The organism is Rahnella sp. NRRL B-41462, from assembly GCF_003263525.1.
GTDB lineage: Bacteria > Pseudomonadota > Gammaproteobacteria > Enterobacterales > Enterobacteriaceae > Rahnella > Rahnella aceris.
Genome location: NZ_JYDF01000010.1, coordinates 1 through 57,671 on the forward strand (window position 1 = coordinate 1; position 57,671 = coordinate 57,671).

The window sequence follows — 57,671 nt, forward strand, 5'->3', positions numbered from 1 at the left end:
CCCTGGTTTACACGCATGCTGGTCATTGCTTCTGATGCCCTCATCAGCATCGGCCCCTGGCTGGTGGGTACTTTTTCGTTTTGTTGTTTCGGCTATCTGCAGAAGTTGCACCCGCTTAAGCACTGGCAACTGCGTGAGCAGATGTTACTGCTCAGGTTACCTCTGACGTCACGACTGGTGACAGACAGTTGCCTCAGCCAGATATTTCAAACGCTGGCAATGACACAACAGGCGGGCATGACGTTAATTGCCGGGCTGGCAGCAGCGTCTGCATCAATGTCCAATCTGCATTTTCAGGCCGCACTGAACCAGATACGTGAGCAAATCATGCAAGGAACACCGTTACACAAAGCTTTTGTACAGTCGCCCCTGTTCCCGACCTTATGTCATCAGCTGATAAAAATCGGTGAAGAATCAGGGTCTCTGGACGAGTTACTGCTGAAACTCGCATATCTGCATCATGACAAAGCTAACTCGCTGGCAGAAACGTTGTCACAAACGATTGAGCCGGTACTCATGGCCGTAATGGGGGTGATTGTCGGTGGGCTGGTGATTGCGATGTATCTGCCAATTTTCCAGCTAGGTTCGGTTATGGGATAAATCAAAGAGGAAAAAGCGGCGAAAAATGTTTCGCCGCCATTGTGGTCATATCCTTACTTACTGCCGAACAGACGGTTTTCCTGTTCCGCAACGCGGATGAAGGTTGTACGTTTGGTCAGTTCTTTCAGGCGCTCTGCACCGACGTAAGTACAGGCAGAACGCAGCCCACCGAGAATGTCACGCACGGTGTTTTCAACCGGACCGCGCAGAGGCAATTTGACTGTTTTACCTTCCGCTGCGCGGTATTCAGCAACACCGCCGACGTGGCGTTTCATCGCAGATTCTGAACTCATACCGTAGAAAAGCATGAATTTTTCGCCATTCTCTTCAACGACCGTGCCTTCACACTCGCCATGCGCAGCCAGCATCCCGCCAAGCATAACGAAATCAGCACCGCCGCCGAACGCTTTTGCCACGTCACCCGGAACAGCACAGCCGCCATCGCTGACAATCTGTCCGCCCAGACCGTGAGCAGCATCAGCACATTCGATAACAGCAGAAAGCTGCGGATATCCCACGCCGGTTTTTACGCGAGTCGTACATACCGATCCCGGGCCGATGCCGACTTTTACAATATCCGCGCCAGAAAGAATAAGTTCTTCCACCATTTCACCGGTCACCACGTTGCCTGCACAAATGACTTTATCGGGGCAAGCTTCGCGTACACGTTGCAGGAAACCCACAAAGTGCTCGGAATAACCATTAGCGACATCCAGGCAAACAAACTTCAGCAGAGGCGACAAAGCAAGAATTTGCAGGGTTTTAACGAAATCAGCTTCTGACGTCCCGGTCGATACCATGATATTACGCAGCACGGATTCATCGGAGGAAGTCACGAATGCCTGCCACTGTTCTACGGTGTAATGTTTGTGCACGGCCGTAAGCAAACCAAAAGACGCCAGTACGGTCGCCATACGGAATGTGCCGACGGTATCCATGTTCGCAGCAATAATCGGGGTGCCGGACCAGTTAAAACCTGAGTGTTTGAATGTGAATGTGCGCTCCAGTTCAACTTCGGAACGACTTTTGAGAGTGGAACGCTTAGGGCGGATGAGTACGTCTTTAAAACCTAACTTTAAATCTTCTTCAATGCGCATGGCGGGTTAGTCCTGGTTTGGCGACGGGTCGCTAGGGTGCACGAAAAATTTTTACACACCCTTTCCAGTGGTTTTATCATACACAGGAAAATGACAACGGCAAGATGGCTTTTACAACCTTCATCACAGACTTTTGATTGTGCAGATTAATAATTTTTCGCATCAAAACCGAGAACACCACGGCTTGCACTTACTCATAATCTCTTTATCATTTACCTAACTAATTTTATCAGAGCACCAGCATGAGCTATATCGTTGCATTGACCGGGGGTATCGGTAGTGGCAAAAGTACCGTTTCCGAAAGCTTCGCCCGTCATGGCGTAAGCATTGTCGATGCAGATGTGATTGCCCGCCAGGTCGTTGCTCCAGGTGAGCCAGCGCTGGAAGAATTAAGACAGCGATTTGGTGAAAGCATTATTTCCGCTGATGGCTCACTGAACCGCCCGGCCCTTCGGGCGCGGATTTTTAGCAATCCTGATGAAAAAGAATGGGTTAATAAATTATTACACCCCATTATTCATGCCAGAACACAATGTTTGATTGCTGAGGCGCAGACGCCGTACGTGCTCTGGGTCGTACCGCTGCTGATTGAAAATGGATTACAGACGCAAGCAAATCGCGTTCTGGTGGTGGATGTTGAGCCACATATTCAACTTTCCCGGACGATGTCGCGCGATGGCATCAGCCGCCAGCAGGCTGAAAGTATTATTGCTGCACAGGTCAGTCGTGAAAAACGTCTGGCCTGTGCGGATGACATTATTGATAACAGCGGTGATCCGAAATTAATTGAACCGCGTGTTGCCCAACTACATCACCGCTATTTGCAACTTGCGGTGTGAGTAAACAGACAGGATATTGCCAAGCATGACTGATGTAGCTGCAACCGTTCTCTTTGAACATCCACTGAATGAGAAAATGCGCACCTGGCTTCGCATCGAATTTTTGTTGCAACAGATGCATTCCAACGCACAACTCACTGATATTGCTTCTGCTCTGCTATTTTTTCGCACCGCTTCAGATTTACTGGATGTACTGGAACGTGGTGAAGTCCGTACCGATTTACTGAAAGAGCTTGAACGCCAGCAGCAAAAATTGTCTCAATGGAAAGATGTCCCGGGCGTTGATTTAGCAAGGATCGAGGGGCTGCGCGCTGAGCTTAAGCAATGTGCATCTGTGTTAATGAAAGCACCACGCATAGGGCAAGCGCTGAAGGAAGATCGCCTGATGGCCCTGGTTCGCCAGCGTCTGAGTATCCCCGGCGGGTGTTGCAGCTTTGATTTGCCGACACTGCATATCTGGCTGCATCTGGCACAATCACAACGTGATCGTGAAGTGCAAAACTGGCTCGAAACACTGGCTCCGCTGAATAATTCGCTCATGATGGTACTGGATCTGATCCGCCAGTCAGGCGCGTTTCGCAGTCAAATCAGTCTGAATGGTTTTTTCCAGGACAACGCTGAAGGCGCAGATCTGTTACGATTGCGGCTCTCGATGGAAAATCAGCTTTACCCGCAAGTATCCGGGCATAAAACCCGTTATGCCATTCGCTTTTTACCCCTCGACAGCGAACATGGCGTGGTTCCCGCGCGACTGAATTTTGAACTTGCCTGCTGCTAGGAGTTGCAAATGGACCCTGAAATCATTGAAGTAAATTGCCCGACCTGTCAGAAAATCGTGGTTTGGGGTGAACAAAGCCCTTACCGCCCTTTTTGTTCCAAGCGTTGCCAGCTTATTGATCTCGGCGAATGGGCCGATGAAGAGAAACGCATCCCAAGTAAGGGTGACGTGAATGATCTGGACGACTGGAGTGAAGAAGAGATTTAATCCAGACAACGGGTATAGAAAAAGGGGCTTCGGTCCCTTTTTCTATATGCCATCAAATTCTACACGTAATCAGTACTGATTGTTTTTGAGGGCTGTAACAACCACTTCGTTGGCGGGAGGGAATTCCTCCTCTTTCAAATCGGCCTGCGCAACCCAGCGCTTCGGCTGCCCTTCTTTGCCATACGGCTCGCCCTGCCAGTCTTCCACCAGGAAAAAATAGAGTGTAATGATGCGATCCGGGAATCGGTGCTCCAATGTTTCCAGCAGCACAGGAGATTTAGCATCAATGCCGACCTCTTCCTGTAATTCGCGAATAACAGCCTGTTCAGGTGTTTCACCCGCTTCAATCTTACCGCCCGGAAACTCCCAGAACCCCGCCATATGTGACGATGCATCGCGTTGAGTGATAAAGATTTCTTTGCTGGCATTCCGGATAATGCCCGCTGCGATATTAAGTTGTTTAAGCGCCACAGTTTCCACCTATCCGCTGACTGCAATGACTGTCTTTATGAGGACTTTTTAGACAAAAATAAAGGCGGCAATTACGCCGCCTTCAAGATTAACACGATGACTTAGCCGGAGATCTTACTTTTGCAGGCGGCCATGGCATTGTTTGTATTTTTTACCAGAACCGCACGGGCAGAGATCATTACGACCCACTTTGCGATCACCAGAAGAAGCAAGACGTGCAGCTTCAGCTATTTCGATTTCTTGCTGATCCTGATGGCTAAGCTGCTGCTGACGAGCCAGACGTTCAGCTTCTTCACGACGCTGAATTTCCATCGCTTCCACTTCTTCAGGCATACGAACCTGAACTTTGCTTAGTACGCTGACCACTTCATATTTCAGAGATTCCAGCATGGCAGCAAACATCGCGAAGGATTCGCGTTTGTATTCCTGCTTAGGATCCTTTTGAGCGTAACCACGTAAATGGATGCCCTGACGCAGGTAATCCATTGCCGCCAGATGTTCTTTCCACAGAGAATCCAGCGTTTGTAACATCACGCCTTTCTCAAAATTGCGCATCATTTCAGCGCCAACCACTTCTTCTTTACGGGCGTAAGATTCTTTCGCGATTTCCATGATACGTTCGCGCAGGGTTTCTTCATGCAATTCCGGCTCTTTGTCCAGCCATTCTGCAATCGGCATTTCCAGCTCGAAGTCTTTTTTCAGACGTTCTTCCAAACCCTGTACATCCCACATTTCTTCCAGAGACTGTGGCGGAATGTAGCTGTCGATGGTCGCCTTGAACACGTCTTCACGGATGCTGGCGATGGTTTCGCTCACATCAGACACGTCCAGCAATTCGTTACGCTGGCTGTAGATCGCACGACGCTGATCGCTTGCCACATCATCGTATTCCAGCAGTTGCTTACGGATATCGAAGTTACGGCTTTCGACTTTACGCTGCGCATTGGCAATCGCTTTGGTCACCCATGGATGCTCAATCGCTTCGCCCGGTTTCATACCCAGTTTACGCATCATGCTTGATACACGGTCAGAGGCGAAAATACGCATCAGTGCATCTTCCATAGACAGGTAGAAGCGGGATGAACCGGCATCACCCTGACGACCCGCACGGCCGCGCAGCTGGTTATCAATACGACGGGATTCATGACGCTCGGTACCAATAATATGCAAACCGCCGGAAGCCAGAACCGCGTCGTGGCGAATCTGCCAGGCAGCTTTGATTTCTGCAATTTTCTCATCGGTGGCTTCTTCACCCAGGTTTTCAACTTCAACCTGCCAGCTGCCGCCCAGCACGATATCGGTACCACGACCCGCCATGTTAGTAGCGATGGTCACTGCGCTTGGCTGGCCTGCCTGCGCGACGATATCCGCTTCTTTAGCGTGGAATTTGGCGTTCAGAACGCTGTGCGCAATGCCTGCTTTGGTCAGTTCGTTAGAAACAACTTCTGATTTTTCGATGGAAATAGTACCGACCAGAACCGGCTGGCCTTTGGCAGTACACTGACGGATATCTTCGATAATCGCGCCAATCTTTTCCATTTCAGTCATGTACACCAGGTCGGCCATATCTTTACGCACCATAGGGCGGTTAGTTGGCACAACAATGGTATCCAGCTTGTAGATAGAGCTGAATTCGAACGCTTCGGTGTCCGCAGTACCGGTCATGCCGGCCAGTTTTTCGTACAAACGGAAGTAGTTCTGGAAAGTAATGGAGGCCAGTGTCTGGTTTTCGTTCTGAATGTCCACGCCTTCTTTGGCTTCAACCGCCTGATGCAGACCGTCTGACCAGCGACGACCTTGCATGGTACGACCGGTGTGTTCGTCAACGATGATAACTTCGCCGTCTTTGACGATGTAATCGACATCGCGGGTGAACAGGACGTGCGCGCGCAGTGCTGCGGTCACGTGATGCATCAGCATGATGTTAGTCGGGGAATACAGAGATTCACCTTCTTCCATAATACCGGCTTCAACCAACAATTCCTCGATCAGGACCAGACCACGTTCAGTCAGGTGAACCTGACGTGATTTCTCATCAACAGAGAAGTGGCCTTCCCCCTGGAAGGAATCGGAATCTTCTTTTTCCTGGCGGATCAGTTTAGGGATCAGTTTATCCACACGGGTATACATTTCTGAGCTGTCTTCGGCCGGACCGGAGATAATCAGCGGTGTACGTGCTTCATCGATCAGGATGGAGTCAACCTCATCCACCAGCGCGTAGTGAAGTTTACGTTGCACGCGTTCTTCAGGGCTGAATGCCATGTTGTCACGCAGATAGTCAAAACCGTATTCGTTGTTTGTGCCGTAAGTGATATCAGCAGCGTAAGCAGCACGTTTAGCCGGAGAAGGCATGCCTGGCAAGTTAATTCCGATGCTCAAGCCAAGGAATTCAAACAGCGGACGGTTATTTTCGGCGTCACGCTGTGCCAGGTAATCGTTGACAGTGACGACGTGAACGCCCTTTCCGCTCAATGCGTTCAGGTAAGCGGGCAGGGTTGCAGTTAACGTTTTACCTTCACCGGTACGCATTTCTGCGATGCAACGCTCGTTCAGTACCATACCGCCGAGTAACTGCACGTCAAAGTGACGCATCCCGAAGACACGTTTACTGGATTCACGCACCACAGCAAAAGCTTCCGGGATCAGGTTTTCCAGCACTTCACCTTTCGCCAGACGCTCACGGAACTCATTGGTTTTCGCCTGCAGTTGCTCATCAGTCAGTTTTTGGATTTCAGGTTCCATGCGGTTGATCAGGTCAACCACTTTACGCATGCGGCGCAATGTGCGGTCGTTACGGCTACCAAAAACTTTGGTCAATAATTTGATTAACATAGTGCTTAATATCTCTTGGAGGCCACCAAATGTAGCCAATAATTTGTTGATTTATAAATAGAGTTTAGAATTACAGTCTGTTAAATCAGAGAGGACGGGCCGGCACGAATGCCTTGCACCTGTGCTAACCACAGGCCGGTTTGATGCGATGAAGCAAGAGGGAGGAATGGCTGTTGCGTCTGACGGATGATAACCGGAGGTTTTGGCTCATGGGTCAGTAAAGCATTAAGGGTAACCAGCAACGCGAGTTGCTGAACATGCAACGGCTCAGCGGCCTGCATTTCTGCTTCCGGCTGCGCTACGGTGTAAACCACCTGCGGGGCCAAAGCAAAAGAAAGATGACGGATGACCGTGCGTAATGCATGCTGTTGCCAGTAATCAACACCAAAAGCCGGGCGGCGATTCGCCTGGAGTAACGCAAGATTACTCAGCCCTGTACTGGCGATGTTAAGACGATTTAGACTTGAGGACGTATTAGGAACCGCTGGCAGTTCCGTTTGCGACAGGCTCGTGGACACGCCAAGGCTTGCCGCGACCATCCCCAACAGGAGATGCGGCCAAAAATACCTTCTGCCAAATTGTCGCCAACGATTTAGAATGCCAATCACAAGTTTACAATCCGCCGGAGCCCATCATGCGCGATAGTCGCCCACAATTATTAGATATCCTGTTCGATGATGCCTCTTCGACTGAACAAAGCCCGCTGCGTATTGTTCAACAGCGTGCTGCGGCGTTATTGAAACTCAACCGCGCAGTGAAAGGTCTGTTACCGACGCCCATGCAACCATGGTGTCGTGTCGGTAATTATCGACAGGGAGTTTTAGTACTTGAAATAGCTAATGCCAGCTGATGATGCGATTACGCTATGAACAACCCGCATTACTCTCTGCACTTCGAGCGCAAATTCTACCATCATTGTCATCAATCGACATCAGGATTAATCCTTCGCTCATGGCGAAAATGGAAAATGCTTCGCAGATCGCGATTAAAAATAAAGCGATCGCTGCAGAATCTATGCCCGTCAGGCATTTAAGCGCGCAGAGTGCAGAAGAATTAAGGGGACTTGCGAGCCGTAGCCCGGAGAAACTCAGAAAGGCTTTAGAACGACTGGCTGGCCTGGCCGGAGAGAGTGTCAAACCAACCAGTCGTAATAAGTAATACCAAAAGTACCGATTACGCCAATACTGTAGACGGTGCTTTAAAAGCCAGTGGCATTTCAGCTTCATCCTGGAATGTGACTAATTCCCAGGCTTCCTGCTTAGCCAATACCGCTTGCAATAACTTGTTGTTCAACGCGTGACCCGATTTGTATGCGGTAAACGCACCAATGATGTTATGGCCACACATGAACAAGTCACCGATAGCATCCAGCATTTTGTGACGAACGAATTCATCTTCAAAACGCAGGCCATCTTCGTTAAGCACGCGGTAATCATCCACAACAATTGCGCAATCAAAGCTGCCACCCAGGCACAAACCGCGTGACTGCAGGTACTCGATATCACGCATGAAACCAAAAGTACGTGCGCGGCTGATTTGGCGAACAAATGCTTCTGCGGAGAAGTTCATTTTGTAGCGCTGTGAGCTGGAATCAATCGCCGGGTGATTGAAGTCGATAGTGAAGTCCAGAGAGAAACCATTAAATGGTTTGAACTCGGCCCACTTATCACCGTCTTCAACACGCACGGTATCTTTGATGCGCAAGAATTTCTTCGCGCTGTTCAGCTCTTCAATCCCTGCATCCATCAACAGATAGACGAAAGGTGCAGCACTGCCGTCCATAATCGGCACTTCAGGCGCATCGACTTCGATAACAATATTATCGATGCCCAGGCCAGCTAATGCCGCATTAAGGTGCTCTACCGTAGAAATACGTACGTCATGCTCATTAACCAGGCAAGTACAGAGCATGGTATCACGCACGGATTTTGCATCTGCCGGGAAATCAACCGGTGGATTCAAGTCAGTGCGACGATAGATGACCCCGGTATTTGCCGGTGCAGGACGCAGAGTCAGGGTGACTTTCTTGCCGGTATGCAAACCGACGCCCGTCGCCTGAACGATACGTTTTAATGTACGTTGTTTGATCATCGTTTTTATCTCGCAATGTTTATCCATCCAACCGACCTAAGCATACCTTAAGGTCGGCGGGACAGTTTAGCACAAAGAGCGGAGATCCTACAATTCGGACTAGTCTGCCTGCTTACGCAGGAAGGCCGGGATGTCCAGATAGTCGGGCTCTTTATTAGATTGCGCGCTTTGATCATTGACCACTTTCGCCGCGGGTTTCGTTTCCTGCGGCAACGGAGACATCCCGTGCTGCTGGTAACGATGATCCATGACTGGCTGGCTGGCCGGTTTGTTGGTCACCAGAGTGATCTCAGGACGTTTGTCCATGCCGATACCCGTTGCAACAACGGTCACACGCAATTCGTCGTTCATTTCCGGATCAAGAGACGTACCGATAACGACGGTTGCGTTGTCTGATGCGAAAGCACGAATGGTGTTACCCACGGTTTCGAACTCATCCAGACGCAGGTCGAAGCCCGCAGTAATGTTGACCAGAACGCCGCGCGCGCCGGACAAATCGATGTCTTCCAGCAGCGGGCTGGAAATCGCCATTTCAGCGGCTTCTTCAGCACGGTCTTCGCCACATGCCACACCGGAGCCCATCATGGCATAACCCATTTCGGACATAACTGTGCGCACGTCAGCGAAGTCGACGTTCATCAGACCTGGACGGGTGATCAGTTCAGCGATACCCTGCACCGCACCTTTCAGCACGTCGTTGGCCGCACCGAAGGCGTCCAGCAGAGAGATACCACGGCCCAGAACTTTTAAAAGCTTGTCGTTCGGGATAGTGATCAGGGAGTCCACATGTTTGGACAATTCAGCAATACCCTGCTCCGCGAATGCCATGCGCTTTTTGCCTTCGAAGTTGAAAGGCTTAGTCACAACAGCAACGGTCAGAATACCTAAATCTTTTGCTACTTCAGCAACCACTGGCGCTGCACCGGTCCCGGTACCGCCCCCCATGCCCGCTGCGATAAAGACCATGTCAGCACCTTCAAGCGCAGCGCGCAGGGCTTCACGATCTTCTTCTGCAGAATTGCGACCCACTTCCGGGTTCGCACCAGCTCCCAGACCTTTGGTAATACCGCTACCGATCTGAATCGTCTGGCCTACTGCCGTTTTACGTAACGCCTGAGCGTCTGTGTTAACGGCAAAGAATTCAACACCTTCGATGCGCTCACGCACCATGTGTTCGACAGCATTACCGCCGCCACCACCGACGCCGATGACTTTAATCACCGCGTCATTGGTCAGTTCCATAGGTTCAAACATAGTTTCTCTCCGTTTTGTGCCTGTCGCGTCGGGATCAAAAACCTTAACAGCATGATCCCGTTGTTAAAACATTAGAACTCTTTTCTCAGCCAGCTGTTGATTCGTTTGAACCAGTTGCCCACTGAGGCACGTTTTTCTACTTCGGCCTCACCGCTCAGGTGAGACTCCTTCCCGTAGTGCAGCAGCCCTACAGCCGTTGAGTAGTAAGGTTCCTGCGCATAATCCGTCAGCCCGGTGATGTTCAGGGGTTGCCCGATACGCACCTGGGTATGGAATACCCGCTGCGCACAAGCTGCCAGACCATCAATTTGTGCTGCACCGCCTGTCAGAACAATGCCGGCGGCCAGATGATGTTTTACGCCTTGCTGACGTAACTGCTCCTGCAATTGCAAAATTTCATCGTTCACTAAATTCAGCAATTCTGTGTAACGAGGCTCGATAACTTCAGCCAGTGTCTGACGCTGCAGACTGCGTGGTGGACGCCCACCGACGCTCGGCACTTCGACGTTTTCGTCTTTGCCGACAATTGAACCTAATGCACAACCGTGGCGAACCTTGATCGCTTCGGCATCGGTCGGTGGCGTTCCAAACGCATAAGCGATGTCGCTGGTGACCACATTCCCTGCATAAGGGATTACCTTAGTATGACGTAGTGCGCCGCCGGTATAAACCGCGATATCCATGGTTCCACCACCAATATCAACGACACAAACACCTAATTCACGTTCATCTTCCGTCAGAACGGCATAACTGGCTGCCAGACCGGCAAAAATAAGCTGGTCGACTTTTAAGCCACAGCGTTCTACCGCTTTCACAATGTTCTTCGCCATATCGTTATGGCAGGTAATCAGGTGAACTTTAGCCTGCATACGCACGCCGGAAAGTCCGACCGGGTTTTTAATCCCTTCCTGATAATCAATGGCATATTCCTGAGGGATCACATGCAGAACCCGATGCTCATCACGTACGCGTACCGACTTAGCGGTATGCACCACGTTCTCTACATCTTCCTGCGTGACTTCCTCTTCTGAAATAGGAACCATCCCTATTTCATTCTGACAACTGATATGTTTACCAGACAAAGCAAGGTAAACAGAGGAAATTTGGCAATCCGCCATCAATTCAGCCTGATCGATGGCGCGCTGTACGCATTTCACCACCGATTCCAGGTCATTCACGCCACCCTTGTCCATGCCACGGGATGGGCAACTGCCCACGCCAATAATATTGACCATGCCATCGGGCAGAACTTCCCCCACCAATGCGGCAACCTTTGCCGTACCGATCTCCAGCCCAACTACCAGTTTTCTGTCCGTCGACTTGATCATTGTTGTTTAGCCTGTGCCTGATTCTGTTGCTGATTACTGTTTTGCTGGTCAATAAACTCTGGTGCCCAACCTACTGACGCACCGCTGTCATAACGTAAATCGACATAAGTGATGCGTTTTTTATCGGCTTCAGCCTGTTGCTGGAATCGCGGGTAAAGCTCGATAAAACGTTGTAAACGCCCCATCCGGTCATCTCTCCCCAATTCCAGCCGGACGTCATTATCCAGAGTTAACTGCCACGAGTGACGTGCACTCATTGCCACTGCTTTCAACGTGAACTTGCCGGCGGCCAGCGCCTGACTCATCGTTTGAAAGCCCTGCAAAACATCCTGTTCGCTGCCTTCCGGACCGTAAAGCAACGGCATTTTTTGTTTGACCACACGCTCGGCGGGTATGCTGAAAGATTTGCCATCGGCATCAACCATATGCAAATCATTCCAGTGTGCGACCGGCACATACTCCACGAGATGTATCTTCAGTTCATTCGGCCATTGCTTACGTACGCTGACCTGTTTTATCCAGGGTAAACGCTCAATCTGCTGCTGAATGACGTTTACATCCTGCGTCATGAACGTTCCCGGTGCCCCTAAGGACAGAATCGCCTGACGAATATCATCGTTGGTCGTGTAATGCCGCTCCCCGGTGACAACTAACTGGGACAACGGCAATCGGTTTGCATCCTGCATCCAGCCGACAACGGCCCACGCACTCCATAAAATCGTTCCTACCACCAACAGCAGAAACACGATCCCTGCCAGCTGGCCACCGTTACTGCGACGGCCGTTGCTCTCGGCCGTCTCACGCTCTCGGGTATTCAGGGCGGCTTGAGACATATCAGTCTGCCAGTTCCAGAATACGGAAAACGAGTTGCGGGAAACTCAGCCCGGCGTGTTTAGCCGCCATCGGCACCAGACTGTGGCTGGTCATTCCCGGCGACGTATTCACTTCCAGTAAGTTGAAGTTGCCGTCACCGTCCTGCATGACGTCGACACGTCCCCAGCCACTGCAATCGAGCGCCTGATAAGCCTGCAAAGCCAGTGAAGTCAACTGCTGCTCCTGCGCTTCGCTTAAACCGCTCGGGCAAAAATATTGTGTTTCATCAGACAGATATTTTGCCTGATAGTCATAAAACGTACCGGCTGGCTGGATGCGAATCGAGGGCATCACCTGGTTGCCCACGATAGCCACGGTATATTCCGGGCCACTCAGCCATTTTTCGATCAGTACGTTATCGTCATGCCTGAAGCCTTCCTGCAGGGCGGGTAACAACTCTTTTTCCGTTGTCACTTTGCTCATCCCGACGCTGGAACCTTCACGGCTTGGTTTGACGATCACCGGCAGGCCTAATTCAGCGATTTTTGCCGCCAGAGCGCCCTGCCCTGCTTCCTCAATTTGTGAACGATGCAGTGCGACAAACGGCGTGACCGGTAACCCTAAAGCCTGCCACACCAGTTTGGTGCGGAACTTGTCCATAGTGAGCGCCGACGCCATCACGCCGCTGCCGGTATAAGGCAAACCGATTTGCTCCAGCAAACCCTGCAACGTTCCATCTTCGCCACCGCGACCGTGAAGTGCGATAAAGACTTTGCTGTACCCTTCTTCTTTGAGAAGCGCCACATTAAACGTTTTGGTATCGATGCCGTGGGCATCAACACCGGATTCGCGTAAACCAGCCAGCACTGCGGCGCCTGACTGTAATGACACATCGCGTTCTGCGGAAGTACCACCCAACAATACCGCTACTTTCTCAGACATGATGTTCTTCACCTTTCTTTACTGGTTGCAGCTTTTGATCTGCCAATTTACGGGCCACTCTGCCGACATTACCGGCGCCCTGAACCAGAACTAAATCGTCGCCTTCGAGGATTTGCGCCAGACTTTCCGGCACCGCCTCAATATCAGAAACCAAAATCGGATCAAGCTTGCCGCGTGCGCGAATAGTGCGGCACAACGAGCGGCTGTCTGCGCCAGGGATCGGCGCTTCACCGGCCGGATACACATCCAGCATGATCAGCACATCAACCTGCGAAAGCACATTTGCGAAATCGTCGTACAGATCGCGAGTACGGGTATAACGGTGCGGCTGGAAGATCATCACCAGGCGCTTGTTTGCCCAGCCCGCACGCGCGGCTTTGATCGTCGCATCCACTTCTGTCGGATGGTGGCCGTAGTCATCGACCAGCATCGCGCTACCTGTTTTACCGTTCACATTTTCCAGCGCGTATTCGCCCAGAAAATCGAAACGACGGCCGGTACCCTGAAAACCTGCCAGCGCGCGCAAAATAGCATCGTCGCTGATATTTTCGTCCGTCGCGACGGCAACTGCGGCCGCGGCGTTCAGCGCATTGTGACGACCCGGCGCATTGAGCGTAACGCTTATCAGCGGCAAGTCCTGACGGCGCAGCGTAAAGTGACCTTGCGCGCCCACCTGACGGTAATTTTCGATAATCACATCGGCGTCTTCGCTGAAACCGTACGTCGTCATATGACGTCCTACGCGTGGGATCAGCTCACGGATAACCGGATCATCAATACACATCACTGCGCGCCCGTAGAACGGCAGGTTGTGCAGGAAATTGATGAACGTCTGCTTCAGGATTTCAAAGTCACCCTGATACGTGTCCATGTGATCCGCTTCAATGTTGGTCACGATGGCCACCATCGGTTGCAGATGCAGGAAAGACGCGTCGCTTTCGTCTGCTTCAGCGATCAGAAAACGGCTTGACCCCAGACGCGCATGCGTACCTGCCGCTTTCACCAGTCCACCGTTTACAAAGGTCGGGTCTAGTCCGGCCTCGGCATAAATACTGGTCACCATCGCTGTGGTCGTTGTTTTACCGTGCGTACCTGCCACGGCAATACCGTGACGAAAACGCATCAGTTCAGCGAGCATTTCCGCGCGGCGGATCACCGGAATACGGGCTTCACGCGCCGCAACAATTTCCGGGTTATCGGATGAAATAGCGGTGGAAACTACCACCACACTGGCATCCAGCACGTTCTCCGGGCGGTGATTGAAATAAATCGTCGCACCCAGCGCGGTCAGTTGCTGAGTCACCGCGTTAGGTGCTAAATCAGAACCGCTGATCTGATAGCCTTCATTGGCCAACACTTCGGCGATACCACCCATGCCGGCACCACCGATGCCAACAAAGTGAATGTGCCGGACACGATGCATCTCGGGCACGAAGGTACGCAGTTTCGCCAATTGTTGTGTATTCACGTTTTTATTCACTATTTCAGGTTACTGATTAATCCGTTTCTTACGGCTGGGACCCCACACTGCGTGGCCCGTTCATTTTCATTTTTTGCTTGCGGCAACCACTTCAGCGGCTACACGCTCTGTCGCATCAGGGATGGCGGCGGCACGTGCTGCCATCGCCATTTCCATCAGATGGGTTCTGTCCCATCCGGCCATCAGATCAGCGACGGCGGCGGCACTAAAATCTTTCTGTTCGATAATCTTCGCGGCACCGGCTTTTTCCAGCGGTAGCGCATTCCAGTACTGTTGACGGTCTTTATGCTGGAAAGGCACAAAAATCGCGGGTAAACCTGCGGCGGCAATTTCACTGACCGTTAACGCACCGGAGCGGCAAACCACCACATCGGCCCAGGCATAAGCCTCTGCCATGTCATCAATGAATTCGGTCACTTTATGCTGCGTCTGACCGGCTTTTTCATAAACCTGATGCACTGACGCCAGAGCACCTTTACCGACCTGGTGCCACAACGTAATCTTATCGCCCATCAGCGCAGCCACTTCCGGCATGCTCTGATTAAGGACTCGCGCGCCCTGACTGCCACCAATCACTAATACACGGATTGGACCTTCGCGGCCGGCCAGTCGGGTTGCCGGTAATTCCAGCGCCAGTACGTCAGTACGCACCGGATTGCCAACTACGTCAGCATTAGGAAATGCCCCCGGAAATGCCTGCAATACTTTTTTGGCAATGTGCGACAAACCTTTATTGGTCATGCCGGCAATGCCATTTTGTTCGTGTAACACCACCGGAATGCCCAGTGACCAGGCAGCCAGGCCTCCGGGACCGGACACATATCCGCCCATGCCCAATACCACATCAGGCTGGAAGCGCTTCATGATGGCCTTCGCCTGACGCCACGCATGATATATGCGAACCGGTGCCGTTAGTTGCGCTTTCAGACCTTTCCCACGCAATCCGGCAATTTTAATGAAATCAATCTCGATACCATGTTTTGGAACCAAATCCGCTTCCATTCGGTCTGCTGTACCCAGCCAGCGAACTTCCCAACCTTGCGCGATAAGATGATGGGCTACTGCCAGTCCCGGGAAAACATGTCCCCCGGTACCACCTGCCATCACCATTAAACGCCGGGTATTGCCACTCATCGGGCACTCCTTACAAACGCCTGGGCTTTTGCCAGCCGCGTTTCAAAATCCACTCGCAGCAATAACACGATTGCCGTCGACATAATTAACAGGCTCGACCCACCGTAACTGATGAGCGGCAATGTCAGACCTTTAGTTGGCAACATGCCCGCCGCCGCCCCGACGTTAACCAACGCCTGGAAGCTAAACCACACGCCAATTGAACAGGCTAAAAACCCAGAAAAACGCTGGTCGGTTTCTAACGCGCGACGCCCGATGGACATGGCGCGAAAAGCGACGAAGAATACCATTAACAGGGCGAGAACCACACCGAAATACCCCAATTCCTCGCCTAAAATGGAGAAGATAAAGTCGGTGTGTGCTTCAGGTAAATACTCCAGTTTCTGGACTGAATTACCTAAACCTTGTCCCCAGAATTCGCCTCGACCAAATGCCATCAGTGACTGAGTTAACTGGTAGCCACTACCAAACGGATCCGCCCACGGATTCCAGAACGATGTCACACGGCGCATACGGTATGGCTCGGCAAGAACCAGCAGTACCACAGCGAATACGCCCGAACCGATAATGGCCAGGAACTGCCACATTTTTGCCCCTGCCAGGAATAACATCGCCAGCGTGGTGATGAACAGTACAACCACCGTACCAAGGTCCGGCTGAGCCAACAGCAATACTGCCAGCACGACCATCACACCCATCGGTTTGCAGAAGCCCCAAAAGTTACTGCGCACTTCATCCACTTTTCGCACCAGATAGCTGGCGAGGTAGCAGAACAGTGACAACTTGGAGAACTCTGCCGGCTGAATACGCAGCGGCCCGAGAGAAATCCAGCGAGATGCCCCGTTAACCGAGCTGCCCACCACCAGCACCACCAGCAACATGATGACCGACAGCAGCAGCAGGACATTGCTGTACTTCTGCCAGACCGCCATCGGCACACGCAATGTCACCAGCGATAAACCAAAGGCCAGACCGAGATAAATAGCATCACGTTTAGCAAACAAAAACGGATCGTCTGCCAGACGCTGACCAATCGGCATCGACGCTGATGTCACCATCACGAAGCCGACGATAGCCAGCCCGAAGGTCAGCCACAGCAAAGTCCGGTCATACAACACCAGTGTGACGGACTCGCTTTCTTTGGCGCCCATCACCCAATCATTAAATTTGCCGACGAGGCTCAGCCCGGGTATCCGCATCAACCCAACTCCTTCGCCAGCGCGGTAAAGATATCGCCGCGTTGTTCAAAACTGCGGAACTGATCCAGGCTGGCGCAGGCTGGCGACAGTAAAACCATATCGCCGGAAACCACACGCGTGCTGATATCACGCATCGCCTGTTCCATCGTTTCAAACAAGGAAGAAACGTCAGGGCGCAAATCCGCCAGCTCTGCGCCATCACGGCCAAAGCAGTAAATACGCAGATTGTCGCCCTGCAAATAACGCGTCAGTGGCGAGAAATCAGCAGATTTACCGTCCCCGCCTAATAACAGATGCAGCGTGCCTTCGACGTGCAGACCGTTCAATGCGGCTTCGGTACTGCCGACATTGGTCGCTTTAGAGTCGTTAATCCAGCGAACGCCGTTATGTTGCCATGCCACCTGAAAACGATGAGCCAGACCGGTAAAGGTCGTCAGGGCTTTCAGGCTGGACGCATGAGGAATACCGACTGCATCCGCCAGCGCCAGCGCCGCCAGGGCATTGGTGTAGTTATGGCGTCCTGTCAGTGGCATCTCACGGGTATTCAGGACTTTCTCGCCACGCACACGTAACCAGATATCATCCTGCTGACGGGTCAGATGGTAATCACCCACATCAACACCAAAACTCACGCAGCGTTTATCCGCGCCACGTACCGGCATGGTCAGCGCATCGTCGGCATTGACGACGCATAATGCTGCGTTCTCATAAACTTTCAGTTTGGCTGCACGGTATTGCTGCAAACCAAACGGATAGCGGTCCATGTGGTCTTCAGTTACGTTGAGAATGGTCGCCGCCGCCGCGTGAAGACTGTGTGTGGTTTCAAGCTGGAAGCTGGAAAGCTCAAGCACAAACAGATCGTATTCGTGATCCAGCATGGTCAGCACAGGCAAACCGATATTGCCGCCCACGCCCACGCGCCATCCGGCCGCTTTCGCCATCTCGCCGACCAGCGTGGTGACAGTGCTTTTACCGTTCGAACCGGTGATAGCCACAATTGGGGTTTGCGTTTCGCGGCAGAACAATTCGATATCGCCAATGATTTCCACGCCAGCCTCTGCAGCTGCGCTCAGTGCTGGCGTTGCCAGCGCAACACCCGGACTTGAAATGATCAAATCAGCGTCCAGCAGCCAGTCTTCATTGAGTGAACCGAGATGACACTCAATGTTATCCGCCAGTTTATCGAGTCCTGGCGGGCTGACGCGGGTATCAATGACACGCGGCGTGACGCCACGTGCAACAAAGAAATCAACACAAGACAGGCCGGTAAGACCCAGCCCGATGATGACCACTTTTTTACCCTGATAGTCAGCCATAATTACCGTACCTTCAGCGTCGCCAGGCCAATCAGCACCAGCATCAGCGAAATAATCCAGAAGCGCACAATAACGCGCGGTTCCGGCCAGCCTTTAAGTTCGTAGTGATGATGGATAGGCGCCATACGGAAAATGCGCTGCCCACGTAACTTAAAGGACCCAACTTGTAAGATTACCGACAGGGTTTCGACAACAAACACACCGCCCATAATCACCAGCAAAAACTCCTGACGCAGCAGCACAGCGATAGTGCCCAGCGCGCCACCCAGCGCCAGAGAACCGACATCGCCCATGAAAACTTGTGCCGGATAGGTGTTGAACCACAGGAACCCGAGCCCGGCACCGACAATTGCGGTACACACGATCACCAGTTCACCCGCGTGACGCAGATAAGGGATGTGCAGGTAGCTGGCGAAATTCATGTTACCGGTCGCCCATGCCACCAGCGCAAAGCCCGCCGCGACGAAAACCGTTGGCATAATCGCCAGCCCGTCCAGACCATCCGTCAGATTGACGGCGTTACTGGTACCGACAATCACAAAGTAGCTCAGCAGGATGTACATCAAACCCAGCTGCGGCATGATGTCTTTAAAGAAGGGCACCACCAGCTCGGTCGCTGGCGTATCTTTACCAATGGCATACATCGTGAAAGCGGCGGCCAGCGCAATGACTGACTGCCAGAAGTATTTCCAGCGGGCGATCAGCCCCTTGGTGTCTTTACGCACGACTTTGCGATAGTCATCGATAAAGCCCACCACACCGTAACCCAGCAATACGAACAGCACACACCACACGTACGGATTGGACGGATAGGCCCACATCAATACCGAAATCGTGATAGACGCCAGAATCATCAGGCCGCCCATCGTTGGTGTACCACGTTTACTGAAATGTGATTCCGGGCCGTCGTTACGGACAATCTGGCCGAAAGACATTTTCTGCAGACGGGCAATCATGCGAGGCCCAATCCACAGCGACAGGAACAAAGCGGTCAGCAGGCTGACAATGGCGCGAAACGTCAGATAAGAAAAGACGTTGAAGCCGGAATAATATTTGACCAAATGTTCGGCCAGCCAAACTAACATGTTGCATTCTCCTGTAACGCGCGTACTACCTGCTCCATTGCGGCACTACGTGAACCTTTAATCAAAACGGTAATTACCGCATGTTCAGACAGTAAGCTCGTTAAACGGGCCGTCAGGGCTGCCTTATCTTCCAGATGTTCACCACACCCGCTGACATCACTGATGATGCGGCTGTCATGACCAATGCTGAATACTTTGTCGATACCGGCGTCGCGGATAGCTTCACCGACCTGACGATGGCAATGTTCGCTTTCAGCGCCCAGTTCAGCCATATCGCCCACTGCCATCACGCGGTAGCCCGGCATTTCCGCCAGCACCTGTGCAGCAGCGGTCATTGAACCCACATTCGCGTTGTAGCTGTCATCAAGCAAGGTTTTGCCCTCGCTGATAACGATCGGGAATAAGCGCCCTTTCACGGATTGCAGCGTCGCCAGCCCGGCGCGCACGTTCTCCGGCGATGCACCGACAGACATTGCCAGCGCAGCCGCCGCGAGTGCGTTAGCGATATTGTGACGACCCGGAACCGGCAGCGAAACATCAATGCTGCCCTGAGGAGAATGCAGTGTGAACGCGGTATTCAGCGGGCTGATGTTGACATCAGTGGCACTGAAATCGATGCCTTCACCGAAAGCGGGAGAAAAACGCCAGACGGTTTTACCGTTCAGCTTATGCTGCCAGTTCGCCCAATCGTTGTTATCCGCATTGATCACGGCAATGCCGTTTTCCGGCAGCCCATCGAAAATCTCGCCTTTCGCACGGGCCACGCCTGCGAGGGAACCGAAACCCTCCAGATGTGCGGCGGACAAGTTATTCACCAGCGCCGTTTCAGGTCGTGCCAGCGCAGTGGTGTAGGCGATTTCACCCGCATGATTCGCACCCATTTCGATGACAGCAAAATCATGTTCTGCCGTTAAGCGCAGCAACGTCAGAGGAACGCCAATGTCGTTATTGAAGTTGCCTGCGGTATACAGCACATTGCCGCACTCGCGCAAAATCGCCGCAGTCATCTCTTTCACAGACGTCTTGCCGGAAGAACCGGTCAGGCCGACGACACGCGCCGGAACCTGCTGACGCACCCAGCCGCCCAGTTGCCCGAGCGCAATACGGGTGTCAGCAACCACTAACTGAGGAACATCTACCGGTAAGCGCTTACTTACCAGTAAAGCCCCTGAACCGGCTTTTACGGCATCAGCGGCAAAGTCGTGGGCATCGAATTTCTCGCCTTTCAGGGCGACAAACAAACAGCCTTCAGTGATCTGACGGGTGTCCGTCGTCACGCTGTCAATTTGAGTATCAGTGCCGATGAGCTCAGCGTTGAGCGCATCAGCCAGCGTTTGCAGGGAAACACGAATCATGCGATCACCCCCAGCAAACGTGCAACCGTCACACGGTCGGAATAGTCGAGACGCTGGTTTCCGACGAGCTGGTAATCCTCATGCCCTTTACCGGCAATCAACACAACGTCGTCTTCTTTCGCCTGCATGATCGCGCTGGTGACTGCTTCTGCGCGGCCATGGATTTCCTGCACACGTCCTGCATCAAGCAGACCGGCAAGGATATCTGCAACGATAGCGCGAGGCTCTTCGCTGCGAGGATTATCATCGGTAACAATCACGCGGTCAGCGTATTGCTCAGCAATAGCGCCCATCAGCGGACGCTTGCCTTTATCGCGATCTCCACCGCAACCAAAAACGCACCACAACGTGCCACGACAATGTAGCCGCGCTGCCGCCAGCGCTTTTTCCAGTGCGTCAGGAGTGTGCGCATAATCAACCACCGCCGTAGGTTTACCCGGCGCATTGAAAACTTCCATACGGCCACAAACCGGTTGCAGCTGAGAGGCGGTTGCCAGTAATTGCGCCAGCGGATAATCCAGAGAAAGCAGCGTGGCCAGCGCAACCAGCAGATTGCTGACGTTGAAGGCCCCCATCAGGCGGCTCTCCAGCTTGCCTTCACCCCAGCTTGAATCGATGTTTACGGTGGCACCGTTATCGTGATAATTCACGCTACGTGCCACCAGCCAGCGGCCACTCCAGCCTGCCGGAATTTTGTCTTCCATGCTGACCGCAATCGCATTTGGCGTTTTCGCCAGCCAGCGTGCACCGACTTCATCGTCAGCATTGATAATTTTTTGACCGACCTGATGTGAGGCGAAAAGCTGCCATTTGGCATCTTCATAGCTTTGCATATCACCGTGGTAATCAAGGTGATCACGGCTCAGGTTGGTAAATGCGGCAGCGGCAAACGGCAGTGCGGCAACACGGTGCTGAACCAGCCCGTGCGAAGAAACTTCCATTGCGGCAAAGGTTGCACCCAGTTTCACCAGGTCAGCCAGAATGTGCTGAACCTGTACGGCAGAACCGGTGGTGTTTTCCGCTGGTATCACGTTATCCAGCAGGCCATTGCCCACAGTGCCCATCACGGCACTGGTTTCGCCCAGCAACTGGCTCCATTGCGCCAGCAGTTGCGTGGTCGTGGTTTTGCCGTTGGTGCCAGTTACGCCAACCAGACGTAATTCTTTGCCCGGTTGCTGGTAAAAACGTCCCGCCAGCTCTGACAGCAGAATATTGAGATCCTCAAGATAAACCACCGGTACGCCATGCATCTGGCAGACCGTTCCGTGCTGTTGCTCACCCTTTGCCTCGGCCACAACGGCGGCGACGCCCTGGGCAATTGCCTGGGGAATAAAACGACGCCCGTCACTGGTATGGCCTGAAACCGCGACAAACAGATCGCCAGCAGCCGCAACGCGGCTGTCCAGAATCATGTCTTTTAGCGCTACCGCCGGGGCATCACTCACCCAGGGCGCTAAGATGTCGCGCAAATTACGATCTGCCACCTGAAGCCTCTTTTTGATTATTCACTATGTCTGCGTTTTCATCGGCAGTCAGCGCATCCGGTTCAACGTTCATGGTGCGCAATACGCCGCCCATGATGGCGCCAAACACCGGTGCGGAAACGGCCCCACCGTAATATTTCCCTGCCTGTGGATCGTTGATAACCACCACAAGGGCAAATCTTGGATTGCTTGCTGGCGCAACGCCGGCGGTATAGGCAATGTATTTGTTAACGTACTTCCCATCCGGGCCGACTTTTTTTGCGGTACCGGTTTTAATCGCAATGCGATAGCCCTTGATTGCCGCTTTCACGCCACCGCCGCCAGGCAGTGCCACGCTTTCCATCATATGCACAACGGTACGTACCAGCGGTTCAGGGAAGACGCGCTCGCCGGAAACCGGCGGATCAACTCGTGTGATCGACAATGGGCGATAAACGCCCATGCTGCCGATTGTTGCGTAGACTCGCGCTAGCTGGAGAGGTGTCACCATTAGCCCGTAGCCGAAAGAGAAGGTGGCCCTCTCTATGTCAGACCACCGTTGTTTTTTAGGGTATAAGCCACTGCTTTCTCCGACCAGCCCCAAATTGGTCGGTTTTCCCAATCCGAATCGCGAGTAAGTATCTACCAGCTCAGCGGATGGCATCGATAACGCCAGTCGTGAAACACCGACGTTACTCGACTTCTGCAAGATACCCGTAACGGAAAGCTCCGCGTAACGGGCCACATCTTTAATCTCATGACCGTTAATCCGGTACGGCAAAGTATTCAGTACGCTGTTCTCGCGCACCACACCGTTTTTCAATGCCGTCATCACCACCATCGGTTTCACTGTGGAACCCGGTTCGAAGATGTCGGTGATGGCACGGTTACGCATCACGTCTTTTGGCGTATCCGGCATGTTGTTCGGGTTGTAGGACGGGCTGTTAGCCATCGCCAGCACTTCACCGGTTTGCACATCGACCAGCACCGCAGTGCCCGACTCCGCTTTGTTGAATGCCACGGCGTTGTTAAGCTCGCGGTAAACCAGCGCCTGCAAACGCTCATCGATGCTGAGCGCCAGATTGTGTGCCGCCTGGCTGTCTACAGTAGAAATATCCTCGATGACGCGCCCGAAGCGGTCTTTACGAATGGTACGTTCACCCGGTTTACCGGTCAGCCAGCGGTCAAAACTCTTCTCGACGCCTTCAATACCTTCGCCGTCGATATTGGTGACGCCAATAACATGCGACGTCACCTGCCCGGCCGGGTAATAGCGGCGGGATTCCTGACGCAGGGAAATCCCCGGCAGTTTGAGTTTACGGATATATTCGCCGACCGCAGGATTGACCTGACGCGCCAGATACACGAAGCGCCCATTTGGATTGGCAGTAATGCGGGACGAAAGTTGGGCAAGAGGCATATTCAGTGCATCGGCCAGCGCTTTCCATTTGGTATCGGAGGTGATACCGCCGCGATCGCTAATTTCTTTTGGGTCAGCCCAGATGGCATTAACCGGTACACTGACCGCCAGCGGGCGACCAGAGCGATCGGTAATCATGCCACGGGAGGTTGGAATGGTTTGTACGCGAAGGGAACGCAGGTCACCTTCCTTCACCAGCTTATCCGGATTAATCACCTGCAGATACGCCACACGCAACATCAGGCCAACCAATGCCAGCAGGATACAAGCGCACAACAACGCAAAACGCCAGCTGATAAAGCTGGCTTGATTTTCGGGACGCTTTAACTTCGCGGTGCGTGTTGCTTTCATTCGCTGCCTGTATTCTCCGTGCGCATTTTAAGGCTGAACCACAATAATTTCTTGAGATGGATCAACGTGTTGCATTTGCAATTTCTCCGTTGCGATGCGTTCTACCCGGCTGTGATCACCGAGGGCGTTCTCTTCAAGGATCAGGTTGCGCCATTCAATGTCCAGCGCATCCCTTTCCAGGACTAATTGTTCACGCTGAGCCGTCAGCAAACGCGTACGGTGAGCGGTAGTGACCACTAAAATTGCACTGACCAAAACGGCGATCATCAGAATTAACGGGATCTTGCCGTTGCGAAGGATATCGCTGGCGATCACTCCCACTAATCCGTGGCGTTCGTTGCCTATCACGCTGTTGTTCTCTCAGCAAAACGCAGAACAGAACTGCGTGCCCGCGGGTTCTCTGCCACTTCGGCTTCAGAGGGCATCATTTTCCCGACTGATTTCAGAGAACGTCCGCCAAGTTCCGCGATTTGCGCTTCCGTCATCGGGATACCGGCTGGCACCTGCGCGCCACGGCTATGCTGACGGATGAAGCGTTTCACAATCCGGTCTTCCAGAGAGTGGAAGCTGATCACGGATAAACGTCCTTCAGGTGCCAAAATTTCCAGTGCGCCATCCAGCGCACGTTCAATCTCTTCCAGCTCACTGTTGATGTAGATACGGATCGCCTGGAAGCTGCGCGTGGCCGGATGCTTGTGCTTCTCACGCACTGGCGAGGCATTAGCGATCAGATCCGCCAGCTCTTTAGTCCGGGTCATCGGCAATTCGCGGTTACGCTCAACGATCGCGCGTGCAATGCGTTTGGCAAAACGCTCTTCACCAAAAGTTTTCAACACCCAGGCAATATCTTCGGCTTCAGCTTTCATCAGCCATTCAGCTGCTGAATAACCACGGGTAGGATCCATACGCATATCCAGAGGCCCGTCACGCATAAATGAGAATCCACGTTCAGGATCATCAAGCTGAGGAGAAGAAACGCCTAAATCCAGCAGTACGCCGTCGATCTTGCCTTCGAGACCCCGATCCCGCACATAGTCGGCCAGATCAGAAAAAGGTCCGTGAACGATAGAGAAACGCGGATCATCAATAGATTCTGCGGCTTTGATCGCCTGTGGATCACGGTCAATCGCCAGCAAGCGTCCGTCCGGCCCAAGCTGGGACAGAATCAGACGTGAATGGCCACCACGGCCAAAAGTTCCGTCTATGTAAATGCCGTCCTGTCGAATGTTGAGGCCGTTAACGGCTTCATCCAGCAAAACGGAAGTGTGTTTGTAGTTTTCAACCATGCTTATAATGACAAGTCCTGTAATCGGTCAGAAAGTGGCTCCTGAGACGATTGTTCAGCGTCGATGTCTTCCTTAACTTGTTGATACCAGGTCTGTTCATCCCACAATTCAAACTTATTGAACTGCCCAACCAGCATCACTTCTTTTGCGAGCCCGGCATGCTGACGCAATGTTGTTGCAATCAGCAGACGCCCGGCGTTATCCATCTGACATTCACTGGCATGCCCCAGTAAAAGGCGCTGAATACGGCGCTCAATGGGGTTCATACTCGACAGACGGGACAATTTTTGTTCGATAACTTCCCACTCAGGGAGGGGGTAAAGGAGGAGACATGGGTGATGGAGGTCTATGGTGCACACCATTTGACCTTGCGATTCTTCGCTCAGTAAATCCCGATAACGGGTGGGTACGGCAAGTCGCCCTTTACTGTCGAGGTTAACCATCGTCGCGCCACGAAACATGACCGCTCTACCCCTCTGTGACCCTTTTCACCACTTTCCCCCACAAATTCCCACAGAAAAGAGTTTACGGATGGTTTTAAAACCTTGTCAAGCCAGAGCGGAGACGGTTTGGCAATATTTACGCAGCCACACAAATGCTTAGCGCAATGTGATGAGGTTTTTTAGAGGGGGTATAGAAAATAACGTCATGATTAGTTGAAGAAATTTCGGAGGGTTAATAATTTCGTTTAAAAAAAAGCCAAACTGAACATTATTTAACTATTTATATTCTTCTGCTATCCAACTCTCATTTCCTGACCGTTTTGCCTTAACAAAAATCATTTTCAATTTTTTTCTGGCTGTCACGTCTAAATCAACATCATTTTACATGCCAACCCGCATGGCATAAGCCTTCGGGCAGATTTAAAAGCCATCAGTACCGCAGCAAACTCACACCGCTGGAATTTAAGCGGGGAATTCTACAGCACTTTTGCGGCGAGCATTAACGTATTTTAGAAATTGATTGGAAGGTTTATATCAGCGGAAGGAAAGCAAAAACATTTGTTAATAATTCAGCAGTCTGGGAATGCTCCTAAATTGCCCATTAAAGTCATATGGGAATTCTCGTATTTTGATTATCAGAAACGGCAACGCAAATTACCGGAATGTTTTAACGCGATTCAGCAACGGTGAAAAAGACGGGCAGTCAGGTGAATACCCGTCCGGGGTTTATTTGCGGCTCAGGCGACCACGGCGGAACAAATTACGGCGGATACGGGTCAGCCCTGCTTTCGGCTTCTTCGGCTCATCCAGACAGGCCAGAACCAGCTCCAGTACACGTTCAGCCACATCGCGGTGACGCTGCGCCACGGCCAGAACCGGGCATTCGAGGAAATCGAGCAGCTCGTTATCGCCGAATGTGGCAATAGCGAGATTGACCGGTAAACGCCCTTCCATTTTCAGCGTAACGTCCATCACACCCTGTAACAGCTGGAATGACGTCGTAAATAACGCCTGCGGCATCGGGTGCGTTTTTAGCCATTCGGCAAACACTATGGCCGCTGATTCACGATCATAAGCATTGGCATAAAGGTATTCCGGCTGGCGTGGATCTTCAGCCCATGCCTGGCGGAATCCCTGCTCGCGCAGAAAACTCACGGAAAGCTCAGGCAGCGCGCCGAGATACAATACCGATTCAGCAGGAAAGGTGCGCAACTCCTGCGCCAGCATCAGTGCGTCATCCTGATCGGCACCCACAACACTGATGAAGTGTTCGGGATCCAGAGCGCGATCAAGCGCAATGATCGGGAAATCATCGTTGGCCCAGCGCTGATAGAAAGGATGTTCCGGCGGCAATGACGTGGAGATAATGATCGCATCTACCTGACGTTGCAGCAGATGTTCGATGCAGCGCATTTCGTTGTCAGGCTGATCTTCTGAACAGGCGATTAGCAGTTGATAACCCCGCTGACGGGCCTGACGCTCGAGGAAGTTGGCGATTTTGGTGTAACTGGTATTTTCCAGATCGGGGATCACCAGGCCAATAGAACGGGTGCGACCGGCGCGTAAACCCGCTGCCACCGCATTCGGGTGATAGTTATGTTCCTTCACGACAGCCATAACTTTTTCGACTGTCTTATCGCTGACACGATACTGTTTCGCTTTGCCATTAATCACATAACTGGCCGTTGTACGCGAAACGCCCGCTAACCTCGCGATCTCATCCAGCTTCACTGAGAAACCCCTTAATAAAGATAATGCTTTATCTAACCGCAGAAGCCTCTGCCGGGCAAGGTGTTTTACCGAATCGCTTCACCTGTCTCGCAAAAAATAAAGCCCAACTCAAGAGCCGGGCTTTTAAATATCAGATAAGTTTCACATCTTGCTGATTATTTACGCTTTAGCGCATGATTTTGTCGCCACGGGAGACACCCACTATGCCGGAGCGCGCAACTTCGACGATTTCAGCCACATCACGGATACTGGCTAAAAACGCGTCCAGTTTGTCACTGGTACCCGCCAGCTGAACGGTGTAAAGCGTTGCTGTGACATCTACAATCTGACCGCGGAAAATCTCAGTAGAGCGTTTAACTTCTTCCCGGCCATAACCGGAAGCCTGCACCTTCACCAGCATGATTTCACGCTCAACGTGAGCACCCTGCACCAGCTCAGTGACTCGTAATACGTCTACCAGCTTATGCAGCTGTTTTTCGATTTGCTCGAGCACCTTGGCATCACCCACGGTCTGAATCGTCATGCGCGACAAGGTAGGATCATCCGTCGGTGCAACGGTCAGGCTTTCAATGTTATAGCCACGCTGAGAGAACAGGCCAACCACGCGGGACAACGCGCCCGATTCGTTTTCCAGTAATACTGATAAAATCCGGCGCATGATCAGGTCCTCTCCGTTTTGCTTAACCACATTTCGTCCATCGCACCGCCACGGATGTGCATAGGGTAAACGTGTTCTGTTTCATCCACGCTGATATCAACAAATACCAGACGATTTTTCTGTTCCAGCGCCAGCGCCAGCTTGCTTTCCAGCTCATCCGGCGTGCGGATAGCAATACCCACATGCCCGTAAGCTTCCGCCAGTTTCACGAAATCAGGCAGCGATTGCATGTAAGACTGAGAATGACGGCCGGAGTAAATCATGTCCTGCCACTGCTTCACCATGCCCAGATAGCCATTGTTCAGGTTCACGACGATCACTGGCAAATCGTATTGCAGCGCGGTCGACAGCTCCTGAATGTTCATCTGGATACTGCCGTCACCGGTCACACAAATTACCGTCTCATCCGGCAGGCCAAGTTTCACACCCAGCGCAGCAGGCAGGCCAAAGCCCATCGTGCCGAGGCCACCGGAGTTGATCCAGCGACGCGGTTTATCGAACTTATAATACAATGCGGCAAACATCTGATGCTGCCCGACGTCCGACGTAACATAGGCATCGCCTTTGGTCAGACGGTGCAGCGTTTCGATAACCGCCTGTGGCTTGATGGTACCGGTATTTTTGTCGTAGCTCAGGCACTCACGCCCGCGCCAGTTCTCAATATTTTGCCACCAGTCGCGCAGCGCATCGAATTCCTGCTTTTCGTCGCTTTGTGCCAGCAATTCCAGCATCTGAATCAGCGTCTGCTTCGCATCACCCACAATCGGAATATCCGCATTCACGGTTTTGGAAATGGACGTCGGGTCGATATCAATGTGCATAACCGTCGCATTCGGGCAGTACTTCGCCAGATTATTGGTGGTACGGTCGTCGAAACGCACACCTACACCGAAGATTAAATCCGCGTTGTGCATCGCCATATTGGCTTCGTAAGTACCGTGCATGCCGAGCATACCAAGGCTCTGGCGATGGGTACCGGGAAATGCGCCCAACCCCATCAGGGAACTGGTGACGGGCAGATTCAGTTTCTCCGCCAGTTGCAGCAGTTCAGCATCACACTCAGAATTAATCGCACCGCCACCGACGTACAGCACCGGTTTCTTCGCCGCCAGTAAAGTCTGGACTGCGCGCTTGATTTGCCCGCGATGGCCTTGCACCGTCGGGTTATAGGAGCGCATCGCAACCTGATCAGGATAGGCGTAAGGCAGTTTAATCTGCGGGTTCACCACATCTTTTGGCAGGTCGACAACCACCGGGCCAGGACGGCCGGTAGAGGCAAGATAAAACGCTTTTTTCAGCACAGTCGGAATATCTTCCGCACGTTTTACCAGAAAACTGTGTTTCACCACCGGGCGGGAAATCCCCACCATGTCGCATTCCTGGAATGCGTCATAACCGATGAGTGAACTGTGTACCTGGCCGGATAGCACCACTAGCGGAATGGAATCCATATAAGCCGTGGCAATGCCGGTGATCGCATTGGTTGCGCCGGGACCGGAAGTCACCAGCACGACGCCCACGTCACCCGTGGCACGCGCATAACCGTCAGCCATATGAACAGCACCCTGTTCATGTCTCACCAGCACATGATCTATCCCACCGACCGTATGCAGGGCATCATAGATATCCAACACCGCACCGCCGGGATAACCGAATACGTGCTTAACGCCCTGGTCGATTAACGACCGGACGACCATCTCGGCTCCTGACAACATCTCCATGGTTTTGCCTCCAGGCTTTTTGCTTCTTTTATAGGATGACTTGTGTTTCAGCTAGCTGTTCTATCAGCAGCAATTTAAAGATAAATTGCTGAATTTTAGGACTTTCTATCGGGCTCACAAAACCCTGCTGTTCTTATTGGCGTTCAAGAATCTAACTCAGTACCTTAGCGTCAGAACCGGAGTCAGGCAAACGCCAAAAATTCTGCACAGGCATGATTTTATCGCCTCGCACTGCCTTCATTCTCCCGCTCGGGACAAAACACTGCCTGTGAGCACTAACCAGTCAGAAATATCAGGAAGGCTGGAAAAATTACAGTATTAAATTATGTCCATAGCGGACCTGAAACTAAAACGAGGGAAGAAAACCGGCGAAGTGACATACGCCGGTGATTCAGAAAGGAAAGTGATGAAACGGGCAGATGAAGCATTACTCCTGATAAAGCTGATCGATTTCCTTCTGATAACGGCTGAAAATATTTTTGCGGCGCAGTTTAAGGGTCGGGGTCAGTTCACCCGCTTCCATCGTGAAAGGTTTGGTCAGCAACACAAACTTTTTCACCTGCTCAAAACCGGCAAGATCATGCTGAATCTCGCGTAGCTGGTGGGCAAACAGCGAGAGGATCTGCTCGTTTTTCACCAGTCCGGCGCGATTGAAATAATCAATACGGTGCGCCTGGGCATAGACGTTCAGCACATCAAAATCAGGCACGATCAGCGCAGAAACAAAGTGCCTTTCATCGGCGATGACTGCCGCCTGCTCGATATAACGATCCTGCACCAGCGTGCCTTCGATACGCTGCGGAGCAATGTATTTTCCGCCCGACGTTTTCATCAGATCTTTGAGTCGTTCGGTAATAAACACATTCCCTTGTGCATCCATTTTCCCGGCATCACCGGTTTTAAACCAGCCGTCGGCAGTGAAACTGGCCGCCGTCTCTTCCGGTTTATTGAAGTAACCCCGCAGGAGTGTTGGGCCGCGAACCTGAATCTCATTCTCCTCGCCGATCCGCACTTCAATCTCTGGTAACGCCGTTCCGACAGAACCAAAGCGGAAATCATTTTCTTCCCAGCAGGTCACCGTCGCGCACGTTTCCGTCAGGCCGTAGCCGTATTTGATTTTCAGACCGAGTGATTCGAAAAACAGAATGACATTGTCGTCCAGACTTGCACCGGCGGCAGGCAGAAAACGCAGATTGCCACCCAGCAAATCACGCAGCTTTTTTAGCACCAGTTTATCGGCGAGAAAATGCGCAGGCGCCAGCCAGAACGGATAACGTTCGCCACGGCGCTCGATCAAAAACTTCTCTTTGCCCTGCCCGACGGCCCAGTGGAAAAGCCGCTTTTTGAGGGTTCCTGCGCGAGAGACTTTGTCGTGGATCGCGCTGAACACTTTTTCATAGAAGCGCGGTACCGCACACATTACTGTCGGTTTAATGGCCTGCAAAGCATCACGCACCAGATCAGTTTCGCGCAGGAAGACGTTTTGCGCACCGCAATGCATCACGAAGAAACTCCATGCGCGTTCAAAAACGTGCGCCAACGGCAGAAAACAAAGGGAAACATCATGCTCCGAAATGCTCAGACGCCTTTCATGCTGCATCAGTTGCGTCGCCATGCTGCGGTAATCCAGCATCACGCCTTTTGCTTCTCCGGTAGTGCCCGAGGTATAGATAAGCGTGAACAGATCACTCAGGTCACGGGCATTCACCCGCACTTCACGCTCAGCAGCTAAAGCAGCATCCCGGGGAACAACGCCTGAAACATGCCGGGCAATGGGTACGCCACGTAAATCGACATCATTGTCCAGCACCAGTATGTGTTTCAGCTGCGGGCAGAGATCACGCACAGCCACCGCCGCGTCATATTGTTTCTGACCGACGACAAACAAAATACGGACATCCGCATCATTGAGTACATATGCAGACTGCGCGGGTGTATTGGTGGCATAAACCGGCACGGTGACAGCACGCAATTGCAGGATCGCAAGATCTGCTGTCGCCCAGGCCATCGAATTATTCCCGCAAATGGCGATGCGTTCCTGAACGCCCACTTGCTCCTGCAATAACACGTCGGATAAGGCATCCACTTTCTCGCCCAGCTCACGCCAGGTCAGGGCAGATTCTGCCGCTGGCGACCACTCGCGAAATGCAGTCTGTTCAGCGCGGGCAACGACTTGCTGACGAAAACGGGAAATCAGATGGTAATCATTTAAGGTTGGATTCATTGAGCGTTTATACCGGCGTCCAGCGTAGTCAGTAAAAGGAGGGAGCTGACTGCATTGCTCTGTTACAAAGATTTAACGCAGTCTACCGACAAAGATTGCAAGGCGAAATGAAATTGTAGGAGCTGCAGCAGGGTTTTGGAAATATCACGCGGAATTTCTAAGACAAAAAAAACCTGCAGGACTCTAACGAGGAGAAAAAAACCTGCAGGATAAAAAACTATCTGATAAAGAACAGGCAGCCGCTTTCGCTGCGATCACCTCTGCCAAAAAAGTCGTAATGACTGACTGATTACAGAGAAACAACACACTGGCTCAATAATGTTTTCATCCACATATTACCTTTGTCTTTGCTGGATGATTCGTGCCAGGAAAGATAACAAGTCAGCGTATTTTTCATCCACGGCAATGGAATGACGGATAAATTAAGTATTCCTGCATTTGCCTGTGCCAGCCAGCGCGGCACCAGTGCAACCATCTCGGATTTGGAGACAATTTCCATAACGCTGAACAGATCGGTTCCTTGATAGGAAATCAGCGAAACTAACTCAGAGTCGTCGTAATAAGGTGAACTGAAAGAATAGAAGCGGTCCATCATCATGACAGCATGTTTTTCTTTCAGATACTTTTCATCAGACATATGCGGACTGATACGGGGATGATTTTGCGCCGCGACCAGAACCAGCTCATCATTAAATAAGGCATGATTGCAAAAATCAGCACGCTCAAATTTACGATAACTGATCACAAATTCTATATTCTGGTAACGCAGCTGATGTTCAATATCATCGTTAACAATCGTTTGCAGTTTAACACTGACACCCGGCGATAATTCTTCGGCGGCCTTCAGCACCAGGCTGGTGAAGCGTTTATCGAGCGGGCTGCAAATAGCGACATTAAACTGGCGTGTGCTGAGATAAGGGTCAAAACCTGCCCCCGGCAGTTCGTTCATCACCAGTTGCAAAGCCTGTCTGATCGGGCCAAACAGTTGACGTGCGCGCATCGTCGGTTGGATCCCGCGCCCGAAACGCACAAACAAGTCATCATTAAACATCACTTTCAAACGGGCAACGGCATTACTGACCGCTGGCTGGGACATCCCCAACATATTGGCTGCACGTGTAATATTTTGTAATTGCATGACGGCATCAAAAACCGTTAATAAATTTAAATCAACATTGCGAAGGTGCGTTTCTGCCTCAGCGGTTTTAGGTTGTATTTCTGTATCGGCGTCAGACATGATATCCCTCATAATAGACATTCGAATCCAAATAAAATGATTATCTTCAATAATCTATTTCGTAAAGCGCAGCATTGAGATGGTATTGGGGAACATAAATATTGGCAGAGAAAACGCAGCAAATTCTCATCAATTTATTTTCAGAAAAATATGAATTTTTGTTTCCAATAATCAGAAACAGAAATACAAATTTTATTTCCCACAAAGAAACTGATGATATCAAACAGCAAAATATTTCCGTAAACAACATTCTAAAAATGAATAATAAGTTAAGCCATACTAAATCATTTTTAATTCACTGTATTAAATAGAGTATTTATCCAGGTGCCCCCGGGCGGGTGCATTTTTTTTGTTCTTATTTTTCCGCCCCCCTTTAAAACCTTCATCCCGAGTACCTCCGCGACGCCAGTGTTTTATGCTAAATGAGATTCAATATCATTTTGGCGATTTTCTGGAATTTCCACACAGTGAAGGTTGACATACCGCACACATTCCCGTATCACTTTAGTCACTGTTTGAACGATATCCGTTCTGACCACCCGATGATGAGAAGCTGAAACACATGTTCATGATGACCCGTCTCCTAGGCCTACTACTCAACGCAGAATATTTGCGCGGTAAGCCAGTGGGCGAAAATCAGAACTGATTCAACTTCCACAGACAATAAACCCGCGCCGATGCGCGGGTTTTTTTTTATCTCCCGCAGGGCGCGAAAGTAAAAGCAGACAAGGAATAACCCATGAGCGAGCAAGTCATTATTTTCGATACCACGCTGCGTGACGGTGAACAGGCGTTACAAGCCAGCCTGAGTGTTAAAGAGAAGATTCAAATTGCAATGGCGCTGGAAAGAATGGGCGTTGACGTGATGGAAGTCGGCTTCCCGGTCTCCTCTCCCGGCGATTTCGAGTCCGTACAAACTATCGCACGCCAGATTAAAAATAGCCGTGTTTGCGGTCTGGCCCGCTGTGTGGACGGTGACATCGACGCCGCTGCCGAAGCATTACGCGTCGCAGAAGCTTTCCGTATCCACGTCTTCCTGGCCACTTCTACCCTGCACATTGAATCCAAACTGAAGCGCTCGTTTGATCAGGTGCTGGAAATGGCCACGCATTCCGTGAAACGCGCCCGTAATTACACTGACGACGTCGAATTCTCCTGCGAAGATGCCGGCCGTACCCCGCTGGATAATCTGTGCCGCGTGGTCGAAGCTGCAATCAAAGCCGGGGCGACCACCATCAACATTCCTGACACCGTGGGTTACACGACGCCGGTTCAGTTCGGTGGCATCATCACCAATTTGTATGAGCGTGTTCCAAACATTGATAAAGCGATTATTTCCGTTCACTGCCACGATGATCTGGGCATGGCTGTCGGTAACTCCATCGCCGCGATACAGGCCGGTGCGCGCCAGGTTGAAGGCACATTGAACGGTATCGGTGAACGCGCCGGTAACACTGCGCTGGAAGAAGTGATCATGGCGATCCGCACCCGCAGCGACTACATGAACGTTCACACCAACATTAATCACAAAGAAATCTACCGCACCAGCCAGATTGTCAGCCAGATAACCAACATGCCGATCCCGGGCAACAAAGCCATTGTCGGCTCTAACGCCTTCGCACACTCCTCCGGGATCCATCAGGACGGCGTGCTGAAAAACCGTGAAAACTACGAAATCATGACCCCGGAATCCATCGGTCTGAATCAGGTTCAGTTGAACCTGACTTCCCGTTCCGGTCGTGCTGCCGTTAAGCATCGCATGGAAGAAATGGGCTACAAAGAAGCTGATTACAATCTGGATCATCTGTATGCCGCGTTCCTGAAGCTGGCCGACAAAAAAGGTCAGGTTTTCGACTACGATTTAGAAGCACTGGTCTTCATTAACAAGCAGCAGGAAGAACCTGAATTCTATCGTCTGGATAACTTCAGCGTGCAGTCCGGCTCAAAAATTACCGCCACTGCGTCAGTCAATCTGGCCTGTGGCGAAGAAATCATTACCGAAGCCGCTACCGGCAACGGTCCGGTAGATGCCGTGTATCAGGCTATCAACCGCATCACCGGTTATCAGATTGAACTGGTGAAATACCAGCTGAGCGCCAAAGGTCAGGGCCGCGATGCTCTGGGTCAGGTTGACGTGGTCGTCTCCTTCAATGGCCGCCGCTTCCACGGTGTCGGGCTGGCGACAGACATTGTCGAATCCTCCGCAAAAGCGATGGTACACGTACTGAATAACATCTGGCGCAGCAAACAAGTTGAGATCGAAAAACAACGTTTGCAGCAGACAGGTCAGCAACACAACAACATTCAAAATAATCAGGAAACGGTGTGAACATGAGCAAGACCCATCATATTGCCGTCTTACCCGGAGACGGAATTGGCCCGGAAGTCATGGCCCAGGCATATAAAGTTCTGGACGCAGTACGTCAGCGTTTTGGCCTGAAGATCACCACCAGCGAATACGATGTGGGTGGCGCAGCCATCGACAAACATGGCAGCCCGTTGCCGCCAGCGACCGTTGCCGGTTGTGAACAAGCTGATGCGATTCTTTTCGGGTCCGTGGGTGGCCCGAAATGGGAACATCTGCCCCCAAACGATCAGCCTGAGCGTGGCGCATTGTTGCCACTGCGCAAACATTTCAAGTTGTTTAGTAATCTGCGCCCTGCCCGCCTGTATCAGGGGCTGGAAGAGTTTTGTCCGCTGCGTGCCGATATCGCCGCAAAAGGCTTCGACATTCTGTGTGTTCGTGAACTGACGGGCGGTATTTACTTCGGTCAGCCTAAAGGTCGCGAAGGTCAGGGCATGCACGAGAAAGCATTTGATACCGAAGTGTATTACCGTTTTGAGATTGAACGCATCGCCCGCATCGCCTTTGAATCAGCGCGCAAACGCCGCAGCAAAGTGACCTCCATCGATAAAGCGAACGTGTTGCAGACTTCCATTATGTGGCGTGAAGTGGTTAACGAAATCGCTAAAGATTACCCGGATGTCAGCCTGAGCCACATGTACATCGATAACGCGACCATGCAGCTGATTAAAGATCCGTCGCAGTTTGACGTGTTGCTGTGTTCAAACTTATTCGGCGACATCCTGTCGGACGAATGCGCGATGATCACCGGTTCGATGGGGATGTTGCCTTCTGCCAGCATGAACGAGCAGGCGTTTGGTCTGTTCGAGCCTGCGGGGGGGTCAGCCCCGGATATCGCCGGTAAAAACATTGCCAACCCGATTGCACAAATTTTGTCCGCCGCACTGTTACTGCGTTACAGTCTGGGTGCTGATGATGCAGCCAATGCTATCGAGCAGGCGGTTAATAAAGCACTGGAAGCAGGCCACCGCACCGGCGATTTAGCTAACGGTCAGCAGGCGCTGGGTACCAATGAAATGGGCGATATCATTGCCCGCTTTGTGAAAGAAGGGGCATAACATGGCCAAAACTCTGTATCAGAAATTGTTTGATGCGCATGTGGTTTACGAAGCGCAAAACGAAACGCCATTGTTATACATTGACCGCCATCTGGTTCACGAAGTGACCTCTCCGCAGGCGTTTGACGGCTTGCGTGCGATGGGCCGTCAGGTTCGCCAGCCAGGTAAAACCTTTGCGACCATGGATCACAACGTGTCCACGCAAACTAAAGACATCAATGCGAGCGGCGAAATGGCGCGCATCCAGATGCAGGAATTAATCAAGAACTGTGCTGAATTCGGCGTGCAGTTGTATGACCTGAATCACCCGTATCAGGGCATCGTTCACGTTATCGGCCCTGAACAGGGCATGACGTTGCCGGGAATGACGATTGTCTGCGGTGATTCCCATACCGCCACGCACGGCGCATTTGGCTCACTGGCTTTCGGTATCGGGACTTCGGAAGTTGAACACGTTCTGGCGACACAAACCCTGAAACAGGGTCGCGCTAAAACCATGAAAATTGAAGTGACCGGCGAAGCTCCTGTCGGTATCACAGCGAAAGATATCGTTCTGGCGATTATCGGGAAAACCGGCAGCGCAGGCGGCACCGGTCACGTGGTGGAATTCTGCGGTAAAGCGATTGAAGCGTTAAGCATGGAAGGTCGTATGACCCTGTGCAACATGGCGATCGAAATGGGGGCGAAAGCCGGTCTGGTTGCACCGGATGAAACTACGTTTGCTTATCTGAAGGGCCGTCAGTTTGCGCCGAAAGATCAGAACTGGGACGCGGCGGTCGAATACTGGAAAACCCTGAAAACCGAAGATGGGGCGAAGTTCGACAGCGTTGTTACGCTGGATGCGTCTGAAATCGCACCACAGGTCACCTGGGGTACCAACCCGGGTCAGGTGATGGCCGTGAATCAGACCATCCCGGACCCGGCATCCTTTGCCGATCCGGTAGAACGTGCCTCAGCGGAAAAAGCGCTGGCGTATATGGATTTGCAGCCGGGCATTAAACTGACCGACGTGGCGATTGATAAAGTGTTCATCGGCTCCTGCACCAATTCCCGTATCGAAGATTTACGCGCTGCGGCAGCGGTGGCCAAAGGCCGTAAAGTGGCGAACGGCGTACAGGCCATTGTGGTACCGGGATCCGGCCCGGTAAAAGCGCAGGCGGAAGAAGAAGGGCTGGATAAGATCTTCATCGAAGCGGGCTTTGAATGGCGTCTGCCAGGCTGCTCTATGTGTCTGGCGATGAACAATGACCGTCTGGAACCGGGCGAACGTTGCGCGTCTACCAGCAACCGTAACTTCGAAGGCCGTCAGGGTCGTGGCGGTCGCACGCATCTGGTCAGCCCGGCAATGGCGGCAGCGGCGGCGGTCACCGGCCGTTTCGCTGATATCCGTGAACTGAACTGAGGAAAACACCATGGCTAAATTTACCCAACACATCGGTCTGGTGGTTCCGCTGGATGCAGCTAACGTCGATACCGATGCCATCATTCCAAAACAGTTTTTACAGAAAGTCACCCGTACCGGTTTTGGCCAGCATCTGTTTAATGACTGGCGTTTTCTGGACGATGCCGGTCAGGTGCCAAATCCTGATTTCGTGCTGAACAAACCGCGCTACAAAGGCGCGAGCATTTTGCTGGCACGCGAAAACTTTGGCTGCGGTTCTTCCCGCGAACATGCGCCATGGGCACTGACCGATTACGGTTTCCATGCTGTGATCGCGCCAAGCTTTGCCGATATTTTTTACGGTAACTCATTCAACAACCAGTTGCTGCCAATCACGCTGAGCGACGCCGAAGTGGATGAACTGTTTGAGCTGGTGAAAGCTAACGAAGGCATTCAGTTCGAAGTGGATCTGGAAGCGCAGACTGTTAAAGCGGGCGATAAAAGCTATCCGTTTGTCATCGACAGCTTCCGTCGTCACTGCATGATCAACGGTCTGGACAGCATCGGTCTGACCTTGCAGCACGAAGAAAATATCTCCGGCTACGAGAAGAATCAGCCTGCGTTTATGCAATGATCATTATCTGTAAACGATGAAGAAGGCGGGCCCAGCCCCGCTTTCTTCATCAGCCTTCAGGCATCCCCGAAAGCCTCTGCAAAGTTACCCCTGCATAGTCATCCTGTCTTCAGTTTCTTTGTCACGATTATTTCACTTACAGCGATGGGATCCTGGTACTTGCCTGATAAAAAATCGACTGAACCATAATTTTTTTCGATGGAAATAACATTAATCATATTCAAAACACTTCTAATATTTTTACTCAACAACGGCGAATGCACAAATATCGGCCACCATTTAATTAGCTTTTCTTAGAAACTATAAACTCCATTAATGGAACAGCCTCTCTATATACTTTTTTAATATATTTAGTAATATCTAACATAGGATAAGAAGAGGATGTTTTAAATAATCCTAAATTGGGATCGAGAAAAAAACATTCCGAAGCACTGTAGCGAAACGCCGCAACGGCATGATAGCCAACCTCACCCGGTACCTCAGAAAACCGGAAAGCAATGATCGCTCCGGTGAGAGGGTGAGCCTGACCAAAACTGTTTACCCCGTTAAATAACATGAAATCATTACGTGTTATCAGACGATACTGTAAACCGGGAACGCCAGTTATTCTTTCCTTTTCTGCCTGACGGAAATTTTTATAATTAACAAAGACCTGATGGCGTCCTGTCTGACGTTTCGGATCCTGCTGGCTCTCCTTGCAGCTCCTCAGATAGCTCTCGTGCCGCCGGTATGAACGCTCAAGCAATAGCCTCAGCTTCGCAGTATCAGAGGGGATTAAGGCTTTCTTGTCAGGTGTCAGTGGCGTGGAGAACCAACCGGAAAGCCAGCCGGAAAACCAGCCCCCCCTTTGTTGTACCGGCCTTTCTTTTAATATATCGCCCAGCCACGTCAGGCATAACCCAATACAGCAGCCCTCAGATTTTTTCTCATCAATAAATGAATTATATGTCTTCCTGATAAGTACAACTGGAATCATATTTAATACCCTGCATTAGAATTTTAAGAAAGACGATATTATAGAAAATACTTTTCATTAGCCATACAGGTAAAGAGGATGCGAAGCACTTAAAACATTAATCTTTGCAGGATAAAAACAGATATTTCAAAATTATTAAGACGTTGCCGGAACAAGCAAAAAACGGAATATATTATTCAGTTGAATAGGTTAAAGAGCGAATAAATCGCTCATTAACCTTACGTCATTTAAACATCTTTGACTTTATACATCAGCCCGAGCGCCACCACCGCCAGCACAGTTGCCGCCCAGTAGACCGGATAATGGCCGAAGTTTTCCACGATAAAGCCCTGCAGCAACCCCGCGCAAATCACACCGGTGGAAATGCTGTTGGTGAATAGCGTAGTCGCTGAACCTGCCCTTCCCGGCATCAGATCCTGAAAATACAGCATGCCGATCCCCGCCACGATGCCGATGAAAATCGCATTGAACAGTTGCAGGATCATCAGCGCCGCCTTGAACTGAAACGCCACCAGTCCGGCATAGAAAATCACACCACTCGCCACGGCATACAGCATCAGCTTGCGTTTGCCGGTACGTTTCACCAGATATCCGGCCAGCAACATGGCAGGAATTTCCAGCCCGGCCGCCGTCCCCATCAGCAAGCCTGCCAGCCCTTCCGGCAGGCCCAAACCGCTGGTGATGTACAGCGGCATATCAATGACATACATGATATTGCAGGTCCACATCAGCAAAGAAGAAAAGAACAGCAGACGAACATCTTTGTTACGCCAGGCACTGGCATGCACTACTTTTTCGTCCACTGGCAGTTCAAGGCGTGGTACTGAGGGCAGGAAAAACAGGATCATCAGTATGCTGCCGACAAACACCGCTGCCGCACTCAGGTACATTGGCGTAAAGCCGTAGTTCAACGCCACCATGAACGACAGCGGCGGGCCAAGCACCCAGGCCAGCGAGAGCATCGCACGCATCATCGAGCTGAACATCACCACTTCACTGGCGGAGCGATCCGCATGTTCCCGCGCCAGTGCAAAGAGCTGGGGCATCGACGCGTTACCTATCGCTGCCAGCAACACACCGACAGTGATCAGCACCAGATAATCGCGGCTGAAGGCAAAGACCAGACTGTTGCCGATCGCCATCAGGCAGCAGAACATCAGCAATTTCCGCCGGTCGCCTTTGTTATCGGAACGGTTAGCCAGCAGAAAGCTGATCGCGATCCCCGCGATGGCGTTAACGGTATAAAAGAAGCCGACCCACAATGGCCGGACTTTCACTTCATTGGTCAGAAACAGACTCAGCGTCGGCGCCTGTAATGCACCCGCCACGCCGCACAGCAAGGAGACCACCAGAAAGGTGACATAAATACGATTAAAACGAGGTTTTGACATGACGTCGTCCCTGAGAAATGAATGCAGATAAAGCAAGACAGACAGTGTAGCGAAGTTTCAGTCGGTTCTGGAAAATGAGCATAAAAAAACCAGTGAGTTTCCTCACTGGCTGGTGACAATACACCATTACTCAGAAAATCGAATTTAGTCAGACCTGAAGTCACAGTCGCCGGCGGTATTGCTCGTCGTCCATCGTTTCCATATCCCACTGCGTGAGACGGGACAGAATATCCAGACGGTACTGCATCGGTACCCATGACAGCCAGTCTGCATGATTTTTAGAGGCGTTCTTTTTGATGGCTTCAAAATAACGCTGATAGAAACGGGCGTTCAGACTGAGTTTCATGATGATCTCCGGTTGTTCACAACAGGCTTTCGTTGAGAAACAGTATCGGCGTAATATGAGGAAAGATAAATTGATGAAGATCGGCCACGGAGTTCCTCTTTTATGTCCTCATCCCGTTTGCAACAACAGTTCATCCGCTTATGGCAAAGCTGTCACGGTGAAGAAACTGAAACGACATTACAGGCACTGTCAGAAGTCCTGAACTGTTCACGCAGACACATGCGCTCGTTGCTCAGCACCATGCAGGGACAGGGCTGGCTGACGTGGGATGCAGAGGCCGGACGCGGCAAACGATCCACGCTGAAATTTCTTTATACCGGGCTGGCACTCCAGCAACAGCGCGCTGAAGAGCTGCTGGAACAGGACAGCATTGATCAGCTGGTACAACTGGTCGGCGACAAAACCCTGGTGCGCCAGATGCTGCTGTCCCAGCTCGGTCGCAGTTTCCGTCAGGGCAAACATATTCTGCGCGTACTGTATTATCGCCCGCTGATGAATCTGCTGCCCGGCACCATGTTGCGCCGTTCAGAAACCCACATTGCCAGACAAATCTTTAGCGGCCTGACACGCATAAATGAGGAAAATGGGGAAGCGGAAGGCGATTTAGCCCATCACTGGCAGGAAGTTTCGCCGCTGCACTGGCGGTTTTATCTGCGCCCCGCCATTCATTTTCATCATGGTCGCGAACTCGAGATGGCAGATATTATCGCCACGTTTATTCGCCTGAAAACGCATCCGCTGTTCAGCAACCTGAAATCAGTCACGACGCCCACGGCGAATGTCATAGATATCCACCTGAATGAACCCGACCGCTGGCTGCCGTGGTTGTTTGGCAATATCCACGCGATGATCCTGCCGCAGGAATGGCAGTCACTGCCTGATTTTGCCCGCCATCCGGTCGGCACCGGCCCTTACGCCGTGGTGCGTAATCTGAAAACACAGCTGCGCATCCGCGCCTTTGACGATTATTTTGGCTTCCGGGCACTGATCGACGAGGTGAATATCTGGGTATTACCGGAACTGAGTGAAGAGCTGGTGCATTCCGGCGTACAGCTTCAGGCCGATGAATCAGGCAAAAGCGAGCTGGAAAGTCGCCTTGAAGAAGGCTGCTATTTCCTGTTATTTGACCAGCGTTCGCCGGTCGGACAATCTGAAGAAACACGCCAGTGGTTGTGCGATTTACTCAATCCCATCGCCTTACTGAATAATGCCGAACCGATTTACCAGCGCTACTGGTCTCCTGCGTATGGCCTGCTGCCACGCTGGCATCACAAAGCGCCCCGGCCACGTCCGCCCAAACCGCAAAACCTGACGCAGGTAACGCTGACATTTTACGGCGAGCATTCCGAACATCAGGCGATCTGCAACGCCCTGCGCCCGTTGCTGGCGGAAGAAGGTATCGAACTGATTATTCAGATAGTGGATTACGCAGTCTGGCACCGCGGCGATGCCAAAAGTGATCTGTGGCTCGGCAGTGCCAACTTCACCCTGCCGCTGGAGTTTTCACTGTTCGCGCATTTCTACGAATTGCCGCTGGCAAAGCATTGCTTTAGCGAAGAGATGAACGACGATGCCGCCCTGTGGCACGCCGGGAATTTATCGATGGCGAAATGGAGCCAGAAACAGACGGTCAGCCATCAGATCCATCCCCTGTTCCATCACTGGCTGGTGCTACAGGGGCAACGCAGTATGCGCGGTGTGCGTATGAACACCCTCGGCTGGTTCGACTTTAAATCCGCCTGGTTTGCCCCACCGGACAGTTAATCGGACTATCGCATCGCGCCGTTAATCTCTAGAATGACATCCGTTCTCAACGGGGTGCCCGACTTGTTAAAGCTGCGATGTAAACGCCGTGAGCAAGTTTGGCTGAGATTTGAAACCCGTCGAACCTGATCCGGTTAATCCCGGCGGAGGGATTTGAGACTGCGCGATGCTTACTCAAAATCCTTTGCCCTTTCATTTTTTTGGAGCGCAAAGTTGAAAAAATTACTGTCCTGCCTGCTGTTACTTTCTGCACCTGCATTTGCGTCAAAACCTGTTTTGACGGTTTATACCTACGATTCTTTCTCTGCTGACTGGGGCCCCGGTCCCGCCATTAAAAAAGCCTTTGAAGCCCAATGCGGCTGCGAACTGAAATACGTGGCGCTGGAAGATGGCGTGTCTTTGCTCAACCGTCTGCGGATGGAAGGTAAAAACAGCAAAGCCGACATCGTGCTGGGGCTGGATAACAACCTGTTGCAGGCCGCTGAACAAACCGGTTTATTTGCCAAAGCACCGAAAACCAACGCCAGACTGACGGTGCCAGGCGGCTGGAATGACAGCACTTTCGTGCCTTACGATTACGGTTATTTCGCCTTCGTCTACGACAAAAATAAACTGAAGAATCCGCCAAAAAGCCTCGATGAGCTGATCAACAGCGACCAGAAATGGAAAGTGATTTATGAGGATCCACGCACCAGTACACCGGGTCTGGGCCTGATGCTGTGGATGCAAAAAGTCTACGGCGATAAAGCGCCGCAAGCGTGGGAAAAACTGGCGAAGAAAACTGTCACCGTCACTAAAGGCTGGAGCGAGGCTTACGGCTTATTCCTCAAAGGTGAAAGCGACCTGGTGCTGAGCTACACCACCTCTCCGGCATACCATATTGTCGAAGAGAAGAAAGATAACTACGCCGCAGCCGATTTTACCGAAGGGCATTACATGCAGGTCGAAGTGGCGGGCCAGCTGGCAAACAGCAAGCAACCGAAACTTGCTGAACAGTTCATGAAGTTCGTCACCACGGAAGATTTCCAGAAAGTGATCCCGACCGGCAACTGGATGTATCCGGTGGTGAATACCCCGCTGCCTGACGCTTTTAAACAACTGACGATTCCGGCCAAATCTCTGCAATACAGCGCACAGGATGTCGCTACTCATCGTTCACAATGGATCCAGGCATGGCAGAACGCCGTCAGCCATTGATCCCTCGCTGGCTGTTGCCGGGCGTCATCGCGTCACTGGCTATGTTGCTGGTGGCAGTACTGGCCTTAGGCTCTCTGTGGCGTCATGCGCCACAGATAAGCGGCGCATCGCTCTGGCACGATCCTTATCTCTGGCATGTGATCCGCTTTACTTTCTGGCAGGCGCTGCTTTCAGCGCTTTGCTCGGTGCTGCCCGCAATTTTGCTGGCACGCACCTTGTTCCGCCGCCGTTTCCCCGGCCGTCAGCTGTTATTACGTTTATGTGCGATGACGCTGGTCTTGCCGGTTTTGGTGGCGGTGTTTGGCATTCTCAGTGTCTACGGAAGACAGGGCTGGCTGGCGCAAATTTGCGGCTGGCTGGGCATGGATTACCGTTTCTCGCCGTATGGTTTACAGGGCATTTTGCTGGCGCACGTGTTTTTCAATCTGCCGCTGGCGACACGTCTGTTATTGCAGGCGCTGGAAAATATCGCCGTTGAGCAGCGCCAGCTCGCCGCACAACTCGGCATGAATATCTGGCAACAATTCCGCTTTGTGGAATGGCCCGCGCTGCGCCGGCAGATATTCCCCGCCGCCGCCTTAATCTTTATGCTGTGTTTCGCCAGCTTCGCCACGGTGCTTTCACTGGGTGGCGGTCCGCAGGCGACGACCATTGAACTCGCCATTTATCAGGCGCTAAGTTACGACTACGATTTAAGCCGCGCCGCCACGCTGGCCCTGATCCAGCTGTTTTGTTGCCTGGCGCTGGTGTTGCTCAGTCAGAAACTCAGTCAGGCGTTGCCGGTGGGCCAAACGCATTCTCAGCGCTGGCGTAATCCTGATGATTCCTGGCTGCGACGCATCGCCGATGCCGTACTGATTGGCCTGGCGTTGTTGCTGATCCTGCCGCCGTTACTCGCCGTCATTACCGATGGCATAAACCGGGCAGCGGTCGGTGTTTTGCAACAACCCGCGCTCTGGCAGGCATTATGGACATCCGTGCGTATCGCGCTCGGCAGCGGATTATTGTGTGTGCTGCTGACCATGATGCTGCTGTGGAGCAGCCGCGAACTGCGGTTACGCAAGAGAAATAGCTGGGCGCAGGCGATGGATCTGAGCGGTATGCTGATCCTCGCGATGCCGGGCATTGTGCTGGCGACCGGTTTCTTCCTGTTGCTCGGCGATACCACCGGTTTGCCACAATCGCCATGGCCGCTGGTGATCCTCACGAATGCGCTGATGGCCGTACCTTATGCATTAAAAGTGCTGGATAACCCGATGCGCGACGTGGCAGAACGCTACACGCTGCTGTGTCTTTCGCTGGATATGCATGGCTGGCAGCGGCTGCGCCGGGTTGAACTCAGCGCACTGAAACGCCCGATTGCACAGGCACTGGCTTTCGCCTGTGTACTTTCTCTGGGGGATTTCGGTGTGATTGCCTTGTTCGGCAACGAGAATTTCCGCACCCTGCCGTTTTATCTGTATCAGCAGATTGGTTCCTACCGCAGCCAGGACGGCGCGGTGACGGCGCTGTTATTACTGCTGCTATGCTTCCTGTTATTCACCCTGATTGAGAAACTGCCGGGCCGCCATGCTGACGCTGAATAAACTGACGTATTTGTACGAACATCTGCCGATGCGCTTCGATTTACAGATCGACGCCGGTGAACGTGTGGCAATCCTCGGCCCGAGCGGCGCCGGGAAAAGTACCCTGCTGAGTCTGGTCGCCGGTTTTCTGGCGCCGGTCAGCGGGCAGATCCTGCTCAACGGCGCAGATCACAGCGCGACGCCACCGGCAAAACGTCCGGTGTCGATGTTGTTTCAGGAAAATAATCTGTTCTCGCATCTGACGGTGCGTCAGAACATGGGGCTGGGATTGCATCCGGGGCTGAAACTTACCGCGCAGCAGAAGCAGGAACTGGAAGAAATTGCCCGACAGGTCGGGCTGACTGAATGTCTGGACCGGCTGCCATCGCAACTTTCCGGTGGCCAGCGTCAGCGTGTCGCGCTCGCCCGTTGCCTGCTGCGCAGTCAGCCGGTTTTATTGCTCGATGAGCCCTTTTCAGCACTCGATCCGGCACTGCGCAGTGAGATGCTGACGTTGCTGGATAAGGTATGTGAGCAACGCCATCTCACGCTGCTGATGGTGTCGCACAATCTGGATGATGCGGCACGGATCGCGCCGCGCACGTTGCTGATCGTCGATGGCCGGATTTTTTACGACGGGCCGACGCAGGCACTGACCGACGGCAGTGCGCCGCAGGCCAGCGTGTTGGGGATAATGCCGGGGATCAGCGGGTGATCACTTGCCACAGCAAATGACCATAAACCGGCATCATCGGCTGTTCGCTTAACATCACCAGACTCACTGCGGTGGCGACCAGACTTAGCACACAGACGATGCGCAGACGCGCTAAGGGCAACCATTTTGTCATCGCATCAGGTGAAGCTTTGCCCGAACGGAACCAGCGCCACAGCAGCCAGGCACTCAGCCAGATCAGCACCACGGCGGCAAACAGCATCCATTTGAAGACCGAGCTGTTGTGACTGGCCGGAATATCAATGGCCACGCCCGCCAGAATGCCCGGCAGGAAATACACCGGTGGCCAGGTGATGCAGCCAATAATATTCGGCGGTGCAAATTTGTAAGGCGGAAGGTTCAGCATACCGGCAACCATCGGCACCAGCGGGCGTGTTGGTCCGATGAAACGCCCGATAATCACCGTCGCAAAACTATGGCGATCCAGCGCATAACCGGTTTTATCCAGTAATGACTGGTAACGTTTGAGGAAGCGCCAGCGATGCAGCGGTTCCTTGAAACCGCGGCCAATGAAATACGAGGCCCAGTCGCCGAAGAAACATCCCAGCCCCGCCGCCAGCCAGGCTTCGTACAACCCCACCTGACCGCTGCCGATCAACGTCCCGAGCGTCGCCATCATGACGGTACCCGGCAGGATCAGGCCCACCAGCGCCAGCGACTCGAAGAAAGCCACCACCGCGACGATAATTAATGCCAAGCCCACCGACTGAGCGACCAGATGTTGTAGATAGGCTTCCATATCTTCCCAGAATTCAGTTGCGCCAATTGCGCAGATAAATGAGACAAGTGTGAGTTTTCTGCATTCTCATTGTAGTAAATACATCAATCGGCTGAATTGTCAGCGCATGAACTATCACAGTCAACCGGGTAATTGTATGCGTATTTGGCAGAAACCTGAGCCATAGACAAAGACTGTATAAATAACCATACTCTGTTCTGATTCCTTATCTGTTCATCTTTACCGTTCCGAGGCGCTTATCACTTCCACCTTTGTCCGTCCCGCTTCTGCTGCCACTGACACCCCGCCGCGTCAGGGATTTGTGCTGACCCGCCACTGGCGCGACGCGCCGCGCGGTACCGAGGTGGAATTGTGGCTGGCGACCGACGAAGGTCCGCAGAAAGTGCGCCTGCCTTTACAGGAATCGGTGGCGTTTATTCCGGCCGAACAACGCGCGGCGGCGGAGCGCATTCTCATTGATGAAAAAAATATCAGTCTGCGTCCGTTGCCGTTGCAGGATTTCCATTCCCGCGCCGTTCTTGGGCTTTACTGCCCGCAACACCGGCAGTTAATGCGGATTGAAAAATTGCTGAAAGAAAATGGCGTCAGTGTTTTCGAAGCGGATATCCGCCCGCCGGAACGCTTCCTGATGGAACGCTATATCACCGCACCGGTGTGGTTCAGCGGTAAACCGGGGCCGGACAAGCTGCTGATGGACACCAAAATGAAACCGGCGGAGGACTACCGCCCGCCGCTGAAACTGTGTTCTCTGGATATCGAAACCAGCGGCAACGGCGAGTTGTACTGCATCGGGCTGGAAGGCTGCGGGCAGCGCCACGTGTATATGCTCGGCCCGCCGAACGGCGATCCTAATGCTCAATTTGATTTCAACATGGTTTACGTCGACAGCCGCCCGCAGTTGCTGGAAAAACTCAATGAGTGGCTGGAAATCTATGATCCCGACGCCATTATCGGCTGGAGCGTAGTGCAGTTTGACCTGCGGGTTTTACAAAAACACGCTGACCGCTACAAAATCCCGCTGAAATTCGGGCGCGGCGGCGGTGAACTGGAATGGCGTGAACACGGTTTCAAACAGGGGCACTTTTTTGCTGCCGCTGCGGGTCGTCTGATCATCGACGGCATTGAAGCACTGAAATCGGCGTTCTGGAACTTCAACTCGTTCAGCCTGGAATTCGTCTCGCAAAGTTTATTAGGCGAAGGCAAAGCCAGCGATAATCCTTATCAGCGGCTGGCCGAAATCGAACAACGTTTTCGGGAAGATAAACCGGCGCTGGCACGCTATAACCTGAAAGACTGCGAACTGGTGACGCGTATTTTTGCCAAAACTGAACTGATGCCGTTTTTGCTGGAACGCGCCTCGGTCACCGGTCTGGCCGTGGATCGCAGCGGCGGTTCAGTGGCGGCCTTTACCCATCTTTATTTACCGCGCATGCACCGAGCCGGTTACGTCGCGCCCAATATGGGCGAATTGCAGGGCGAAATGAGTCCCGGCGGTTTTGTGATGGATTCGCGTCCCGGTTTGTACGATTCGGTGCTGGTGCTCGATTATAAAAGTCTGTACCCGTCGATTATCCGCACCTTCCTGATCGACCCGGTCGGACTGGTCGCCGGGCTGCAACAACCGGACGATGAACATTCGGTGCCGGGCTATCGCAACGCCCGCTTCTCGCGGGAAACACATTGCCTGCCGGAAATTGTCCGCCAGATCTGGATGGGTCGCGAAGAAGCCAAGAAGCAGAAAAACAAACCGCTCTCGCAGGCACTGAAAATCATCATGAACGCGTTTTACGGTGTGCTCGGTTCGAGCGGCTGCCGCTTCTTTGATCCGCGTCTGGCTTCTTCTATTACCCTGCGCGGGCACGACATTATGCGTCAGACCCGCGAACTGATTGAAGCCGAAGGTTATCAGGTGATTTACGGTGACACTGATTCCACCTTTGTCTGGCTGAATAAAGCCCATTCACAGGAAGACGCCGACGTTATCGGCCGCCATCTTGTGGAGCGGGTTAATGCCTGGTGGAAAGCCCATCTGCAACAGGAATACAGGCTGGAAAGCGCACTCGAGCTGGAATTCGAAACCCATTATCAGCGTTTCCTGATGCCGACCATTCGTGGCTCGGAAACCGGCAGCAAAAAGCGCTATGCCGGGCTGGTGAATGACGCCGACGGTGAGCACATCGTTTATAAAGGGCTGGAAACTGTACGCACCGACTGGACGAAGCTGGCGCAGGAATTTCAGCAGGAGCTGTATCAACGCATATTCCACCGCCAGCCGTATCAGGATTACGTGCGCGAATATGTCGCACGCACGCTCAGTGGCGAGTTTGATGACAAACTGGTGTACCGCAAACGCCTGCGGCGCAAACTGAGTGATTATGAAAAAAACGTGCCGCCGCATGTTCGCGCCGCGCGGCTGGCCGATGACTATAACGCGCTGCATGGCCGGGCAAAGCAATATCAGAATGGTGGCTGGATAAGCTATGTGATGACCACTTCCGGCCCGGAGCCGCTGGAAAACCGTCAGTCACCTGTCGATTACGATCACTACATCGAGCGTCAGCTCGAGCCGGTCGCCGATGGCATTTTACCTTTCCTTCACGATGACTTTGCTACACTGATTACAGGTCAGATGGGCTTATTTTAAACAAAAGAAGGCGCAGCTCTTGTGATTCACAGGTGACGAAACGCTTACCTTCCATTACCATAGCGCCCTTTCCCATTTCTGAATCATCCTCACACAGTGAATTACTCCGCGCCTCCGGGCGGGGAAAGAAAACTATTGCCCGTGAAACCTCTCGGGCTGAACAAGCATTGCGCAGTCGCCGTATACAGAGCACACAACACAGAGAGAAATTATGCCGTTTACATTAGGTCAACGCTGGATAAGCGATACGGAAAGCGAATTAGGATTAGGAACCGTAGTCGCGCTGGATGTGCGCATGGTCACCCTGCTTTTCCCCGCCACCGGTGAAAACCGTTTGTATGCCCGAAATGATTCCCCGATCACCCGCGTGATGTTCAACCCCGGTGATACCATCAGCTGTCACGAAGGCTGGCAGTTGCAGGTCGAAGAAGTTGTTGAAGACAAAGGTCTGTTGACCTATATCGGCACCCGTCTGGACACAGAAGAAACCGGCGTTGCCATGCGCGAAGTGCTGCTCGACAGCAAACTGACCTTCAGCAAACCGCAGGATCGTCTGTTCGCCGGTCAGATTGACCGTATGGACCGTTTTGCCCTGCGTTTCCGCGCCCGTAAATATCAGCGTGAACAGTTCCGTCTGGAATTCGGCGGTCTGCGCGGTATGCGTGCCAGCCTGATCCCACATCAGTTGCACATCGCTTATGAAGTCGGTCAGCGCCATGCGCCGCGCGTTTTACTCGCCGATGAAGTGGGTCTGGGCAAAACTATCGAAGCGGGCATGATTATTCATCAGCAACTGTTGTCCGGCCGTGCCGAACGCATACTGATCGTGGTGCCAGAAACCCTGCAGCACCAGTGGCTGGTAGAAATGCTGCGCCGCTTCAATCTGCGCTTCTCTTTGTTTGACGACGATCGCTACGCTGAATCCATCCACGAAGCAACGAACCCGTTTGAAACTGAACAACTGGTGATCTGTTCCCTTGATTTCGTGCGCCGCAATAAATCCCGTCTCGAGCAGTTATCCGATGCGGCCTGGGATATGCTGGTGGTCGACGAGGCCCACCATCTGGTGTGGAGCGAAGACGCGCCGAGCCGCGAATATCAGGTTATCGAACAGCTTTCCCAGCAAATCCCGAGTGTTCTGCTGCTGACCGCTACGCCGGAGCAACTGGGACAGGAAAGCCACTTTGCGCGCCTGCGCCTGCTGGATCCGGACCGTTTCCACGATTACGAAGAATTCATCGAAGAACAGCAGCAATACCAGCCGGTGGCTGATGCCGTGACCCTGTTACTCAACAAAGAACCGCTGACGCCGGAAGCGCTGGCGTTGCTGGGTGAAAGTGTCGGCAATGCCGATACCGATGCCCTGCTGACCGCCGCCAATAAAGGCGACGAAGCCGCAGCGAAACAGCTGGTTTCCATGCTGATGGACCGTCACGGTACCAGCCGCGTACTCTTCCGTAACACCCGTAATGGCGTGAAAGGTTTCCCTGAACGTCATCTGCATGCAGTGAAACTGCCGCTGCCGACGCAGTATCAGACCGCGATAAAAGTCTCGGGCATTATGGGCGCGAAGAAAACCGCCGAAGCCCGTGCGCACGACATGCTGTATCCGGAACAGATTTATCAGGAATTTGAAGGCGAGAACGCCACCTGGTGGAACTTTGATCCGCGCGTCGAATGGCTGCTCGGTTATCTGACCGCCAACCGCGACGAAAAAGTACTGGTGATCTGCGCTAAAGCCGCCACTGCATTGCAACTGGAACAGGTTCTGCGGGAGCGTGAAGCGATCCGTGCTGCTGTGTTCCACGAAGGTTTGTCGATCATCGAACGTGACCGCGCCGCCGCTTACTTTGCTTCCCAGGAAGAAGGCGCGCAGGTTCTGCTGTGTTCTGAAATCGGCTCCGAAGGCCGTAACTTCCAGTTTGCCAGCAAGATGGTGATGTTCGACCTGCCGTTCAACCCGGATCTGCTGGAACAGCGTATCGGGCGTCTGGATCGTATCGGCCAGCAAAACAATATCGACATCATGGTGCCATACCTCGAGCAGACCGCGCAGTCGGTACTGGTTCGCTGGTTCCATGAAGGTCTGGACGCATTCGAACATACCTGTCCGACTGGCCGCACCATTTACGACAGCGCTTATGAGCAACTGATTGCGTTCCTGGCGGCACCTGCCGCGCAGGAAGGTCTGGACGAGTTCATTCTTACATGTCGCGCCGAACATGACGCGCTGAAAGAGAAGCTGGAAAATGGCCGTGACCGCCTGCTGGAGATGCATTCCAACGGTGGCGAACGTGCTCAACAACTGGCGAAGGAAATCGGCGAGCAGGATAACGACGTTAACCTGGTCAACTTTGCGCTCAACCTGTTCGATATCGTCGGCATCAATCAGGAAGATCGCAGCGATAACCTGATCGTCCTGACGCCGTCTGATCACATGCTGGTGCCGGATTTCCCGGGTCTGCCGGAAGACGGTTGCACCGTGACCTTCGATCGTGAACAGGCGCTCTCGCGTGAAGATGCACAGTTTATCAGCTGGGAACATCCGATCGTGCGTAACGGTCTGGATCTGATCCTTTCCGGTGATACCGGCAGTTGTGCGGTATCGATCCTGAAAAACAAAGCGCTGCCGGTCGGTACCTTGCTGGCGGAACTGGTTTACGTGGTGGAATGTCAGGCGCCGAAGCATCTGCAACTGACCCGTTTCCTGCCACCGACACCGGTGCGTATGCTGATGGATCGTAAAGGCACCAATCTGGCGGCTCAGGTTGAATTTGAGAGTTTTAACCGTCAGCTGAATGCCATCAACCGTCACAACTCCAGTAAACTGGTGAATGCCGTGCAGCAGGATGTTCACGCCATGCTGCAACAGGCAGAAGCGGAAATTGCCGATCAGGCACGCGCCCTGATTGAAGCAGCGAAAGTGGAAGCTGACGAGCAACTGACCAAAGAACTGGATCGTCTGAAAGCGCTGAAAGAAGTGAACCCGAACATTCGCGATGACGAACTGGAATCGGTAGACTCTAACCGTAAGCAGGTGCTGGCGAATCTGAACGATGCCAGCTGGCGTCTGGATGCGATCCGCCTGGTGGTGGTCAGCCATCAGTAAGCCCGACGGGATGCAGCCGGTCTGCATCCCTTATTTATTTCAACCTGAATGCAGACTGAAACCGCTATGAGCGAACATCAACCGACTATCCCTGAACCGTCGAAAACCCGGCCGCTGGAGAATTACAATCCGCCGACCGATCCCTGGTTACAGGTGATTTTTCAGGATGAGCACATCATGGTGGTCAATAAGCCGAGCGGGCTGCTTTCCGTGCCGGGCAAGCTTGCCGAGCATCAGGACAGCCTGATGACGCGTATTCAGCAGGAATTTCCTGAGGCTGAGTCCGTCCATCGTCTGGATATGTCCACCAGCGGCGTGATCGTGGTGGCGCTGACTAAAGACGCTGAGCGTGAACTTAAACGCCAGTTCCGCGAACGCGAAACCAAGAAAGTGTATATCGCGCGGGTCTGGGGACGGGTTGAAGAAGATTACGGCATTATCGATTTGCCGCTGATTTGCGATTATCCTAACCGGCCGAAACAGAAGGTCTGTCACGAGACCGGCAAGAAAGCGCTGACGCAGTATGAAGTGATGTCATGGGATGATGACGGCACAACGCGGGTGAAACTGCGGCCGATCACCGGACGTTCGCACCAGTTGCGCGTGCACCTTCTGGCGCTCGGGCATCCGATTCTGGGCGATAAATTCTATGCCCATCCGCAGGCGCTGGCAGCGGCCGGTCGTTTGCAACTGCACGCACAGGAATTATCGTTTTATCATCCGATAACCGATGCGCCGCTGGTATTTAACTGCGAGCCGGATTTTTAACCATTCAAATAATACATATTTCTTCAATCACTATTAAGTAATATGTATTACATTACCATCGTGTTGTTTTATCAGAATTTACCTTGCCAAAAAATATAATATCGGCTTCCTCACCTATTCCCTTCCCTGTTAATTCGCCCCGCACGCCTGATAACATCCCGCCCTATTTATTCAAATTTAATTATTCACCCTTCAGGGAAGACGACATGAAATGGAAACCAAAGCTGCTCAGCAGCCTGATTGCATTGGCGCTTTTTGATGCCGATGCCGGTATCATGCGTGAAGATGTTGCGGTTCAGGACTACCGCGACTTCGCAGAGAATCTGGGCAAATACACCGTCGGTGAAGAAAACATCGAAGTCTTTAAGATGGATGGTACGTCCGCAGGCATCCTGAATTTCCCTATGCCCGATTTCGGCGCAATTAACAGCTTAGGTTTTGCGACAGTCATCGCCCCCTCTTATGTCGTCAGCGTTGCTCACAATGGCGGTTATACCGCTGTCGATTTCGGTAATAAAGCAAAATATAAAACTTCCTATAAATTAATTAACCGAAATATTGACCCTCAATATCTCACCTGGAATAAAGATTTCCATGTTCCACGTTTAAATAAAGTCGTGACCGATGCCGCGCCGGTACCCACCGTGGATACTCAGGATGTGCGTAAGAACCGAGAACGCTATGTTTATTTCGCACGAGCCGGTGCCGGAACACAATATCAGGTCGACCCCGTCACTAAAAAACCCGTTTATATTACCGGCGCTTACGAATGGAAAAGCGGCGGCACCGTGGTCAACCCAATCTTTGAACCGTCAAGATTACGCTGGGTTAACTACGGGCCGCCTGATGCACGTGCTCAGCCATTCAGTTCAGCGATACAAGCAGGCGACAGCGGAAGTCCGTTGTATGTTTATGATAACGTAGATAAAGAATGGAAAATCTTCGGTGTTTCCCCATGGGGAGGCACAGGAAAAACAGGATATGAATACACCAGTTATACGCTGGATATGCAGCTCAATTTTATGAACAAAGTGATTGCTGCTAATACCGATCCTGATGTGACCGACGTGGCAGCAGATGGCGATATTCATTGGACTGCGGCCAATATTACGCAAGGCGAAAACAGCTGGCAGTGGCACGGTGTTGATAAGCAACTCCCTTCGCAGGCCAGCAATGAAGAACTCGATGCCTCAAAAGATCTGCGCTTTGCCGGTGATGGCGGCCTGATCGTACTTGATAGCGCCGTCAATCATGGTGCCGCAAAACTGCAATTCTCGAACGATTACCGGGTGGTGTCGGCTGAAGGTGCGAACAGCACCTGGGTGGGCGGCGGGATCGAAGTCGATGCGGATAAAACCGTTGACTGGGAAGTGAACGGTTTAGCCGGAGATACTTTACATAAAATCGGCGAAGGTACGCTGTACGTCAATGCCGTGGGGAATAATGGCGGCGCGCTGAATGTCGGCGACGGGCTGGTGGTGTTAGCCCAGCAGGCCAATGAAGCCGGGGAGCAAAAAGCCTTCTCCAAAGTCACCATTGTCAGCGGTCGACCGACCGTGCAGATCGGCGGCGAAAACCAGATTACCGGCAGCGACATTTACTTTGGTTATCGCGGCGGCAATCTTGATCTCAATGGCTATGACATGGCTTTCAGCAGCATCAATCACAGTGATTCCGGTGCGGCCATTATTAACGGCAATGCAGACCAGCTCAGCACCCTGACGCTGAACAACAGCAGTAACCAGACCTTCGTCGGCCATCTCGGCAGTCAGGAAACGGCGTCGAATTTAAACGTCGATTATGCAGCGGACTCCTCCGCAGGCTTCTGGGAACTGGCGGGCGGTGCTGACCTGAATCAGCTCTCCGTGCAAAATGGCATTCTGAGACTGGCGGGTCGCCCGACTCCGCACGCCGGTAATGTAGTGTTCAGTGACGACTGGATTGATGAAACCTATACGATAAACAATGTGGATGTGGCCAGCCGTGCCACCCTGCGCGTTAACGAGCACGCCACACTGGATGCCAACGTGAAGCTCAACGAGCTGGCAAACATGATGCTGAACAGTAAATCGCATCTGAGCGGCAAGGTGGAACTGGCTTCCGGCAGTATGATTTCTGTTGATCAGACAGACAGTAAAACCACCAGCACCGACGGCAATAATGACGTGGTGATTGACGCCACTATTTCTGGTAACGGAACCCTGAAGAAAATGGCGCCGGGCGCGCTGTACATCAACAGCGAGAATACGTTCACCGGTGCCACCAATATTTACAGCGGCGCGCTGATCCTCAACGGCTCCCTTGCGTCCACCGTCACGATGGAGAAAAACACGGTGCTGGCCGGTAACAACACCGTCGCCGATCTGATCCTGAAAGATGATGTGCAGCTTCTGCCACACTGGCCAGCCGAAAACGAAAGCGAGAGCGATACATTTGTCGCGGCCACGCAAACCGTTAACGGCACAATGGCGGCGGGCAGCAATAATCTGCTCAGCCTGCGCACGCATTTCGATCCGGCTTTCACACAAACCGACAAGCTGCTGATCAACGGCGACATGGTTTCCTCTGCACCGGTGAGTGTTCAAGTCACACCGTCAGGGGCGGGTTTCTTCACCGATACGGATAATGATGGCGCGGCGGATAATCAGGAAGGCGTGTCGCTGATCCAGGTGGCCGGTAAGGCAACCAAAGACAGCTTCAGACTGGCGGGGGAATACGTGGCGCGCGGCGCTTACGCCTATAACCTGTATGCCTTCGCACCGGGCCGCAGCTCTGAAGAACAGCGTGAAGTGGCAGGCAGCGGCGATCAGTTCTGGGATTACCGTCTGCAAAACAACATGCTGACCGAAGGCGACAATACGGTACCGGTCGATAACACGCCGGTTCCGCCAGTACCGACGCCGGATGATGAAGACGATGGCGAGGACGACGATACACCGGTTCCTGAACCAACGCCGGATGAAGGTGATGACACGCCGGTCCCGCCGGCACCGACGCCAGATGACGATGATAGCGGAAAAAATACGCGTCCGGCCGTTACGCCGCAGGTGCCTTCTTATCTGTCTTTACCTTCCGCCCTGCTGAGCTACAACAGTCGCGTGAGTGAAACCTTCCGCAATCAGGTTCTGGCACAGGATGATAAGAAACAGAATCTCTTCTTCCAGTATCTCAACGGAGAAGACAACTATCATTCAGCACTCGGCTTTATGGATTATGGCTACGACTACACGCAGAAAGAAGAAGGCTGGCTATTGGGTGCCAAAGTGATGCAACTGGGTAACGACACCCACTCGCTGGCACTCAGCCTTGGCCTTTCCAGCGCTAATCTGGATGTCACGCCGGATGCCGCCGACGGCAACAGCAAAACGCAATACACCACCTGGGGACTCTCTTCACTGCTGTCGTATCAGTATGTCAGCGGTTTAACGGTGGATGTAGCTTCGGACGTCGCCATCTATGACGGCAATGTATCGACTGACCTACGCGGCAGTGACGTGGCGGATATCAGTGCGACCTCCTTCGGTGGCTCTGTGGATGTGGGATATAAAATCCAGGCGGGCAATCATGTGCTGACACCATTAGTTGGATTTGGTATTCAGCGCCTGCAAGTCGATGATTTTACGGATATTGATAATACGAAGGTTCA

General features: G+C 52.4%; 45 protein-coding genes, 1 pseudogene and 1 riboswitch (1 of these 47 running past the window's edge). Of the genes and pseudogenes, 17 read left to right on the forward strand and 29 right to left on the reverse strand.

Annotated features, from left to right (window positions below; genetic code table 11):
* Positions 1-600: type II secretion system F family protein (locus tag UC14_RS03540; protein WP_198670050.1), on the forward strand; the 600-nt coding region annotated here is incomplete at its 5' end.
* A 53-nt stretch (positions 601-653) separates the two neighbouring features.
* On the opposite strand, the gene UC14_RS03545 is transcribed toward UC14_RS03540, so the two are convergent.
* On the reverse strand, positions 654-1,697 hold the full coding sequence (locus tag UC14_RS03545) for a GMP reductase (protein WP_112197237.1): 1,044 nt from the start codon (positions 1,695-1,697) through the stop codon (positions 654-656).
* Between the two features lie 242 nt (positions 1,698-1,939).
* On the opposite strand from UC14_RS03545, the gene coaE reads away from it, so the two are divergent.
* The 3 genes from coaE to yacG are packed head-to-tail and all read left to right on the forward strand — an operon-like array spanning position 1,940 to position 3,521.
* Positions 1,940-2,536, forward strand: a complete 597-nt coding sequence (gene coaE / locus UC14_RS03550; RefSeq protein WP_112197238.1) for a dephospho-CoA kinase — start codon at positions 1,940-1,942, stop codon at positions 2,534-2,536.
* Between the two features lie 25 nt (positions 2,537-2,561).
* On the forward strand, positions 2,562-3,314 hold the full coding sequence (zapD, locus tag UC14_RS03555) for a cell division protein ZapD (protein ID WP_112197239.1): 753 nt from the start codon (positions 2,562-2,564) through the stop codon (positions 3,312-3,314).
* A gap of 9 nt (positions 3,315-3,323) precedes the next feature.
* The gene (gene yacG / locus UC14_RS03560) at positions 3,324-3,521 is read left to right on the forward strand and encodes a DNA gyrase inhibitor YacG (RefSeq protein ID WP_013576999.1); all 198 of its coding nucleotides are present in this window, start codon (positions 3,324-3,326) and stop codon (positions 3,519-3,521) included.
* Positions 3,522-3,590: 69 nt separating this feature from the next.
* On the opposite strand, the gene mutT is transcribed toward yacG, so the two are convergent.
* The 3 genes from mutT to secM form a co-directional block, all read right to left on the reverse strand.
* On the reverse strand, positions 3,591-3,992 hold the full coding sequence (gene mutT / locus UC14_RS03565; protein ID WP_112197262.1) for an 8-oxo-dGTP diphosphatase MutT: 402 nt from the start codon (positions 3,990-3,992) through the stop codon (positions 3,591-3,593).
* 114 nt (positions 3,993-4,106) lie between these two features.
* On the reverse strand, positions 4,107-6,824 hold the full coding sequence (gene secA / locus UC14_RS03570) for a preprotein translocase subunit SecA (RefSeq protein ID WP_112197240.1): 2,718 nt from the start codon (positions 6,822-6,824) through the stop codon (positions 4,107-4,109).
* Between the two features lie 80 nt (positions 6,825-6,904).
* A complete protein-coding gene (gene secM / locus UC14_RS03575) occupies positions 6,905-7,432 on the reverse strand; it encodes a secA translation cis-regulator SecM (protein ID WP_013577002.1) in 528 nt (175 codons plus the stop codon).
* A 26-nt stretch (positions 7,433-7,458) separates the two neighbouring features.
* Here secM and UC14_RS03580 point away from each other — a divergent pair.
* Positions 7,459-7,982, forward strand: a pseudogene (locus UC14_RS03580) (DUF721 domain-containing protein).
* A gap of 15 nt (positions 7,983-7,997) precedes the next feature.
* Here UC14_RS03580 and lpxC read toward each other — a convergent pair.
* The 21 genes from lpxC to leuO form a co-directional block, all read right to left on the reverse strand.
* Positions 7,998-8,915, reverse strand: a complete 918-nt coding sequence (lpxC, locus tag UC14_RS03585; RefSeq protein ID WP_015690467.1) for a UDP-3-O-acyl-N-acetylglucosamine deacetylase — start codon at positions 8,913-8,915, stop codon at positions 7,998-8,000.
* A 99-nt stretch (positions 8,916-9,014) separates the two neighbouring features.
* The gene (gene ftsZ, locus UC14_RS03590; protein ID WP_013577005.1) at positions 9,015-10,169 is read right to left on the reverse strand and encodes a cell division protein FtsZ; all 1,155 of its coding nucleotides are present in this window, start codon (positions 10,167-10,169) and stop codon (positions 9,015-9,017) included.
* 71 nt (positions 10,170-10,240) lie between these two features.
* On the reverse strand, positions 10,241-11,497 hold the full coding sequence (ftsA, locus tag UC14_RS03595) for a cell division protein FtsA (RefSeq protein ID WP_009634688.1): 1,257 nt from the start codon (positions 11,495-11,497) through the stop codon (positions 10,241-10,243).
* Positions 11,494-12,330 carry a cell division protein FtsQ gene (gene ftsQ, locus UC14_RS03600; RefSeq protein ID WP_013577006.1) on the reverse strand — a complete coding sequence of 279 codons (837 nt, stop codon included), beginning with the start codon at positions 12,328-12,330 and terminating at the stop codon, positions 11,494-11,496. Before ftsQ ends, ftsA begins: the two co-directional genes overlap by 4 nt.
* A 1-nt stretch (position 12,331) precedes the next feature.
* The gene (locus tag UC14_RS03605) at positions 12,332-13,252 is read right to left on the reverse strand and encodes a D-alanine--D-alanine ligase (RefSeq protein WP_112150990.1); all 921 of its coding nucleotides are present in this window, start codon (positions 13,250-13,252) and stop codon (positions 12,332-12,334) included.
* The gene (gene murC, locus UC14_RS03610) at positions 13,245-14,720 is read right to left on the reverse strand and encodes a UDP-N-acetylmuramate--L-alanine ligase (RefSeq protein WP_015690468.1); all 1,476 of its coding nucleotides are present in this window, start codon (positions 14,718-14,720) and stop codon (positions 13,245-13,247) included. The genes UC14_RS03605 and murC overlap by 8 nt, the downstream gene beginning before the upstream one ends.
* Positions 14,721-14,798: 78 nt before the next feature.
* Positions 14,799-15,866: an undecaprenyldiphospho-muramoylpentapeptide beta-N-acetylglucosaminyltransferase gene (gene murG, locus UC14_RS03615; RefSeq protein ID WP_112197241.1), complete on the reverse strand. Its 1,068-nt coding sequence runs from the start codon at positions 15,864-15,866 to the stop codon at positions 14,799-14,801.
* A complete protein-coding gene (gene ftsW / locus UC14_RS03620; RefSeq protein WP_013577010.1) occupies positions 15,863-17,065 on the reverse strand; it encodes a cell division protein FtsW in 1,203 nt (400 codons plus the stop codon). The genes murG and ftsW overlap by 4 nt, the downstream gene beginning before the upstream one ends.
* Entirely contained in the window at positions 17,065-18,381 is a 1,317-nt protein-coding gene (murD, locus tag UC14_RS03625) for a UDP-N-acetylmuramoyl-L-alanine--D-glutamate ligase (RefSeq protein ID WP_037033430.1), read from the reverse strand. Before murD ends, ftsW begins: the two co-directional genes overlap by 1 nt.
* A 2-nt stretch (positions 18,382-18,383) precedes the next feature.
* A complete protein-coding gene (mraY, locus tag UC14_RS03630) occupies positions 18,384-19,466 on the reverse strand; it encodes a phospho-N-acetylmuramoyl-pentapeptide-transferase (RefSeq protein WP_013577012.1) in 1,083 nt (360 codons plus the stop codon).
* Positions 19,460-20,821, reverse strand: coding sequence for a UDP-N-acetylmuramoyl-tripeptide--D-alanyl-D-alanine ligase (gene murF, locus UC14_RS03635; protein ID WP_112150992.1), 1,362 nt, complete (start codon positions 20,819-20,821; stop codon positions 19,460-19,462). The genes mraY and murF overlap by 7 nt, the downstream gene beginning before the upstream one ends.
* Positions 20,818-22,305 carry a UDP-N-acetylmuramoyl-L-alanyl-D-glutamate--2,6-diaminopimelate ligase gene (gene murE / locus UC14_RS03640; RefSeq protein WP_013577014.1) on the reverse strand — a complete coding sequence of 496 codons (1,488 nt, stop codon included), beginning with the start codon at positions 22,303-22,305 and terminating at the stop codon, positions 20,818-20,820. The genes murF and murE overlap by 4 nt, the downstream gene beginning before the upstream one ends.
* Entirely contained in the window at positions 22,292-24,055 is a 1,764-nt protein-coding gene (locus UC14_RS03645) for a peptidoglycan glycosyltransferase FtsI (protein ID WP_013577015.1), read from the reverse strand. The genes murE and UC14_RS03645 overlap by 14 nt, the downstream gene beginning before the upstream one ends.
* A 27-nt stretch (positions 24,056-24,082) precedes the next feature.
* Positions 24,083-24,403, reverse strand: a complete 321-nt coding sequence (ftsL, locus tag UC14_RS03650; RefSeq protein WP_013577016.1) for a cell division protein FtsL — start codon at positions 24,401-24,403, stop codon at positions 24,083-24,085.
* The gene (gene rsmH / locus UC14_RS03655; protein WP_037033435.1) at positions 24,400-25,341 is read right to left on the reverse strand and encodes a 16S rRNA (cytosine(1402)-N(4))-methyltransferase RsmH; all 942 of its coding nucleotides are present in this window, start codon (positions 25,339-25,341) and stop codon (positions 24,400-24,402) included. The genes ftsL and rsmH overlap by 4 nt, the downstream gene beginning before the upstream one ends.
* A 2-nt stretch (positions 25,342-25,343) precedes the next feature.
* Positions 25,344-25,802, reverse strand: a complete 459-nt coding sequence (gene mraZ / locus UC14_RS03660; protein ID WP_013577018.1) for a division/cell wall cluster transcriptional repressor MraZ — start codon at positions 25,800-25,802, stop codon at positions 25,344-25,346.
* Between the two features lie 708 nt (positions 25,803-26,510).
* Positions 26,511-27,515: a catabolite repressor/activator gene (gene cra / locus UC14_RS03665; protein WP_013577019.1), complete on the reverse strand. Its 1,005-nt coding sequence runs from the start codon at positions 27,513-27,515 to the stop codon at positions 26,511-26,513.
* Positions 27,516-27,681: 166 nt separating this feature from the next.
* On the reverse strand, positions 27,682-28,173 hold the full coding sequence (gene ilvN, locus UC14_RS03670; protein ID WP_112197242.1) for an acetolactate synthase small subunit: 492 nt from the start codon (positions 28,171-28,173) through the stop codon (positions 27,682-27,684).
* 2 nt (positions 28,174-28,175) lie between these two features.
* On the reverse strand, positions 28,176-29,894 hold the full coding sequence (gene ilvI, locus UC14_RS03675) for an acetolactate synthase 3 large subunit (RefSeq protein WP_013577021.1): 1,719 nt from the start codon (positions 29,892-29,894) through the stop codon (positions 28,176-28,178).
* A gap of 427 nt (positions 29,895-30,321) precedes the next feature.
* On the reverse strand, positions 30,322-32,118 hold the full coding sequence (locus UC14_RS03680; RefSeq protein ID WP_112197243.1) for a long-chain fatty acid--CoA ligase: 1,797 nt from the start codon (positions 32,116-32,118) through the stop codon (positions 30,322-30,324).
* Between the two features lie 289 nt (positions 32,119-32,407).
* Entirely contained in the window at positions 32,408-33,355 is a 948-nt protein-coding gene (gene leuO / locus UC14_RS03685) for a transcriptional regulator LeuO (protein ID WP_112197244.1), read from the reverse strand.
* 739 nt (positions 33,356-34,094) lie between these two features.
* On the opposite strand from leuO, the gene leuA reads away from it, so the two are divergent.
* Genes leuA through leuD form a run of 4 tightly spaced genes read left to right on the forward strand, consistent with a single transcriptional unit; the run spans position 34,095 to position 38,793 of the window.
* Positions 34,095-35,684 (forward strand): 2-isopropylmalate synthase, encoded by a 1,590-nt coding sequence (gene leuA, locus UC14_RS03695; protein ID WP_013577024.1) that lies wholly within the window; start codon positions 34,095-34,097, stop codon positions 35,682-35,684.
* Between the two features lie 2 nt (positions 35,685-35,686).
* Positions 35,687-36,778 (forward strand): 3-isopropylmalate dehydrogenase, encoded by a 1,092-nt coding sequence (gene leuB / locus UC14_RS03700; protein WP_013577025.1) that lies wholly within the window; start codon positions 35,687-35,689, stop codon positions 36,776-36,778.
* Between the two features lies 1 nt (position 36,779).
* Complete coding sequence (gene leuC, locus UC14_RS03705; RefSeq protein ID WP_013577026.1) at positions 36,780-38,180, forward strand: 3-isopropylmalate dehydratase large subunit; 1,401 nt, start codon at positions 36,780-36,782, stop codon at positions 38,178-38,180.
* 10 nt (positions 38,181-38,190) lie between these two features.
* Positions 38,191-38,793, forward strand: a complete 603-nt coding sequence (gene leuD / locus UC14_RS03710) for a 3-isopropylmalate dehydratase small subunit (RefSeq protein ID WP_013577027.1) — start codon at positions 38,191-38,193, stop codon at positions 38,791-38,793.
* Between the two features lie 283 nt (positions 38,794-39,076).
* On the opposite strand, the gene UC14_RS03715 is transcribed toward leuD, so the two are convergent.
* From UC14_RS03715 to sgrT, 3 genes are all read right to left on the reverse strand, one after another.
* A complete protein-coding gene (locus UC14_RS03715; RefSeq protein ID WP_013577028.1) occupies positions 39,077-39,769 on the reverse strand; it encodes a hypothetical protein in 693 nt (230 codons plus the stop codon).
* A gap of 227 nt (positions 39,770-39,996) precedes the next feature.
* Positions 39,997-41,160, reverse strand: coding sequence for an MFS transporter (locus tag UC14_RS03720; RefSeq protein ID WP_013577029.1), 1,164 nt, complete (start codon positions 41,158-41,160; stop codon positions 39,997-39,999).
* A 160-nt stretch (positions 41,161-41,320) separates the two neighbouring features.
* A complete protein-coding gene (gene sgrT / locus UC14_RS03725; RefSeq protein ID WP_013577030.1) occupies positions 41,321-41,506 on the reverse strand; it encodes a glucose uptake inhibitor SgrT in 186 nt (61 codons plus the stop codon).
* 102 nt (positions 41,507-41,608) lie between these two features.
* On the opposite strand from sgrT, the gene sgrR reads away from it, so the two are divergent.
* The 4 genes from sgrR to thiQ all read left to right on the forward strand — a co-directional run bounded on the left by sgrR (position 41,609) and on the right by thiQ (position 46,747).
* On the forward strand, positions 41,609-43,270 hold the full coding sequence (gene sgrR, locus UC14_RS03730) for an HTH-type transcriptional regulator SgrR (protein ID WP_112197245.1): 1,662 nt from the start codon (positions 41,609-41,611) through the stop codon (positions 43,268-43,270).
* A gap of 40 nt (positions 43,271-43,310) precedes the next feature.
* A riboswitch (TPP riboswitch) is annotated at positions 43,311-43,440 on the forward strand.
* 43 nt (positions 43,441-43,483) lie between these two features.
* Positions 43,484-44,467: a thiamine ABC transporter substrate binding subunit gene (gene thiB / locus UC14_RS03735; protein WP_013577032.1), complete on the forward strand. Its 984-nt coding sequence runs from the start codon at positions 43,484-43,486 to the stop codon at positions 44,465-44,467.
* Positions 44,443-46,053, forward strand: coding sequence for a thiamine/thiamine pyrophosphate ABC transporter permease ThiP (gene thiP, locus UC14_RS03740; RefSeq protein WP_112197246.1), 1,611 nt, complete (start codon positions 44,443-44,445; stop codon positions 46,051-46,053). Before thiB ends, thiP begins: the two co-directional genes overlap by 25 nt.
* The gene (gene thiQ / locus UC14_RS03745; RefSeq protein ID WP_112197247.1) at positions 46,037-46,747 is read left to right on the forward strand and encodes a thiamine ABC transporter ATP-binding protein ThiQ; all 711 of its coding nucleotides are present in this window, start codon (positions 46,037-46,039) and stop codon (positions 46,745-46,747) included. Before thiP ends, thiQ begins: the two co-directional genes overlap by 17 nt.
* On the opposite strand, the gene UC14_RS03750 is transcribed toward thiQ, so the two are convergent.
* On the reverse strand, positions 46,737-47,504 hold the full coding sequence (locus tag UC14_RS03750) for a DedA family protein (RefSeq protein ID WP_013577035.1): 768 nt from the start codon (positions 47,502-47,504) through the stop codon (positions 46,737-46,739). The genes thiQ and UC14_RS03750 overlap by 11 nt on opposite strands.
* 238 nt (positions 47,505-47,742) lie before the next feature.
* Here UC14_RS03750 and UC14_RS03755 point away from each other — a divergent pair, with 238 nt between their 5' ends.
* The 4 genes from UC14_RS03755 to UC14_RS03770 all read left to right on the forward strand — a co-directional run.
* Positions 47,743-50,148: a DNA polymerase II gene (locus tag UC14_RS03755; protein ID WP_255563052.1), complete on the forward strand. Its 2,406-nt coding sequence runs from the start codon at positions 47,743-47,745 to the stop codon at positions 50,146-50,148.
* A 211-nt stretch (positions 50,149-50,359) separates the two neighbouring features.
* Positions 50,360-53,257 carry an RNA polymerase-associated protein RapA gene (gene rapA, locus UC14_RS03760; RefSeq protein ID WP_013577037.1) on the forward strand — a complete coding sequence of 966 codons (2,898 nt, stop codon included), beginning with the start codon at positions 50,360-50,362 and terminating at the stop codon, positions 53,255-53,257.
* Positions 53,258-53,323: 66 nt separating this feature from the next.
* A complete protein-coding gene (gene rluA, locus UC14_RS03765) occupies positions 53,324-54,025 on the forward strand; it encodes a bifunctional tRNA pseudouridine(32) synthase/23S rRNA pseudouridine(746) synthase RluA (RefSeq protein ID WP_015690474.1) in 702 nt (233 codons plus the stop codon).
* 206 nt (positions 54,026-54,231) lie between these two features.
* Positions 54,232-57,671 carry the 5' portion of a S6 family peptidase gene (locus UC14_RS03770; RefSeq protein ID WP_112150999.1) on the forward strand. The gene runs 337 nt beyond the window's last position, so 3,440 of the gene's 3,777 nt are visible here — the first part of the coding sequence; it begins with the start codon at positions 54,232-54,234; the stop codon falls past the right edge of the window.

Coding starts and splice junctions, on each gene's coding strand:
- ftsZ (WP_013577005.1), bottom strand. CDS start 10,169: ATGTTTGAACCTATGGAACTGACCAATGACGCGGTGATTAAAGTCATC.
- murD (WP_037033430.1), bottom strand. CDS start 18,381: ATGGCTGACTATCAGGGTAAAAAAGTGGTCATCATCGGGCTGGGTCTT.
- ftsW (WP_013577010.1), bottom strand. CDS start 17,065: ATGCGGATACCCGGGCTGAGCCTCGTCGGCAAATTTAATGATTGGGTG.
- rluA (WP_015690474.1), top strand. CDS start 53,324: ATGAGCGAACATCAACCGACTATCCCTGAACCGTCGAAAACCCGGCCG.
- murG (WP_112197241.1), bottom strand. CDS start 15,866: ATGAGTGGCAATACCCGGCGTTTAATGGTGATGGCAGGTGGTACCGGG.
- leuC (WP_013577026.1), top strand. CDS start 36,780: ATGGCCAAAACTCTGTATCAGAAATTGTTTGATGCGCATGTGGTTTAC.
- leuO (WP_112197244.1), bottom strand. CDS start 33,355: ATGTCTGACGCCGATACAGAAATACAACCTAAAACCGCTGAGGCAGAA.
- coaE (WP_112197238.1), top strand. CDS start 1,940: ATGAGCTATATCGTTGCATTGACCGGGGGTATCGGTAGTGGCAAAAGT.
- UC14_RS03750 (WP_013577035.1), bottom strand. CDS start 47,504: ATGGAAGCCTATCTACAACATCTGGTCGCTCAGTCGGTGGGCTTGGCA.
- UC14_RS03715 (WP_013577028.1), bottom strand. CDS start 39,769: ATGATTCCAGTTGTACTTATCAGGAAGACATATAATTCATTTATTGAT.
- ilvN (WP_112197242.1), bottom strand. CDS start 28,173: ATGCGCCGGATTTTATCAGTATTACTGGAAAACGAATCGGGCGCGTTG.
- lpxC (WP_015690467.1), bottom strand. CDS start 8,915: ATGATCAAACAACGTACATTAAAACGTATCGTTCAGGCGACGGGCGTC.
- rsmH (WP_037033435.1), bottom strand. CDS start 25,341: ATGGTTGAAAACTACAAACACACTTCCGTTTTGCTGGATGAAGCCGTT.
- leuB (WP_013577025.1), top strand. CDS start 35,687: ATGAGCAAGACCCATCATATTGCCGTCTTACCCGGAGACGGAATTGGC.
- ftsA (WP_009634688.1), bottom strand. CDS start 11,497: ATGATCAAGTCGACGGACAGAAAACTGGTAGTTGGGCTGGAGATCGGT.
- UC14_RS03680 (WP_112197243.1), bottom strand. CDS start 32,118: ATGAATCCAACCTTAAATGATTACCATCTGATTTCCCGTTTTCGTCAG.
- leuA (WP_013577024.1), top strand. CDS start 34,095: ATGAGCGAGCAAGTCATTATTTTCGATACCACGCTGCGTGACGGTGAA.
- rapA (WP_013577037.1), top strand. CDS start 50,360: ATGCCGTTTACATTAGGTCAACGCTGGATAAGCGATACGGAAAGCGAA.
- thiQ (WP_112197247.1), top strand. CDS start 46,037: ATGCTGACGCTGAATAAACTGACGTATTTGTACGAACATCTGCCGATG.
- secA (WP_112197240.1), bottom strand. CDS start 6,824: ATGTTAATCAAATTATTGACCAAAGTTTTTGGTAGCCGTAACGACCGC.
- mraZ (WP_013577018.1), bottom strand. CDS start 25,802: ATGTTTCGTGGCGCGACGATGGTTAACCTCGACAGTAAAGGGCGACTT.
- ftsQ (WP_013577006.1), bottom strand. CDS start 12,330: ATGTCTCAAGCCGCCCTGAATACCCGAGAGCGTGAGACGGCCGAGAGC.
- thiP (WP_112197246.1), top strand. CDS start 44,443: ATGGCAGAACGCCGTCAGCCATTGATCCCTCGCTGGCTGTTGCCGGGC.
- UC14_RS03645 (WP_013577015.1), bottom strand. CDS start 24,055: ATGAAAGCAACACGCACCGCGAAGTTAAAGCGTCCCGAAAATCAAGCC.
- UC14_RS03605 (WP_112150990.1), bottom strand. CDS start 13,252: ATGTCTGAGAAAGTAGCGGTATTGTTGGGTGGTACTTCCGCAGAACGC.
- ilvI (WP_013577021.1), bottom strand. CDS start 29,894: ATGGAGATGTTGTCAGGAGCCGAGATGGTCGTCCGGTCGTTAATCGAC.
- sgrR (WP_112197245.1), top strand. CDS start 41,609: ATGTCCTCATCCCGTTTGCAACAACAGTTCATCCGCTTATGGCAAAGC.
- sgrT (WP_013577030.1), bottom strand. CDS start 41,506: ATGAAACTCAGTCTGAACGCCCGTTTCTATCAGCGTTATTTTGAAGCC.
- leuD (WP_013577027.1), top strand. CDS start 38,191: ATGGCTAAATTTACCCAACACATCGGTCTGGTGGTTCCGCTGGATGCA.
- UC14_RS03720 (WP_013577029.1), bottom strand. CDS start 41,160: ATGTCAAAACCTCGTTTTAATCGTATTTATGTCACCTTTCTGGTGGTC.
- zapD (WP_112197239.1), top strand. CDS start 2,562: ATGACTGATGTAGCTGCAACCGTTCTCTTTGAACATCCACTGAATGAG.
- murF (WP_112150992.1), bottom strand. CDS start 20,821: ATGATTCGTGTTTCCCTGCAAACGCTGGCTGATGCGCTCAACGCTGAG.
- yacG (WP_013576999.1), top strand. CDS start 3,324: ATGGACCCTGAAATCATTGAAGTAAATTGCCCGACCTGTCAGAAAATC.
- mraY (WP_013577012.1), bottom strand. CDS start 19,466: ATGTTAGTTTGGCTGGCCGAACATTTGGTCAAATATTATTCCGGCTTC.
- UC14_RS03545 (WP_112197237.1), bottom strand. CDS start 1,697: ATGCGCATTGAAGAAGATTTAAAGTTAGGTTTTAAAGACGTACTCATC.